The 57039-nt window shown below is 61.5% G+C and carries 54 protein-coding genes and 1 tRNA gene (2 of these 55 cut by a window edge); 25 read left to right on the forward strand and 30 right to left on the reverse strand.

Features of this window, described 5'->3' with window-relative positions:
• The 9 genes from DS839_RS24600 to DS839_RS24640 form a co-directional block, all read right to left on the reverse strand.
• Window positions 1-172: the 5' end (the start) of a hypothetical protein gene (locus DS839_RS24600; protein ID WP_119273132.1), read on the reverse strand. Its footprint begins 794 nt before the window's first position; 172 of the gene's 966 nt are visible here — the first part of the coding sequence; it begins with the start codon at window positions 170-172; its stop codon lies off the left edge, out of view.
• A gap of 1401 nt (window positions 173-1573) precedes the next feature.
• Entirely contained in the window at window positions 1574-1777 is a 204-nt protein-coding gene (locus tag DS839_RS24605; RefSeq protein ID WP_368911891.1) for a hypothetical protein, read from the reverse strand.
• Window positions 1778-1868: 91 nt separating this feature from the next.
• A complete protein-coding gene (locus DS839_RS24610) occupies window positions 1869-2420 on the reverse strand; it encodes a TubC N-terminal docking domain-related protein (protein WP_119273134.1) in 552 nt (183 codons plus the stop codon).
• Window positions 2417-3967, reverse strand: coding sequence for a DUF3631 domain-containing protein (locus DS839_RS24615; RefSeq protein WP_119273135.1), 1551 nt, complete (start codon window positions 3965-3967; stop codon window positions 2417-2419). The genes DS839_RS24610 and DS839_RS24615 overlap by 4 nt, the downstream gene beginning before the upstream one ends.
• 20 nt (window positions 3968-3987) lie before the next feature.
• On the reverse strand, window positions 3988-4845 hold the full coding sequence (locus DS839_RS24620) for a DUF7146 domain-containing protein (protein WP_368911892.1): 858 nt from the start codon (window positions 4843-4845) through the stop codon (window positions 3988-3990).
• A complete protein-coding gene (locus DS839_RS24625) occupies window positions 4832-5017 on the reverse strand; it encodes a helix-turn-helix domain-containing protein (RefSeq protein ID WP_368911893.1) in 186 nt (61 codons plus the stop codon). Before DS839_RS24625 ends, DS839_RS24620 begins: the two co-directional genes overlap by 14 nt.
• A 189-nt stretch (window positions 5018-5206) precedes the next feature.
• Entirely contained in the window at window positions 5207-5953 is a 747-nt protein-coding gene (locus tag DS839_RS24630) for a hypothetical protein (protein WP_162918777.1), read from the reverse strand.
• Window positions 5954-6222: 269 nt separating this feature from the next.
• Window positions 6223-7458, reverse strand: a complete 1236-nt coding sequence (locus DS839_RS24635; protein WP_119273138.1) for a tyrosine-type recombinase/integrase — start codon at window positions 7456-7458, stop codon at window positions 6223-6225.
• A gap of 169 nt (window positions 7459-7627) precedes the next feature.
• Window positions 7628-7717, reverse strand: a tRNA-Ser gene (locus tag DS839_RS24640).
• Window positions 7718-8260: 543 nt separating this feature from the next.
• Here DS839_RS24640 and DS839_RS24650 point away from each other — a divergent pair.
• The 10 genes from DS839_RS24650 to DS839_RS24695 all read left to right on the forward strand — a co-directional run bounded on the left by DS839_RS24650 (window position 8261) and on the right by DS839_RS24695 (window position 17023).
• The gene (locus tag DS839_RS24650) at window positions 8261-8443 is read left to right on the forward strand and encodes a Flp family type IVb pilin (protein WP_119273140.1); all 183 of its coding nucleotides are present in this window, start codon (window positions 8261-8263) and stop codon (window positions 8441-8443) included.
• A 30-nt stretch (window positions 8444-8473) separates the two neighbouring features.
• Window positions 8474-8656, forward strand: a complete 183-nt coding sequence (locus DS839_RS24655) for a Flp family type IVb pilin (RefSeq protein WP_119273141.1) — start codon at window positions 8474-8476, stop codon at window positions 8654-8656.
• Between the two features lie 172 nt (window positions 8657-8828).
• The gene (locus DS839_RS24660) at window positions 8829-9329 is read left to right on the forward strand and encodes an A24 family peptidase (protein ID WP_119273142.1); all 501 of its coding nucleotides are present in this window, start codon (window positions 8829-8831) and stop codon (window positions 9327-9329) included.
• A gap of 98 nt (window positions 9330-9427) precedes the next feature.
• Window positions 9428-10249, forward strand: a complete 822-nt coding sequence (gene cpaB / locus DS839_RS24665) for a Flp pilus assembly protein CpaB (RefSeq protein WP_119273143.1) — start codon at window positions 9428-9430, stop codon at window positions 10247-10249.
• Between the two features lie 24 nt (window positions 10250-10273).
• A complete protein-coding gene (locus tag DS839_RS24670; RefSeq protein WP_368911894.1) occupies window positions 10274-11731 on the forward strand; it encodes a type II and III secretion system protein family protein in 1458 nt (485 codons plus the stop codon).
• A gap of 13 nt (window positions 11732-11744) precedes the next feature.
• Window positions 11745-12179 (forward strand): CpaD family pilus assembly lipoprotein, encoded by a 435-nt coding sequence (locus DS839_RS24675; RefSeq protein ID WP_162918778.1) that lies wholly within the window; start codon window positions 11745-11747, stop codon window positions 12177-12179.
• A gap of 3 nt (window positions 12180-12182) precedes the next feature.
• A complete protein-coding gene (locus DS839_RS24680; protein ID WP_119273145.1) occupies window positions 12183-13439 on the forward strand; it encodes an AAA family ATPase in 1257 nt (418 codons plus the stop codon).
• A complete protein-coding gene (locus tag DS839_RS24685; RefSeq protein WP_368911895.1) occupies window positions 13439-15004 on the forward strand; it encodes a TadA family conjugal transfer-associated ATPase in 1566 nt (521 codons plus the stop codon). The genes DS839_RS24680 and DS839_RS24685 overlap by 1 nt, the downstream gene beginning before the upstream one ends.
• A gap of 23 nt (window positions 15005-15027) precedes the next feature.
• Window positions 15028-16041, forward strand: a complete 1014-nt coding sequence (locus DS839_RS24690; RefSeq protein WP_119273146.1) for a type II secretion system F family protein — start codon at window positions 15028-15030, stop codon at window positions 16039-16041.
• 34 nt (window positions 16042-16075) lie between these two features.
• Complete coding sequence (locus DS839_RS24695; RefSeq protein WP_368911896.1) at window positions 16076-17023, forward strand: type II secretion system F family protein; 948 nt, start codon at window positions 16076-16078, stop codon at window positions 17021-17023.
• Between the two features lie 21 nt (window positions 17024-17044).
• Here DS839_RS24695 and DS839_RS24700 read toward each other — a convergent pair whose 3' ends face one another.
• Window positions 17045-17815 (reverse strand): tetratricopeptide repeat protein, encoded by a 771-nt coding sequence (locus tag DS839_RS24700; RefSeq protein ID WP_162918779.1) that lies wholly within the window; start codon window positions 17813-17815, stop codon window positions 17045-17047.
• Between the two features lie 199 nt (window positions 17816-18014).
• Between DS839_RS24700 and DS839_RS24705 the strand changes: the two genes are divergently transcribed.
• The 3 genes from DS839_RS24705 to DS839_RS24715 all read left to right on the forward strand — a co-directional run bounded on the left by DS839_RS24705 (window position 18015) and on the right by DS839_RS24715 (window position 20686).
• Window positions 18015-19406 carry a leucyl aminopeptidase family protein gene (locus DS839_RS24705; protein WP_119273149.1) on the forward strand — a complete coding sequence of 464 codons (1392 nt, stop codon included), beginning with the start codon at window positions 18015-18017 and terminating at the stop codon, window positions 19404-19406.
• 77 nt (window positions 19407-19483) lie between these two features.
• On the forward strand, window positions 19484-19828 hold the full coding sequence (locus DS839_RS24710; protein WP_119273150.1) for a MarR family transcriptional regulator: 345 nt from the start codon (window positions 19484-19486) through the stop codon (window positions 19826-19828).
• Between the two features lie 9 nt (window positions 19829-19837).
• Window positions 19838-20686: a C40 family peptidase gene (locus DS839_RS24715; protein ID WP_119273151.1), complete on the forward strand. Its 849-nt coding sequence runs from the start codon at window positions 19838-19840 to the stop codon at window positions 20684-20686.
• A gap of 30 nt (window positions 20687-20716) precedes the next feature.
• On the opposite strand, the gene DS839_RS24720 is transcribed toward DS839_RS24715, so the two are convergent.
• The 7 genes from DS839_RS24720 to DS839_RS24750 all read right to left on the reverse strand — a co-directional run bounded on the left by DS839_RS24720 (window position 20717) and on the right by DS839_RS24750 (window position 29969).
• Entirely contained in the window at window positions 20717-21664 is a 948-nt protein-coding gene (locus DS839_RS24720; protein ID WP_119273152.1) for a 2-hydroxyacid dehydrogenase, read from the reverse strand.
• A 2-nt stretch (window positions 21665-21666) separates the two neighbouring features.
• Window positions 21667-23298, reverse strand: a complete 1632-nt coding sequence (locus DS839_RS24725) for an ABC transporter ATP-binding protein (protein WP_119273153.1) — start codon at window positions 23296-23298, stop codon at window positions 21667-21669.
• Window positions 23295-24398 carry an ABC transporter permease gene (locus DS839_RS24730; RefSeq protein ID WP_119273154.1) on the reverse strand — a complete coding sequence of 368 codons (1104 nt, stop codon included), beginning with the start codon at window positions 24396-24398 and terminating at the stop codon, window positions 23295-23297. Before DS839_RS24730 ends, DS839_RS24725 begins: the two co-directional genes overlap by 4 nt.
• 3 nt (window positions 24399-24401) lie before the next feature.
• The gene (locus DS839_RS24735) at window positions 24402-25514 is read right to left on the reverse strand and encodes a microcin C ABC transporter permease YejB (RefSeq protein WP_119273155.1); all 1113 of its coding nucleotides are present in this window, start codon (window positions 25512-25514) and stop codon (window positions 24402-24404) included.
• Window positions 25515-25526: 12 nt separating this feature from the next.
• A complete protein-coding gene (locus tag DS839_RS24740; protein WP_119273156.1) occupies window positions 25527-27362 on the reverse strand; it encodes an extracellular solute-binding protein in 1836 nt (611 codons plus the stop codon).
• A complete protein-coding gene (locus DS839_RS24745; protein ID WP_119273157.1) occupies window positions 27359-29236 on the reverse strand; it encodes an extracellular solute-binding protein in 1878 nt (625 codons plus the stop codon). Before DS839_RS24745 ends, DS839_RS24740 begins: the two co-directional genes overlap by 4 nt.
• 187 nt (window positions 29237-29423) lie before the next feature.
• Window positions 29424-29969, reverse strand: a complete 546-nt coding sequence (locus tag DS839_RS24750) for a c-type cytochrome (protein ID WP_119273158.1) — start codon at window positions 29967-29969, stop codon at window positions 29424-29426.
• 127 nt (window positions 29970-30096) lie between these two features.
• Here DS839_RS24750 and DS839_RS24755 point away from each other — a divergent pair, with 127 nt between their 5' ends.
• Window positions 30097-30849: a 3-deoxy-manno-octulosonate cytidylyltransferase gene (locus DS839_RS24755; protein WP_119273266.1), complete on the forward strand. Its 753-nt coding sequence runs from the start codon at window positions 30097-30099 to the stop codon at window positions 30847-30849.
• 20 nt (window positions 30850-30869) lie between these two features.
• Entirely contained in the window at window positions 30870-31739 is an 870-nt protein-coding gene (locus DS839_RS24760; RefSeq protein WP_119273159.1) for a prephenate dehydratase, read from the forward strand.
• Here the strand turns inward: DS839_RS24760 and nudC are convergent.
• Window positions 31726-32613: an NAD(+) diphosphatase gene (gene nudC, locus DS839_RS24765; protein ID WP_119273160.1), complete on the reverse strand. Its 888-nt coding sequence runs from the start codon at window positions 32611-32613 to the stop codon at window positions 31726-31728. The two genes, DS839_RS24760 and nudC, sit on opposite strands and share 14 nt — an antisense overlap.
• Window positions 32603-33052, reverse strand: a complete 450-nt coding sequence (locus DS839_RS24770; RefSeq protein WP_119273161.1) for a MerR family transcriptional regulator — start codon at window positions 33050-33052, stop codon at window positions 32603-32605. The genes nudC and DS839_RS24770 overlap by 11 nt, the downstream gene beginning before the upstream one ends.
• Before the next feature lie 272 nt (window positions 33053-33324).
• Between DS839_RS24770 and DS839_RS24775 the strand changes: the two genes are divergently transcribed.
• Window positions 33325-36453, forward strand: a complete 3129-nt coding sequence (locus tag DS839_RS24775) for a peptidoglycan-binding protein (RefSeq protein WP_119273162.1) — start codon at window positions 33325-33327, stop codon at window positions 36451-36453.
• Between the two features lie 103 nt (window positions 36454-36556).
• Window positions 36557-36991 carry a DUF3429 domain-containing protein gene (locus DS839_RS24780; protein WP_368911908.1) on the forward strand — a complete coding sequence of 145 codons (435 nt, stop codon included), beginning with the start codon at window positions 36557-36559 and terminating at the stop codon, window positions 36989-36991.
• On the opposite strand, the gene pdeM is transcribed toward DS839_RS24780, so the two are convergent.
• On the reverse strand, window positions 36984-37667 hold the full coding sequence (gene pdeM / locus DS839_RS24785; protein ID WP_368911897.1) for a ligase-associated DNA damage response endonuclease PdeM: 684 nt from the start codon (window positions 37665-37667) through the stop codon (window positions 36984-36986). The genes DS839_RS24780 and pdeM overlap by 8 nt on opposite strands.
• Window positions 37660-40149 carry a ligase-associated DNA damage response DEXH box helicase gene (locus tag DS839_RS24790; protein WP_119273268.1) on the reverse strand — a complete coding sequence of 830 codons (2490 nt, stop codon included), beginning with the start codon at window positions 40147-40149 and terminating at the stop codon, window positions 37660-37662. The genes pdeM and DS839_RS24790 overlap by 8 nt, the downstream gene beginning before the upstream one ends.
• A gap of 182 nt (window positions 40150-40331) precedes the next feature.
• Between DS839_RS24790 and DS839_RS24795 the strand changes: the two genes are divergently transcribed.
• Window positions 40332-41624: an MATE family efflux transporter gene (locus DS839_RS24795; RefSeq protein WP_162918780.1), complete on the forward strand. Its 1293-nt coding sequence runs from the start codon at window positions 40332-40334 to the stop codon at window positions 41622-41624.
• Between the two features lies 1 nt (window position 41625).
• On the opposite strand, the gene DS839_RS24800 is transcribed toward DS839_RS24795, so the two are convergent.
• From DS839_RS24800 to DS839_RS24820, 5 genes are all read right to left on the reverse strand, one after another.
• Window positions 41626-41778, reverse strand: a complete 153-nt coding sequence (locus DS839_RS24800; protein ID WP_119273165.1) for a DUF3309 family protein — start codon at window positions 41776-41778, stop codon at window positions 41626-41628.
• Window positions 41779-41841: 63 nt separating this feature from the next.
• Complete coding sequence (locus DS839_RS24805; RefSeq protein ID WP_119273269.1) at window positions 41842-42255, reverse strand: tellurite resistance TerB family protein; 414 nt, start codon at window positions 42253-42255, stop codon at window positions 41842-41844.
• A gap of 73 nt (window positions 42256-42328) precedes the next feature.
• Entirely contained in the window at window positions 42329-43462 is a 1134-nt protein-coding gene (locus DS839_RS24810) for an amidohydrolase/deacetylase family metallohydrolase (RefSeq protein WP_119273166.1), read from the reverse strand.
• Window positions 43459-44052: a methylated-DNA--[protein]-cysteine S-methyltransferase gene (locus tag DS839_RS24815; protein WP_119273167.1), complete on the reverse strand. Its 594-nt coding sequence runs from the start codon at window positions 44050-44052 to the stop codon at window positions 43459-43461. Before DS839_RS24815 ends, DS839_RS24810 begins: the two co-directional genes overlap by 4 nt.
• On the reverse strand, window positions 44049-46880 hold the full coding sequence (locus DS839_RS24820; protein ID WP_119273270.1) for an ATP-dependent DNA helicase: 2832 nt from the start codon (window positions 46878-46880) through the stop codon (window positions 44049-44051). The genes DS839_RS24815 and DS839_RS24820 overlap by 4 nt, the downstream gene beginning before the upstream one ends.
• 134 nt (window positions 46881-47014) lie before the next feature.
• On the opposite strand from DS839_RS24820, the gene DS839_RS24825 reads away from it, so the two are divergent.
• The 3 genes from DS839_RS24825 to DS839_RS24835 all read left to right on the forward strand — a co-directional run bounded on the left by DS839_RS24825 (window position 47015) and on the right by DS839_RS24835 (window position 50752).
• Entirely contained in the window at window positions 47015-47878 is an 864-nt protein-coding gene (locus tag DS839_RS24825; protein WP_119273168.1) for a dienelactone hydrolase family protein, read from the forward strand.
• A 108-nt stretch (window positions 47879-47986) separates the two neighbouring features.
• Window positions 47987-49021, forward strand: coding sequence for an aldo/keto reductase (locus DS839_RS24830; protein WP_119273169.1), 1035 nt, complete (start codon window positions 47987-47989; stop codon window positions 49019-49021).
• A gap of 87 nt (window positions 49022-49108) precedes the next feature.
• The gene (locus tag DS839_RS24835) at window positions 49109-50752 is read left to right on the forward strand and encodes a lysine--tRNA ligase (protein WP_119273170.1); all 1644 of its coding nucleotides are present in this window, start codon (window positions 49109-49111) and stop codon (window positions 50750-50752) included.
• Between the two features lie 6 nt (window positions 50753-50758).
• Here DS839_RS24835 and DS839_RS24840 read toward each other — a convergent pair whose 3' ends face one another.
• Both DS839_RS24840 and DS839_RS24845 read right to left on the reverse strand, forming a co-directional pair.
• The gene (locus DS839_RS24840) at window positions 50759-51637 is read right to left on the reverse strand and encodes a FecR family protein (protein ID WP_162918781.1); all 879 of its coding nucleotides are present in this window, start codon (window positions 51635-51637) and stop codon (window positions 50759-50761) included.
• 435 nt (window positions 51638-52072) lie between these two features.
• A complete protein-coding gene (locus tag DS839_RS24845) occupies window positions 52073-52708 on the reverse strand; it encodes a S24 family peptidase (protein WP_119273172.1) in 636 nt (211 codons plus the stop codon).
• Window positions 52709-52894: 186 nt separating this feature from the next.
• Between DS839_RS24845 and DS839_RS24850 the strand changes: the two genes are divergently transcribed.
• Together DS839_RS24850 and DS839_RS24855 are read left to right on the forward strand one after the other, a co-directional pair.
• Entirely contained in the window at window positions 52895-53239 is a 345-nt protein-coding gene (locus DS839_RS24850) for a DUF952 domain-containing protein (protein ID WP_119273173.1), read from the forward strand.
• Window positions 53236-54315: a quinone-dependent dihydroorotate dehydrogenase gene (locus DS839_RS24855; protein ID WP_119273174.1), complete on the forward strand. Its 1080-nt coding sequence runs from the start codon at window positions 53236-53238 to the stop codon at window positions 54313-54315. The genes DS839_RS24850 and DS839_RS24855 overlap by 4 nt, the downstream gene beginning before the upstream one ends.
• Here the strand turns inward: DS839_RS24855 and DS839_RS24860 are convergent.
• Together DS839_RS24860 and DS839_RS24865 are read right to left on the reverse strand one after the other, a co-directional pair.
• Window positions 54291-55163: a transporter substrate-binding domain-containing protein gene (locus tag DS839_RS24860; RefSeq protein ID WP_119273175.1), complete on the reverse strand. Its 873-nt coding sequence runs from the start codon at window positions 55161-55163 to the stop codon at window positions 54291-54293. The genes DS839_RS24855 and DS839_RS24860 overlap by 25 nt on opposite strands.
• 142 nt (window positions 55164-55305) lie before the next feature.
• Window positions 55306-56079, reverse strand: a complete 774-nt coding sequence (locus DS839_RS24865) for a YbaY family lipoprotein (RefSeq protein WP_119273176.1) — start codon at window positions 56077-56079, stop codon at window positions 55306-55308.
• 152 nt (window positions 56080-56231) lie between these two features.
• Here DS839_RS24865 and DS839_RS24870 point away from each other — a divergent pair, with 152 nt between their 5' ends.
• Both DS839_RS24870 and DS839_RS24875 read left to right on the forward strand, forming a co-directional pair.
• Complete coding sequence (locus tag DS839_RS24870; protein WP_368911898.1) at window positions 56232-56861, forward strand: RraA family protein; 630 nt, start codon at window positions 56232-56234, stop codon at window positions 56859-56861.
• An 8-nt stretch (window positions 56862-56869) separates the two neighbouring features.
• A protein-coding gene (locus DS839_RS24875) for an NAD(P)/FAD-dependent oxidoreductase (RefSeq protein ID WP_119273178.1) crosses the window boundary here: on the forward strand, window positions 56870-57039 show its beginning. 1006 nt of this gene lie beyond the right edge of the window; only the first 170 of its 1176 coding nucleotides appear in the window; its start codon is at window positions 56870-56872; its stop codon lies beyond the right edge, outside the window.

Consider the following 57039-nt stretch of genomic DNA (forward strand, 5'->3'; position numbering starts at 1 on the left):
CCTGAGGATCGGCGAGGAGGCTTGGATGTATTTTCGCCAATGCAGCCCTTGCCAATAGCTCTAGATAAAGAGAGCTCCATAGTCCGTAGAGTCCCGAACTTCTGTCAGTGTCTCGGGCGTACTTGGCAAATAGTTTCGACTTATTAAGTAGGTAAGTAGAGTTCCACTGCATTGAACCCTCACGGAACAAGGGCGCGGTTGAGATACCGCAGTGAATATTTTTCTGGGCGTTGCACCCGCGCTCGAGAGTGCAGCGTTCGCCGGTTATTAACAACTAGCACACGGCCGGCCTCCCAATGGAAATCTTCCGAAGCAAGCTTTGAAAGATGCTCTTCGACGACCTCTTTCCTAAGTGCTCCTGTAACGTCCTTTTGAAAACACCCTGGATCCCACGCAATATGAAGCCCATTTTCCGATATCGGCTTTACATAAACGTAATGCCCACTGCGTATCCGAACGAGCCAAATGCTCCTTTGGAATTGCTCGCGGAAAGTCGGTTCGAGCGCCGACAGATCAAATTTCCTGAGTTGGGTTGGGGTGTGGGTAGCATCAATCGCGTCCATCCAGAAGATTAGATATCGTGGCGGACGGAACGAGTGCGCTCCGTCAGTGTGTGGAGGGTGCTCTCGAAGTCCATAACGGCTGGACAGCGAGTTCGGTCGCGCTTCTGCACTAGCCCGAGGTGTCAAAACTTTGGTCTGAACAATTGAATCCAGCCGCTCACCTAGCACTTTTAGCGCGAGCTCAACGGGTGAGGCCGGCGGTCGATATGTCAACGCCGACCAGTACTCGATTGGATAAGGCGCTGAACTCATCGCAGGCCCCACGAAAGATTGTACATCCGAATCGATTGAGGAACTTGAGCATCCATCGTAGTCCGCCCCGTCAACCCCCCCGCTTTCCAGTCCAACACGACATGTCAGTCCTTGCAAGCCCCAACCGGTGTGATGCATTTTTTGCTAAAACGTCGGCGGATTTCCGCCATGCGCTCGCACGTGAGTTGGCTTGCTGCGCCGAAAACAGCGTCCGGACTTTCCAGGCGTGACACCCTGCGCGCGTACTGGTAACAAAGCCCTCATTTGCAAGTTTCCAAGAACTTCGGATCGCGCACGCGCGTGTATTGCTGAAAAAACTCCCATTCTCACGCGCGCGTGTTGCTTCGAAAAACTCCACTGGATAGCGCTGACAGTCTTACTTCAAAATCCGATCCATCAAGCCGCCTATGCCTTCCCCCGGCAGGAGCAGCCGGCGCACTCGCCATAGCAACTCGTCATCCGCAGCCTTCTCGTAGGCCTGTGCCTTCTCGTCCAAGCGATTGTATGTTTTCCAGCGCATTTGGGCTTTGGCGGAAACTCCCAATCTTCGTATTCTTCTCGCCACTCGCGGGGTCCTTTTGGAGAACACGCTTAGGCCTTGGGATCGATGCCGTTGAGCTTGGCGGGCTCCGTCGGGTACAAGATCTCGATGGGATAATTGCGGGGATAGGAAACGGGTTTTCCAAGGTGCATCCAGTTATTGCAACTACTTAGCCGTGAAAGTGGGCTCCTAGCCCGTCCGCCAACCGGCACCATGATTAGCTTAAAGCTAGCTGGACGAGCCTTGCAAACTCCTTCAACTCATCATCTGTAAGTTTGGTCAAGTCATAGTCCGGCGCCCTGTACTCGATGGACGAAAGTTTGGGATGAAAATATGGCGCCGCTGCCTTGGCCATGTCCATCCGCGTTTGAAGATCAGCCGTCTCATCCCTCATAATCTTCAGCATGAGTTCCAGCGGCATTGCCCCGGTCGCCTCGGCTTGGGCGACAACCGTTCTTGTTCTACGATTCATTGAGCCGCGCTTTCGCCCGGCTCCCGGACGCTTACCGCCTCTAGCCATTGGCGAGATCCTTTCGTTTGGTGTTAACGGGTTTTGTCTCTTTGATAGCTAACAATAACTGAATCAGAGCTCGCCGAGCCTCCCATCTTCGAAGATTATGCCAGCGCGCAGCACAGCCGGCGTGCAGGAATCGTCCCTCCTTGGCAATGTCGGCGATTCTGATTATTGAGGGATCGGCAGTGTCAACCTGGCAGCGGCATTGTATGCAGATACCGTCGGTGGTCGTTGTTGTCGTTGGTGGGTGGCATGAGAGCCATCGATCGATGCAGTCCTCGAACGCACAAAGCTCTGCGTCAGTGCCTTCAAACCCACAGCCATGAGCGATGGCGGCACGCGTATTGAACCAAGCGCGCCAGTCCCCGAGAGTCCATTTAGAAGTTTTTTGAAGATGAGCAATGATCTCCGGTTTGTTGGCGCGGATCCGCGCAATAACGGTGTCTGTGACCAGCTTTTCTGGGCCATCGAGGATAAGTTGGCCACCGCTAAGCTCAAGATGAATGCCAAGGTTCGATAATTCCCTGATCAACTCGGCGGACGCGATCATATAACAACCCTCCGACGCCTGTTGCCGAGTTCGGGGGATGAGGGTACGTCCCGGTCAGTTACACCGTAACATTCGCCTTGTTTCAATGCGTTAGAGTGACCGCTGCACGTAACGGAGGGCGCCTCGGTTACGAATTGGGATCCGCCCATGTCTTTGATGTTATTGGACTGTAACGATGTTACGGATGTAGCGGAAAGGTACCGTGAAAATGCATCGTCGAAGTCATTCCGGAGATAGCCTTTGAGTGGCCCACCATCGTCGAAGCGAATAGTCCTGGGTAATATACCAAACGGCTTCAACAATGTTGCAAGTTGCCTAGCCGTAATCGGCTTGCCTTGCCGCCACTCAGGCCAAGGACGGTCTTCCATGGAAATCAGGTAACTGAGGATGTCCTCTGTCTTAAGGCGATCCTGCCCCACATTCTGGTAGAAATTGAACAAATCGCCCAATAGGCGTGTGCCAAAGGATTCATCGTCTCGAGAGCCGTTCAATCCTTGGGCGACCTCGCGCGCGAGTTCCGGCCACTTGCCTCCTGCAGTATCGGCGATCGCGAGAAGCGGACGCCAGTTGTCCGCTGCGCGATCGTTCAAAGTCTTAGGTACCTCACCATCCCAAGCCTCAAGGGATGACATGGAATCTTCAGTCCATCGCTTGATCCTTGCACGGATGTCTGAAAAGGGCTCGTGCCGATCAATTCGGAGACGCTGGACGACTTCTTCTGCGCCTTTTCGCCGGAGTTCGATAACAATGGCGCGGTCACTTAAGGTATCGGGCAGGGTTCCAATCATCGCGACAACGATGGCCGCCCAGGTGCTAAAGTGCTTTGGTTCGTGATCGTCCCCTACGGTCCGGATTACGAAGGCCATCGACCGACTATGCCCGGAATTGAGAATGCCCCGAAGCGCATCGCTATCTCGAAGATACGTATCTGCTTCGTCGATAATCAAAGTCGGACTAAAACTTTCGATTGAACGAAAAATGGCGGCCGGAGTGATGTTGGATGCTGGGAGCGGCCTTGGTACTAACTGCCGGATGACAGAGAGAGCCGTCGTTTTACCGCATCGCTTCTCGGGGGACACGAAGGCTAGCCGTGGGCAGATGCAGAAAGCGTTCAGAGAATGTGCGAATAGGATCCATAGAGCCATCGCTTCTGGCGCATACTTCGGGGTAACTACGAACCGTTTGATAGACGATACGAGTTCGTCTAGAAGCGCAACTCCATCTACGCGACTGAGCCAGGAGTTTTCAGGTTTCCAATCGAATGCCAAATGACGTACACTTGGATTGTCGTGCGCACCGCTCATCAGTTTCTTGAGTTCACTGACCCGAACGCCATTTTTCTTGAGTTGCGCCCAAGTCCTCTCAAACTCAGCCAAATTGTCGCGGCGGGTTCGGATAAGAAGATCGATGCTCGTCGAGGTGAACGGAAGACCGGGGTCGCTCGCGGATCTCTTGATCAACTCAAATAATGGGTCGCGAAACTCCTCCGACGAGTCGATGGCTTCCCTGATAAGGCTTTTGCCAACGGATTGTTCTTCCGTGCTCATGTTGTCATCTCATATTTGGATTATTGGGAGCGCATGAGAATGTCGTTGAAGTCCTGTCCTATTGGCGGTCGGGCGATGCGTACTCTCCGACCTTCACACGTCCATCGCTCTGCGCAGGCGCGAGCCGCAGTCTCACCTGCCAAGTCACCGTCAGAAAGCACAATAAGATCCTCGATGTTCTTCGGTATTTCGATTGTTCGTAGACCTGAAGCTGAAAGAGCTGCCCAGACGGGAAGACGGGTCGCCTGGACGACGGACATACAGGTTTCTATGCCTTCGCCGACCATCAAAAGGTGGGTCGGCTCGCCAAGTCGCACAGCACCGCCGCGGCATGGACCGAGCATCATCTTCGAGGGTTCAATCGGTGCTTTTCCATGCCCGTCGTGGGCGAGGAATGTACGATGAATTCCGATCGGAAAACCGTCGATACCCCAGGTAACAAGCGCCACCATCGCTGGCCACAGTGTCCCTGTCGGATGCTTCAGACGAGGATGAAATCGCAAGCCATGGGCAACAAAATCAATGCCGCGGGTGCGGAGATAGGTTTTTACCAGCGTCCCTTCCGCGACCACTGACGACTGCCAAATGCGGTACGCCGGTGATTCAGAAAAATCCAGGTGCAATAGAGGTTCAGGAACTGCCCGGCGAAAACAATGTGATGGGCCTAATGCTTGCCTTTTCCAGAGACCCATGCGCCGTAACGCATCAATGACAGCATTTTGTGCACAGCCGGCGAAACAGTGAACGAGCACTTTTCCCTCGAGATCGGTGAGCGAAAGGCTCGGCTGATGATCGCGATGCGCTGGACAAGGTGCTATCCAGCGCGAGCCCACCTTGCGTCCGCCAAGGGCGCGTGCGATTGCATCAGCGCGCAGCATTGGCGGCGTCAGTAATCTTTGCCAGGTAAGCCTTTAGGGACTCGTCGGTGATGAGACTCCGCTTACCGATCTTGACAAGAGTCAGTTCATGCTCGTTGACAAGGTCGTAGGTCTTCGTTCTCTTGATGCGGAGGATGTCGCCAATCTCCTCGATAGTGTGCAGCAGGCGCATGTGTATGTCTCCGTTCATTCGGTTGATTCCTGCCACGAACGATAAAGCTAGAACGCGCAATCGTTTACAACATAACGTCGGCATCGTTGCTTTGGTTTATGTTGCAACGGAGGCTTAGCCTCCCAAACGGCGGTCAAACTGAATGTGAAGGTGACGTTTCGATCGCGGACGACAACGAGTTCACAGCTGTTATTCTGGATAAGTCTCGTCTCGGCTGCGCCGCCAGCTCGTAACCACGTCGCGCAACATGCGCCCAGACGGATAGCTATTGAGCCCCATACCGTCGAATACTGCCTCAAGGAACCTGGGGAACGGTCCGGTCCATCCGGTGCCGGGAATCTTGTTTAATGCTGCATAGTAAATTCCGGCAATCTGATAAGTGAGATAGGGCACCACAGCGAGCCGATCTGGTCCGCCGACATCGCTGAGGCGATCTCTAACCTCAGCACACATCCCTGATAAGGCAAGCATTAGTCTGGAAAGGACATCGCCGGGATTGCCTGCAATCAGAACTGCGATATCTACGGGCGCCTCGCTTCTTGATGCATTGGTCCTATTGCGGCGGATTGGTCTAACAAAATCCCTCTGCAGTACTTTCGCGAGATGTTTACCGGCTGCACTGTCAAGGAACTGCTGAGCGAGAGACTCGATTACCTGAATCGAATGGCCTATCGGATATAGGGTATCGAAACTGCTAAACCAAATCGCCATCTGATGGAAGCACTCACTTGAGGCATCAAACTTCTCTGCATCTTGCCTACGAGGCCGGTGTTGAGAGCGGTCCTGACGGATTTGCTCGGCAAAGGCAGCCGCGTCATCGAGAGCGTGCCTCACCAAATCTCGTTTTGATTCAGGAATATGGTGGTCCCGGCATAGTGCGCTGAAACTCCCATCTGAAATGCTCCGGATGGGTGGGAGTTCGGTGTCAGGAACCATGACACGCTCTGTGCCAGGCGCCTTGATTCGCCTTGGTTTGGGCATGATCAAGCAACCTATGAGTAAGTTTCCTTTTGCGGTCTTGTTTGCAGCTCGGTAGGCTAGGCCACAAAGTACCTACTTGTCTGACCTAGCGGTTTCCCACAGATGATAAAATATCAATATAAATCAAAGAACCGAAATCGCTGCCATGTTTGAAGCAAGGCCTCTCTCTCTCTCTCTCTCTCTCTCTCTCTCTCTCTCTCTCTCTCTCTCTCTCTCCATGCCTCTCAGCATTGCTTCGCGCCCTGAGCGAGCGCTATGACATTGCTGCCTGCCTTGGGCTCTATGAAGTTGGCCCAGGCATTCATGAGCTTCGTGCGTTTCGCCAGCAGGTCGCCGCGGGCATACGCGCGCTGCGTCTCGTCTTCGGTCTTGTGTGCAAGAGCTCGCTCGCAAACTTCAAAGGGGAAGCTCGTTGTTTCGCCAGCCCAATCGCGGAATGTCGATCGAAAGCCGTGGACTGTAATGTTCTTATAGCCCATACGGCGAAGTAGCATGAGCATGGACATATCAGAGAGGTGCTTGTTAATTTCGTTGCCAGGAAAAAGATAGTCACCCCATCGGGTTTGCATAAGCTTTCGTATAATTTCCACACTGCGCGGTGACAAGGGAACACGGTGTTCTTCACCCATCTTCATCCGTTCGGCCGGCACGGTCCAAAGGCTCTTGGACAAATCAAACTCGGGATACTTGCCCTGCAACACCTCGCTCGTCCTCAGAGCGGTCAATATCGTCAGCTCGAGCGCGTAACCGGCCAGCGTGTCATTGTCGACCTGGCGCTTCCGCAGCTCGGTCATGAACTCGGGCATTTTATCATAGGGCAGGGCTGCATGATGGCCACGCGAGCCACGCTTGTGCTTCGGTAATAGTCCCTTGAGATTGTCTTTCCACCGCGCTGGATTCTCGCCCACCCGATACTTGTGACTGGTCGCGAAGCTCAGGACTGATTCTATTCGGCCCCGAAGGCGCCGACCGGTCTCGGGCACGCGCTCCCAATGTGGCCGCAGAACCGAGAGCACGTCGGTGACCTCGATCGTATGGACCGGCTTTGAGGCGAGCGGCGCGGCAAGCTTCTCCAGTGAGTAGCGCCATTGTTTGCCATGCTTCTTGTTTTTCCAGCCCTTCTCCATGGTGGCTAAATATTCGTCCACCACTTGACCGAAGGTGCGCCGCATATTGGTTGACCGCTTCGCCTCATTTTTGAGAATCTGCGGATCATTTCCAGCCGCCATAGCATCCCTTGCAGATTGAGCAGCTTTGCGCGCGCCAGCCAATGAAACGCGACCAGTTGCCGCTGATCCTAAGCCAACCTCCTTTTCCCTGCCCTGCCATCGATAGCGGAATATCCACTGCCGCGTGCCGAATCGGGTGATGACAAGATAGAGGTTACCTCCGTCCGAATACCGGCCGGGCTCTTTGACAGCTTCTATTTGCTTTGTGGTCAGCCTATTAATCGCGCGCATAGGATCAAATTCCAGATCACTGATTTATCCCAGCATTTATCTTAGCGCAGATGCAGGCTGTACGCGAACATTTGTGAACAATCGAAGATCGTAGCGGATAGGAACGCTTTGATAAATTTCAGCCTTTTGGACTATCACGGACGGTAGCAGCCGTCGGCGAGCATGAAATTGGCGGAAGAGGAGGGATTCGAACCCTCGATACGCTTTCACGTATACACGCGTTCCAGGCGTGCGCCTTAAACCACTCGGCCACCCTTCCTCAGGTTACGCGGGCCTGGATCCTTCAATCCGGGGGCGTAAGCGCAATCCATGCCATGATATCCATCCCGGCCTGCCGCTCGCGGCCGATGCCGCTGATTTCGCGCGGGCGCACTATAGCCAGAGCGGGCCAAGGTTCAAGCCTCACTTGCGCGGACAATATTGCTGTGCGAGCCCCCAGCTCTTTACTCAAGGACGCCTTGTTCATCACCAATTGAGCTCATGAGCAACATTGAAGACTTAAAGTATTAAGAAGAAAAAAGATAAAGAATGTAAGTATTTGACAAGTAATTAATGCCAAGCTCAAGTCGATAGGAAGCTCGTGAAGACAATAATGAATCATTCGTTAAGTATAACGCTCAAATTTTAGACATTCCGCAAACCAGAAGCTAACCAACAATTTTAGAAATCTTGTCTTGAGCGCCGCAAAGCGGCCGGATTTACTACCCGTTAAACGATGACACCTAACGTCGACCGCGGTTCACGAAGCACCAAAAACGCAATCCGACGTGAGCCGTGCTGGAGACCTCAACTGGAGAGACAGATGAATAAGCTCGTGCGTTTTGTGAAAGATGAATCCGGCGTGACCGCCATCGAGTATGGCCTCATTGCTGCTGCCATGGGCATCATGCTCGTGATCGCGATGCCGACCTTGTCGGGCGCCATCAAGGGCGTGTTCACCAAGCTCGGCACCCACATGGGTACGGCGAGTGGCTGGACCCAGTAATCCGAACAATCACAAAGATTGGAGAGGCAGATGACCAAACTAGTGCGCTTTGTGAAGGACGAATCAGGCGTGACCGCCATCGAATATGGCCTCATCGCTGCCGCCATGGGCATCATGCTCGTGATGGCGCTGCCGACCTTGTCCGGCGCCATCAAGGGCGTGTTCACCAAGATCGGCACCGATATGGGCACGGCGACGGGCTGGACTCAATAACCCTGAGAATTCAGGGAGGCTTGGGAAACCGCCGGCGCCAGCCGGCGGTTTTTCGTTTATGTCCGCCAACGCGCCCGTTTAACGCCGTTTTTACGCCGGTGTGGAAGCTTGAGAGTCGCAAGCAATCTCATTCACCAGCATTCGTCGCGAGCCAGGCACAGGGAACCGTCATATGATCGCATTTCTGGCTCAGATCCTCCTGCCCTTCCTCGTCGTCGTCGCCGGCGCCCATGACTTCTTCACGTTGCGCATTCCCAATTGGCTGAACGCCCTCATCGCGCTCGCTTTCTTTCCGCTGGCGCTCGTGACCGGCATGCCGGTGGAGGCCATGCTGTGGCACTGCCTGGTAGCGGCCGTCATTCTGGTGATCGGCTTCGGGCTCTTCTCGGGCGGATTCATCGGCGGCGGTGATGCCAAGCTCCTCGCGGCGGCCGGCCTCTGGTTCGGCTGGCCGGCCGTCGGGCCATTCCTGATTTTCACCGCCATTGCGGGCGGCGTCCTGGCGCTCTTTTTCCAGGTCTGGAGCATGCTCAAGGTCGAGCAGGAAGTGCGCGAAATCGGCTGGGCGAGGCGCCTGCTCAGTTTCAAGGCGGACTTGCCCTATGGGATCGCCATCGCGGCGGGAGGGATTCTCGCCTTCCCCGGCACGTGGTGGATGCCATTTCCGCCGTAAGTTCCAAAAGATAGCAAAAGCTTAACGGTAATTTGACCATTCCTGGTGAAAGTAAACCAGAGCGCAACAGCGGCGATGCGCGCTGAATTGAGGATAAGATGAATAAGACGCGTCTTGCGGTTCTGGCGGTGGCGATAGGTTCAGCGGGTCTTGCCATCTACATGGCCCAGGGCCTGGTCGGTCAAAAGCAGGAAGTTCAGACTGTAGAGGTCAACAAGGTCGAAACCGTGGATGTCCTGGTGGCGACCAAGAATCTGCAAATGGGCGAGCGGCTGATCGGCGGCTCGATCGGCTGGCAGTCCTGGCCGAAATCAACGGTCTCGAGCCTGATGATCACCAGCGCGGCCGAGCCCGACGCCAAGACGAAATATGAGAATGCGAGGGCCCGCGCCGCCATCTTTGAAGGCGAGCCGATCCTCGACAAGAAGCTGGTCATGCCGAATGAAAACGGCTTCATGTCGGCCATCCTGCCGAAAGGCATGCGGGCGATCTCCGTCACCGTCTCCGCCGAGACCGGTGCGGGCGGATTCATTCTGCCCAACGATCGGGTGGATGTGCTTCTGACCCGCAAGGTCGATGACGGGTCAAACCAGAAAGTCGCCGCCAGCGAGACCGTGCTCACCAATGTGCGCGTGCTCGCCATCGACCAGACCTTCCGCCCCAAGGGCGAGGAGGATCAGGAATTTGTCGTTGCCGACAAGACGGCGACGCTCGAGCTCGATCCGCGCCAGGCCGAGGTGATCTCCATGGCGCAGGACGTCGGCCAGCTGTCCTTGGCACTGCGTTCGATCCGCGAGAATGACGGCGTTCCGCTGGCCGAGAACGTACCGAAGCTCAGCGACAAATATGCCAACGGGACTGAGAGCAACGAGATGACGATCATTCGCTACGGCGTTCCGCGGCGCATCACATTGAACTGAGCATATTTCTGGGGACGGGCTGGGATGACGAGAGGACCGATGGAAGTGAGCCGCAACGGAGCTTGTGCTCGTGCCGGACGAGTGGCGGCAAGCCTGATATTCGTGGCGATGCTGATGCTGGCTTCATCATGGATGGCCGCCCGGCCGGGCCTGGCTGGCGATTACGGAGCCTCCGCCGCCGGCAGCGGCGGCCGTCTGGTGCGCATCGGTCTCAACAAGTCGATCGTTATAAAGCTGCCGGGAGAAGCCCGCGACGTGCTGGTCGGCAATCCCGACATCGTTGATGCGGTGGTGCGGACGAAGAACACCGCCTATCTCTTCGCCCGCGCCATCGGTCAGACGAATATCTTTTTCTTCGACGCGAACGGCCAGCAGATCCTGGGTCTCGATCTTGAAGTGTCGCAGGACATGGTCGCCCTGCAGAAACTCATCCAGCGGACGGTTCCGGGAAGCCGGATAAAAGTCGACACGATCGGCGACAACATCGTGCTGAGCGGCACCGCCAATACACCCGCCGAGGCCAAGCTGGCCTTTGATCTTGCCGCCAGATTCGCCGGCCCGGACGGCGACAAGAAGGTCGTGACCACCATCAACGTGCTCGGCAAGGAGCAGGTGATGCTCAAAGTGCGCATTGCCGAGGTGCAGCGCAACGTGCTGAAACAGCTTGGCATCAATACCACCGCGTTGTTCTCGATCGGCAAGTTCTCCTTCGACCTGCAGAACATAAATCCGTTCTCGTCCCCGTTGATAAGCCCGTTCGGCCTTTATACGGGAGGCTGGGCGGACGGCGGTGACCAGGCCAACGTGTTCATCCGCGCCATGGAAAGGGATGGCCTGTTGCGCACCCTGGCCGAGCCGACGCTGACCGCCATTTCCGGCGAGACCGCCAATTTCCTGGCCGGTGGCGAGTTCCCGATTCCCGTTGCGCAGGACGACAATACGATCTCGATAGAGTTCAAGAAGTTCGGCGTGGGCCTGGGCTTTACGCCCTTGGTGATGTCCGAGGGGCGCATCTCGCTCAAGATCAGCACCGAGGTCAGCGATATTTCAAACGACCTCGCCGTGACGATCGCGGGAAGATCCCCGGACGACCAGTCGCTCGTGATTCCGTCGCTCAATGTCCGTCGCGCCGAGACCACTGTCGAACTGCCGAGCGGCGGCTCGATCTCGATGGCCGGCCTCATCAAGGACTCCTCGCGTTCAGAGATCACCGGCACACCGGGACTCAAGGACCTGCCCATTCTGGGCGCTCTGTTCAGGAGCCGCGATTTCCAGCAGAACCAGACCGAGCTCGTGGTCATCGTGACGCCCTATGTCGTCAACCCCGTCAACGAGGAACAGCTTTCGCTGCCGACAGATGGCCTGGCCTTGGCCACCGACCGCCAGGCGATCCTGTTTGGCCGGCTGAACAAGATCTATGGCAAGCCCGGCAAGAGACCCGACGGCGTCTATCACGGGAATGTCGGCTACATCGTCGATTGATGCGGAGAGGGTTATGACCATATTGGGGTCGAAAATCGATTGGCTGAAATTTCTGGTGCTTGCCGGCCTGGTGCTGAGCGTCGCCGGCTGCAGCAGCACCGAACCCGATCGCGACGATTTCTACGAGCCAACAGCGCATTATGAGCGTCATCCGATCATTGTCACCAAATCGGGCGCCTACGCGAAGGATTGCGGCAATTGGCCGAAAGACCTGACGGAAACCTCGCGCAACGCGCAATATGAGAATTTCGGCTGCGCGCAGCAGAACAACCTCGCGGTGATGGCCGCCAATCCTCGGGATCTCGAGCGTCCGCGCAAGCAGGGCCCTGCCGATGCCACCCGCCGCTCCAACGTGATCGACAAATATCGCCAGGGCGAAGCGACGGCCGCCGCGGAAGAAGAGAACCAGAAGGTCAAGATCTCCGATGTGGGCGGTGGGAGCGAGTAAGCCATGAACCACGCCATGATGAACAGCCAATACGATGCCTATGCCGGCCAGAAGGTTGTAGCGCTGGTGCCGCATATAAACATCAGGGCTTTCTGCGAAGATCCGCACACGGTCGAGGCCGTCCAGGCCGCCTCGATCGACCGCCGCATGGCGCGCGCCCATGTCCAGATCCATATGGGCGGCATTGCCGGCGCGGTCCAGGTATTCCAGGCCGAGCTGACCCCCAATGTCGTTCTCGTCGAAACGACCGCCAACCGGGAGACGATTCTGTCCGGCTTGGCGCAGCTGGCGCAGGTCTGCGGGCCGGAGACCAAGGTCGTTGTCATCGGGCACCTCAACGACATCATCCTTTATCGCGAGATGATGCGGCTCGGGGTCAGCGACTATATTGTCGCCCCGGTTCACCAGCTTCAGCTTATCGACGTCATCGCCGGGCTCTTCCAGGATCCCGGCGCCAAGCCGCTTGGCCGCATCTTCGCCTTTGTCGGTTCGAAGGGTGGGGTCGGATCGAGCACGCTTGCTCACAATGTCGGCTGGTATATGTCGCGCCAGCTCCATACCGACACGGTGATCACCGATTTCGATCTGGCTTTCGGCACGGCCGGACTCAACTTCAATCAGGAGACCTCGCAAGGCATTGCCGACGCCTTGAGCCAGCCGGACCGCATCGATCAGACCTTGCTCGACCGCCTGCTGACCAAATGCGGCGACAAGCTGAGCCTGTTGGCTTCGCCTGGCGCCCTCGACCGTGACTTTCATGTCGAGGAGTCCTCGGTCGAGGTCATCCTCAATACCGTCCGCAACAGCGTGCCTTGCGTCATTGTCGATGTGCCGAACATGTGGGCGCCCTGGATCAAATACACGCTGCTTCATGCCGACGAAGTCGTGATCACGGCGACGCCGGAGCTGGCCAGCCTGCGCAACACCAAGAACCTGGTGGATCTCCTCAAGCAGGCGCGTCCGAATGATGCGCTGCCGCGCCTGGTGATGAACCAGGTCGGAATCCCCAAGCGCACCGAGATACCGGTCGGCGATTTCGCCAAGGCGATCAATGTCGAGCCCGCCTTGACCATAGCCTATGACGCGCAGACCTTCGGCGCGGCGGCGAGCAACGGCCAGATGCTGGCCGAAGTCTCGGCCAAGGCCAAGGCGGCCGATGCGGTAGCGACCTTGGCGCAAATGCTTCTCGGGCAGGAAAAGCCGATCAAGACCTCGAAGTTTTCCCTGCCCTTTGCCGGTAAGCTGTTGAGGAAGAAATAATGTTTGGAAAGCGCGGCGAACAAGGGGGCGGGCTTCCGCAAGGCGGCATGCCGGCGCCGCAGCAGGCGAACGGACAATATGCGCGCCAGGCTCCGCTGCCCCAGCACATTCCCGATCTGAAAGTCGAGCCGCGCACACCGCCGGCGCCGCAACCCTATCCCGCGTCGAGGCCGCAAGGCTCGCCGCTCCCCGCAGGGGTCCGGTCAGGCGGCCTGCCGCAAGCCGTGGCGGCGCCGCCTCAGAAACCGCTTGCCGGCACGCCGCCACGCAGGTCCGACAATTACTATGACATCAAATCGACGATCTTCAACGCTTTGATCGACGCCATCGACCTGACGCAACTCAGCCAACTCGACCGCGAAGGTGCGCGCGACGAGATCCGCGATATCGTCAATGAGATCATCACCCTCAAGGATGTGGCGATGTCGATCGCCGAGCAGGAGGATCTGCTCGAGGACATCTGCAATGACGTCCTGGGCTATGGGCCGCTCGAGCCCTTGCTGGCGCGCGACGATATTGCCGACGTCATGGTCAACGGCGCTAATACCTGCTTCATCGAAGTCGACGGCAAGGTCGAAAAGACGGGCATACGCTTTCGCGACAATTCGCAGCTGCTGAATATCTGCCAGCGCATCGTGAGCCAGGTCGGCCGCCGCGTCGACGAAGCGAGCCCCATTTGCGATGCGCGCCTCGCCGACGGTTCGCGCGTCAACGTCATCGTGCCACCGCTCGCCATCGACGGGCCGACGCTGACGATCCGCAAGTTCAAGAAGGATCGGCTCAAGCTGCCTAATCTGGTGAAGTTCGGCACCATAACGCCGGAAGGGGCGACCATACTCGAGATCATCGGTCGGGTGCGCTGCAACGTCCTGATCTCAGGCGGCACCGGCTCCGGCAAGACTACGCTGCTCAACTGCCTCACCGCCTATATCGATCTCGACGAGCGCGTGATCACCTGCGAAGACGCCGCCGAGCTTCAACTCCAGCAGCCGCACGTCGTCCGGCTCGAGACCCGTCCGCCCAATCTCGAGGGCGAGGGCGAGGTGACGATGCGCGATCTCGTCAAGAACTGCCTGCGCATGCGTCCGGAGCGGATCATCGTCGGCGAGGTCCGCGGACCCGAAGCCTTCGATCTTTTGCAGGCGATGAATACCGGCCATGACGGATCGATGGGAACGCTGCACTCGAACAGTCCGCGCGAAGCCATCTCGCGTCTCGAATCGATGATCACCATGGGCGGCTATGCGCTGCCGTCCAAGACGATCAAGGAGATGATCGTCGGCTCGATCGACGTCATCATCCAGGCCGCCCGCTTGCGTGACGGCTCACGCCGGATCACCCATATCACCGAAGTGATCGGCATGGAGGGCGAGGTGATCATCACCCAGGATCTCTTCGTCTACGAGATCATGGGCGAGGATGCGAATGGCAGGATTCTCGGCCGCCACCGCTCGACCGGCATCGCCAGGCCGCATTTCTGGGACCGCGCCCGATATTTCAACGAGGAACGGCGCCTGGCCGATGCGCTGGAGCGCGCCGAGGCGCGTAATGACGATCAGATCTAACGGGGCTCTAAGGACCAGTGCACATGGAACTTCCCGAGGGTCTTCAGCAATACGGCTTTCTTGCCCTGGTTGCATTGGCCGTGGGCGGTCTCCTGCTGGCCGTTCTGTTTCCATATTTCTCCGGCGCCAAGCAGACGGAAAAGCGGGTAAGGGCGTTAACCGCCGATGAAAGGGCGCCGGTAAAGCCCGGCCTGCGCGCGAGGCTTCTGGCGGAAGACCCCAAGGATGCACGGCGCAAGCAGCTCCAGGAATCGCTCAACCAGCTGGGTGAGCGCGAACGCCAGCGCCGGCAGAAACTGACCTTGCGCGTGCTGATCATGCAGGCGGGCTTGCAGACCTCGCCGCGCACTTTCTACATTTTCTCGGTCGGCGTCGGCGTGATGATCGGTTTAGTCACCTTCGTCATAGGCGTGCCTTGGTACGTTGGGATTGTTGCCGGTTTTGCCGGGTTCCTGGGACTGCCACGCTGGACTTTGAAATACCTGCGCCGGCGCCGCCAGCAGGTATTCCTCAACGACTTTGCCGATGCCATCGACATCATGGTGCGCGGCCTCAAATCGGGCCTGCCGATCCATGATGCGATGAGGATCATTTCGACGGAAACGCCAGCGCCCGTCGGCCCGGAATTCCTCGAGATCGTCGAAGGACAGCGCGTGGGCATCAGCATCGATCAGGGCATCGACCGCCTGTTCGAGCGCATGCCGCTGCCTGAGGTGAATTTCCTGGCTATTGTGATGGCCATCCAGTCCAAGACCGGCGGCAATCTCGCGGAAGCCTTGAACAATCTGTCCAAGGTCCTGCGCGATCGCAAGAGAATGAAGGCGAAGGTCCGGGCGATGAGTCAGGAAGCAAAAGCGTCCGCGGCCATCATCGGCTCTCTGCCCTTCATCATCATGGCCGCGCTGACCGTGCTCAATCCCGCATATCTCAACCCTTTGTGGGACACGCCAATAGGAAACGCCATGGTGATCGGTTCGGGCATATGGATGCTGATCGGAATCCTGATCATGCGTAAGATGGTCAATTTCGACTTTTGACGAAGGCGTTGCGGTTATGGATCTTGAATTTTTCATGAAGCCCGAAGGTCTGATCACGCTGCTTGTCGGCCTCTCGGCCTTTGCCACCATCCTGACCATCGCCGCACCCTTGCTGCAGGGCGACCAGATGCGCTCGCGCATGAAGGGCATCGCGACCGAACGCGAACGCCTGCGCGCCGCGCATCGCGCAGCACTTGCCGATACGGGACGGCTGCGCGACAAGCCCCACCCTGGCCTCCTGACCCAGCTCGTCGAAGCGCTCAATCTGCGCAAGGTTTTCGAAGCTGAAACCTCGCGCGACGGTCTGCGGCAAGCCGGTTATCGCAGCGAGCGCTATCTCGTCTATTTCCTCGCCGCCCGCCTGATCACGCCGATCGTCCTCGGAGTCATCTTCTTCATCTATTCGACCCAGGTGTTCGGCGATACCATTCCGACAAGCATGCGCTTCGCCTCCTTGCTTGTCGGCCTGGTGGCGGGCTTCTATCTTCCCAATGTCTGGATCAAGAACAAGATCGGCCGCCGCCAGCTTTCGATCAAGCGCGCCTGGTCGGATGCGCTCGACCTCCTGCTGATCTGCGTCGAATCGGGCATGTCGATCGAGGCGGCGATGCAGCGCGTGGCGCGTGAGATCGGCAGCCAGTCCGTGCCTCTTGCGGAGGAGCTGACTCTGACTTGCGCCGAGCTGTCCTATCTGCCCGACCGCCGCAAGGCCTTCGAGAACCTGGGTAAGCGGACCGGCCTGCCGACGGTCAAATCGGTAGTGACGAGCCTCATCCAGTCGGAACGCTACGGCACACCGATGGGCCAGGCGCTGCGCGTACTCGGCCAGGAGAACCGCGACATGCGCATGTCGGAGGCCGAGAAGCGGGCAGCCTCGCTGCCGCCGAAGCTCACCGTGCCGATGATCCTGTTCTTCCTGCCGGTGATCTTCATTGTGATTCTGGGCCCGTCCTTGATCATGGTACTCGCAGCCAACCGCTGATCCGGAGATCCGACAGGACCATCAGCCTGCCGGCTTCTCGGTGAGCTGCTGCCAGGTATTGGGCTGCGCCAGCATCTTCTGCAGATAGGCCATATTGGCGTCGACCTGGTCGGGCGGGAGATCGGCGCTGGCGATCTGGCGCGCCTCCTCGAAGCGCCCTTGCAGGCCGACGACGAGGGCGAGGTTCTGCCTGAGCCTTGGCTCGCTCTTGCCCGCCGGCAGGTCGGAAGCCTCGCGCAAGGTCTTTTCCGCCTGCTTGAGGTTGCCTTCGAGCGCATAGGACATGCCGAGATTGTTCAGCACCGCGGCATTGTCGGGCGCGAGCTTGAGGGCGCGCTGATAGTAGTCACGCGCTTCGCCATATTTGGCCTGCTGGTCAAGCGTCGAGCCCATGGCGGAATAGACTTTCCAGTCGCTGCTGCCTTGGGCGATGGCCTTGGCGAGCGCCGGCTGCGCCCGATCCGGCTGCCCGGCTTGCGCCAGCTCACGGCCATAGGTGGCGAGCAGCGTCGGATTCTCCGGATGATATTGGATGAGCGTCGCCAGCACCTGCAATTGCTGGTCGCTCTGTCCGAGCTTCTTGAGTCTGCTCGCATAGGCGAGACCAAGTCTCAAGTTCTTGGGATCGTTCTGCCAGCTCTTGCCGAGCTTCGCGGTCTCCTTCAGCGACGGCGGCGAGGTGCTGCCCGTCGTCATGGGGTCGGCGCCGTCGAGGCTCGCCGATTTGTTCTGACATGCGCCGAGCGCCAGGGACGCGGCGAGGAGGAGGCCTGCAAAGCATGTGCGTCTCAAGATTTGAGATCGAGAGGAACCCGACATGCTTTACTACTCCGCTGTTGGCGTTGTCGGGTGGAAGACCGCACCCTGTGTTTCAGTCCATCTTCGGGAAGAGACCTCAACAAACCATTAACCATAACGGGGCTTTGCTTTAGACTTGAAACCTCCTATCCGGTTCGCCTGACCCTCCCCCCGCACGGCCCAAGGACCTCCCATGCCAGATCCATCGCTTGTTCTCTTGCCCGCAAGCCGCAGCCGCGGCGCCATTCCGATCGTCCCCGTCACCCGGCAGTCATGGTCCGCGGTCGAGCGCGGCCTCGCCAAGACCGCCCGGACGTGGCTCAAGGCCTCTGGCTTTACGGCTGGGGCAGGCAACCATGCTCTGCTGCCGGACCCGTCGGGAAAGCTGAAAAAGGTTTTCTACGGCATCGCCGATGCGGCAAAGCCGGTAGATCCGTTTGATTTCGCGAGGCTGGTCCGGGCCCTTCCGGAAGCCGACTATCGCATCGAAGGCGACTTGCCCGACCTCGGAAACGCCGTCCTGGGCTGGATCTTGGAAAGCTACCGTTACGAGCGCTATCGGACACCCGCTTCGCCGTCCGCCCGCCTTGTCTGTCCCTCGGACCTCGATCGTGCCGCTCTGCTGAAGGTGGCGGCGGCGCATTTCCTGGTGCGCGATCTCGTCAATACGCCCTCGCTCGACATGGGGCCGGATGAGCTCGAAGCGGCCGCGCGCAAGCTCGCCGGCCAGAATCGCGCCAAATTGCGCGTGGTGGCGGGCGAGCGCCTCGCCCGCGACTTCCCCATGATCCATACGGTCGGTCAGGCCTCGACCAGGAGGCCCCGCCTCATCGATTTCACCTGGGGGCCGTCGCGCGCGCCCAAGGTCACGCTGGTGGGCAAGGGCGTGTGCTTCGACACGGGCGGCCTCGATATCAAGCCGGCCTCGGGCATGCTGCTCATGAAGAAGGACATGGGCGGGGCGGCGAATGTCCTAGGCCTCGCCCAGATGATCATGGAGGCGAAGCTCAAGGTTCGTCTGCGTGTCCTCATTCCCGCGGTCGAGAACGCCATAGCGGGAAATGCCTTTCGCCCGGGTGATGTGCTCACGAGCCGCAAGGGCATCAGGGTGGAGATCGGCAACACCGATGCGGAAGGGCGGCTCATTCTGGGCGATGCCTTGGCGCTGGCGGATGAGGAAAGCCCCGATCTCCTCATCGATATGGCGACCCTGACCGGCGCCGCGCGGGTGGCGCTCGGGCCCGACCTGCCGCCTTTCTATACGAGCGACGATGGCGTGGCGGGAGACTTGGCGCGCCATGCCGTGGCGGCCAATGATCCCCTCTGGCGCATGCCGCTTTGGACGCCTTATTACGCCCTGATCGAATCCTCGATCGCCGAGCTCAACAATGCCGGCGAGTCGGGATTTGCCGGTTCCGTCACTGCCGCCTTGTTCCTCAAGCGCTTCGTCGAGCGCGCCAGGGCCTATGTCCATTTCGATATTTTCGCCTGGACGCCCGTGGCGAAGCCTGGCCGGCCGAAGGGCGGCGAGGCCCAGGCGATCCGTGCCCTCTTTGGCCTCATAGCGGAGCGCTATGGCAAATAGCTTGCAGTCTGGGGCGGGCTAGGCCAGAATGAAACGGCTCCGAAACGATTAAGGGACGGAGCGGTGGATCTGGGTTTATGAGCGTCACTTTGTCGGCGGCACAGGCGTTGCAGCTTTGGCATGACGTGAATCTGCATCTGGTTCGCGGCGACGAGCCGGATCTTTCGACGCGGCAAGTTACGCTGCTGTTGACCGTCTATCTCGAAGCGCCGCCGCATACCGTGCGCGATCTGGCCAGGAAGCTCGGCGTCTCAAAGCCCGTGATCACGCGCGCCCTCGATTCGCTCGGCAAGCTCGATCTTCTGGCGCGCCGGCGCGACGAGACCGACCTGCGCAACGTTCTCGTTCAGCGAACGGTAAAGGGCGTGCTTTATCTTGAGCGCTTGGCCGAAACCGTTGGCAAGCTCGCCAAGCAGGTCTAATGGGTTCCCATGAACAGCTTCGATCCGCGTCTTCATGCCATCCGTCCCGACATTGCCGATGCCCGCCTGGGCAAGGCCGCAGAGAGCGCGCGACTGGTCGAAGGCGAGGTCCGCGAGGTGGCGGCGCCGCTTCTGTCGCTCTACGGCGAACCGCGCTTCGATGCCCGCCTCGACACGCAAGGCTTGATGGGCGAGCGCGTGCGCGTCTTCGACGCCCGAGAAGGCTGGGCGTGGCTGCAGCTCGAGAGCGACGGTTATGTCGGCTATGCGGCGCAAGACGATCTCGCCGTCCCCAATGACGCGCCGACCCATCGCATTGCCGTTCCCTCGACCTTCATGTTCCCCGCACCCGACATCAAATCGCAGCCGGTCGTGACCGTGACCCTCAATGCGAGGGTCTGCGTTGTCGGTGGTGATGAGCGATTTGCCCATCTCGACAATGGCCGCTTCGTCGTCGCCCGTCATCTCAAGCCCTTGTCCGAGAGCGAGCCGGATTTCGTCGCCGTGGCGGAAGCCCATCTGCATGTGCCCTATCTGTGGGGCGGCAAGTCGGTGCTCGGAATCGATTGCTCAGGGCTGGTACAGCTCGCGCTCGAGGCGGCAGGCCACGCTTGCCCGCGCGATGCCGACATGCAGGAGAAGGACCTCGGCCGCGCTTTGCCGAAAGACGATCTGGGCACGCTCGAGCGCGGCGATCTCGTCTTCTGGGACGGACATGTCGGCGTCATGACCGATGCGCGGATGCTGCTGCACGCCAATGCCTATTTCATGCAGGTGACGCATGAGCCCTTGAATGTCGCGGTCGAGCGCATCGCCCGGCGCAACAGCCCGATCACCTCGATCAGGCGGCTTATATGAGTCTGGATGGCCGCCTCAATGGGCGGCCACTTAGTATCCCCGCTCGCGGTCGATGATGTTCTCGACCGGCAGGCCCTTCTGATGCCGCCGGATCTGGCCGAGCACATAGGCGGAAATCGTGTCGGGATCGGAATCGGCCGCGGCATGCGGCGTGACCCAGACCTTAGGGTGGTTCCAGAACGGACTGTCTTGCGGCAGGGGCTCGGTCTCGAACACATCGAGGCTCGCGGCATGGAGCTCGCCCGCATCGAGGGCGGCCAGTATATCGCTTTCGACCTGCTGCTTGCCGCGCCCGGCATTGATCAGCACCGGTCCGCCGAGCGGGCCCCGGCGCGACAGCTTGGCGATGACGTCGCGGTTGATGATGCCGGTGGTTTCCGGCGTATGCGGCAGGAGGCACACGAGAATATCCGTTCGTTTCAGGAACGAATCGAATTCCGGAGCGCCGGCAAAACATTCTATGCCCGGAATGGTCTTGCGCGTCCGGCTCCAGCCCACGACCTTGAAGCCCATCAGGCTGAGCTTGCGGGCGGAATCGGTGCCCATGACGCCGAGCCCCATGATGCCGACGGTCAGGGCCGAGGCGGCATGGGTCGGGAAGCAGTCCCAGATCCGGTTGCGCTGGTTCTCCTCCATGCGCCGCTGCTGGCGGTGATGCATGAGCACGTTCATCACCACATATTCGCTCATCCGCATGGTGAGGTCGGGGTCGATGACGCGGGCGATCGGCACGCTTTCCGGCAGCGTCGGGTCCTTCAATATGGCATCGACGCCCGCTCCCAGCGAGAAGATCACCTTCAGATTGGGCAGGCTCTTCAGCACATTGGCGGGCGGCAGCCAGGCGACGGCATAGGTGATGTCCTCGATCCGGCCGGTTTCCTTCGGCCAGACGCGGACATCGAGATCGGGCGCCTGCCGGCGCATGGCGTCGGCCCACAGATTGGCGTCCCAGTTGTTGAGGAGATAGAGCAGGGCCATGATTATTGCTTGACGACATCGGCGGGCGCCGTGCGCAGATGCAGCGCCGCGGCAATGAGGGCTTTTGTATAGTCGGTTTTCGGCGCGTCGAAAATCTCCGCCGTGGCGCCATGCTCGACCGCAAGTCCGTCGCGCATGACGATGACCTCGTTGGCCAGCGCCCGCACCACCCTGAGATCGTGGCTGATGAACAGATAAGCGAGATTGTGGTCCTGCTGGATCTGGCGCAGCAGATCGACGATCTGCGCCTGGACCGACATGTCGAGCGCGCTCGTCGGCTCGTCGAGGACGACGAATCTGGGCTCCAGCGCCAAGGCGCGGGCGATCGCTATGCGCTGGCGCTGGCCGCCGGAGAATTCGTGCGGATAGCGCTCCATGGTCGAGGGATCGAGGCCGACCTCGGTCAAGGCCTTGGCGACGCGCTCGCGGCGCTGCCTGGCGGTGAAGGCTTTGTCCTGGACGATCAGGCCCTCTTCGACGATCTGCCGGACCGACAGGCGCGGTGACAGTGAGCCATAGGGGTCCTGGAACACGATCTGCATCTCCTTGCGCAGGGGACGCATGGCGCCGGCATTGAAGCCGTCGATCCTGGTTCCGGCATAGGCGATCGGACCTTGCGAGGCGATCAGCCGCAAAAGCGACAGGCCGAGCGTGGTCTTGCCCGAACCCGATTCCCCGACGATGCCGAGCGTCTGTCCAGCCCTGACCGTGACATCGACGCCGTCGACGGCCTTGATATGCCCGACGACCCGCCGGAAGAAGCCGCGCTTGATCGGGAACCACACCTTGAGCTTTTCGGCCTTGACGACGACGGGCGCGGTCTCGTCCGACCGGGGCGGCTTGCCCTTGGGCTCGGCCGCCAGCAGCATCTTGGTATAGGCATGCTGGGGATTGCTGAAGACCTTCTCGGTTTCGCCCGCTTCCACGATCTTCCCGCGCTGCATGATGCAGACCTTGTCAGCCATGTGCTGCACGATGCCGAGATCATGGGTGATGAGGAGCAGCGCCATGTTTGTTTCGGCCTGCAGATCCTTCAAGAGCTTCAGGACTTGCGCCTGCACCGTCACATCGAGCGCCGTCGTCGGCTCGTCCGCGATCAGGAGATCGGGATTGTTGGCAAGCGCCATGGCGATCATTACCCTCTGGCGCTGGCCGCCCGACAGCTGGTGCGGGAAATCCTGGAGCCGCGTTTCGGGATTGCGGATGCCGACCTTGGTCAGGAGGTCGATGATGCGCTTGCGCCGCGCCGCTCCGGACAGCCTCTGATGGATTTCGAGGATCTCACCGATCTGCCGCTCGACCGTATGCAACGGGTTGAGCGAGGTCATCGGCTCCTGGAAGATCATCGTGATGTCGTTGCCGCGCACCTTACGCAAGGTGTTCTCGTCGGCGTGCAGCAGCTCCTGGCCCTTGAAGCGGATCTCACCCGAAGGATGGGAGGCCGAAGGGTAGGGCAGGAGCTTCAGGATCGAGAGCGCCGAGACGGATTTCCCCGAACCCGATTCGCCGACCAGCGCCAAGGTTTCGCCTTGGCCGATCGAGAAGGAGACGTGATCCACCGCCAGGTTGGTGTTCTTGCCTTGCGTGAAGGCGACGGACAGATCCTTGACCGTGAGAAGCGGGGCTTCGCTCATCCGAAAGTCTTTCGCGGATCGAGGGCATCGCGCACCGCCTCGCCGATGAAGACGAGGAGCGACAGCATGATGGCGAGGACGAGGAAGCCCGTGATTCCGAGCCATGGCGCCTGAAGATTCTGCTGGCCCTGGCTCAAGAGCTCGCCCAGCGAGGGCGACCCGGGCGGCAGGCCGAAGCCCAGATAGTCGAGCCCAGCCAATGCCGTGACCGAGGCGGCGACGATGAAGGGCATGAAGGTGACGGTCGAGATGAGCGCATTGGGCAGAAGATGCTTGAACATGATCTTCGTGTTGGTCAGGCCGAGCGCCCGGGCCGCCCTGACATATTCGAGATTGCGCCCCCTGAGGAACTCGGCCCGCACGAGCCCGACCAATTGCGTCCAGGAGAACAGGACAAGGATGAAGAGCAGGAGCCAGAAAGTCGGGGTGATGAAGGCCGAAAGGATGATGAGCAGATAGAGTGTCGGGATCGACGTCCAGATGTCGATGAAGCGCTGGAACAGGAGGTCGGTCCAGCCGCCGAGATAGCCCTGCACGGCGCCTGCGGCGACGCCGATGACGGAGGACAGCACAGCCAGGATCAGGCCGAAGAACACCGATATGCGGAAGCCGTAGATGAGCCGCGCCACCACATCGCGCCCCTGGTCGTCAGTGCCCAGCCAGTTCAGATTGCCGGCGATGCAATTGGGGTCCTCCGTCTTCAGCGGATATTTGGCGCAGGCCTCGTCCCAGCTCATGCCGAAGGCGGGTTTCGAGGGCGCCGGCGTCGGCAGCTCGTTGTTGACCGAGGCGTAGGAGTAGCGGATTGGCGGCCAGACCATCCAGCCATTGGCCTTGATCTCGTCCTGGATGAAGGGATCGCGGAAATCGGTCAGGGCGAGGAAGCCACCGAATTTCTCCTCCGGATAGTCGTTGAGGAAGGGGAAGAGGAGCTCGCCCTTGTAGGAGGCGACGATGGGACGATCATTGGCGATGACGGGCGCGAAGACGCTGATCACGAACAGGACAAAGAAGATCCAGAACGACCAAAAACCGCGCTTGTTCACCCGAAACAGGTGCCAGCGCCGTTCATTCAGTCCGGAGAGCTTGATGAGAGCCATGAATTAGAGGTCTCGGGACTCGAAATCGATCCGGGGATCGACGAATGTGTAGATGAGATCGCTGATCAGCGCCACGAAAAGTCCGACCAGCCCGGCGATATATACATTGGCGAAAAACACCGGGTAGTCGCGGTTGAGGGCGGCGGTATAGGTGAGGAGGCCCAGGCCGTCGAGAGAGAAGATATTCTCGATGAGGAGCGAACCGGTGAAGAAAGCACCGAGAAAGGCGCCCGGAAATCCCGCGATGACGAGCAGCATCGCATTACGGAAGACATGACCGTAGAGCACGCGCCGCTCGGTCAGCCCCTTGGCCCGGGCGGTGATGACATATTGCTTGCGGATCTCATCGAGGAAGGAGTTCTTGGTGAGGAGTGTCGTGGTCGCGAAGCCGCCGATCCCCATGGCGATCAAAGGCAGCACCAGATGCCAGGCATAGTCCATCATTTTGCCGAAGAAAGAGAGATCCGCGAAATTATCGGAAGTCAGGCCGCGCAGCGGGAAAACGGAGAAGTAGCTGCCGCCGGCAAACAGCACGATCAGAAGGATGGCGAGGATGAACCCCGGTATGGCGTATCCGACAATGATGACCGTCGAGGTCCAGATGTCGAAATGAGTGCCGTCCTTGACCGCCTTGCGGATGCCCAAGGGAATGGAAACGAAGTTGGTGATCAGGAGCAGCCAAAGCCCAAGCGAGATCGATACCGGCATCTTCTCGATCATCAGGTCGAGAACGGGCTTGTCGCGGAAATAGCTGTCGCCGAAATTGAAGGTGAGATAGTTCTTCATCATCAGCAGGAAGCGTTCGACCGGCGGCTTGTCGAAACCGAACTGGACTTCGAGCTTCTTGATGAATTCGGGATCTAGGCCCTGGGCGCCGCGATATTTGACGGCCAGCGAATTGCTGCCAAAGGCGCCGGGATCCGCCCCACGCCCGGCATCGCCGCCCTGGCCGCCGCCGATCCTCGCCGTCGCATCGACGGCGGTGCCCTGGATCTTCGAGATGATGCGCTCGATCGGCCCGCCCGGCACGAACTGGACGATGGCAAAGGTCAGTATCATCATGCCGAGCAGCGTCGGAATCATGAGAAGCAGACGTTTTGCGATATAAGCGCCCATATATGTGCCGTCCTAGTTGCCGCGCTTCAGGGTCTTCGCCTTCTCGGCGTTGGTCCACCAAGTGTCCAGGATGCCTGTGTCATCCAGGGAGCCTGAGTCATAATCGGGTTGAATTTTGGGCCTTTCGAAGATGTCCCAGCGCACGATCCAGTGGCTGGCCTTGTACCAATTCGGCACCCATATGTGCTCGGCCCTGAGCACCCGGTCGAGAGCCCGGCCGGTGAACAGAAGCTCCTCGCGCGACTTGGCGGCGATCATCTTTTCGATCAGCGCATCGATGACGGGGAGCGCGATGCCGGAGAGATTGAAGCTGCCGGTTGCCTTGGCCGATTGCGAGCCGAGCAGGCCTCTGAGCCCGACACCGGGCGTCGCGTCACCCGAAATCCGGGCGATCTCGGTGTCGAAATCGAATTCTTTCACCCGTTGCTCATGTTGAGCGGGGTCTATGTTGCGCATAACGGCGTCGATGCCGAGCAGCCGCAGATTCTTCACATAGGGAGCGAGGATCCTCTCGCTGGTCGGATCGTCGATCAGGAATTCCATGGTGAATTTCTCGCCCTTGGCGTTCACCAGTTGCGTGCCCTGGCGCTTCCAGCCGGCTTCGGCGAGAAGCTGGGCTGCCTGCCGCAGGAGCTTGCGGTCCTGGCCCGATCCATCCGAGACCGGTGGGACATAGACCTCATCGAAGACTTCCGGCCGCAGATCCTTCCGGAACGGCTCGAGGATCTTGAGCTCCTCTTCCGATGGCTTGCCCTCTGCCTTCAGCGGCGAGTTCTCGAAGAAGCTCACGGTGCGGTCATAGGAGCGATAGAAGAGATTGGCATTGGTCCACTCGAAGTCGAAGGCAAGGTCGAGCGCCTTGCGCACCCTTATGTCCTGGAATTTCTCGCGCCTCAGATTGATATAGAGCCCTTGCGCGCTCGAGGGCGACTTGTCCGGCAGCACCTCCTTGATCAGACGGCCTTCGGCTACCGATTTGATGTTGTAGGCGGTGGCCCAGTCACGCGAGGTGAATTCCTCGTGCAGATCGAGAATTCCGGATTTCAAGGCCTCGACGGCGGCGGTGCGATCCTTGAAATACTCCATCCGAATCTCGTCGAAATTCCAGCGGCCCTTGTTGACGGGAAGATCGGCAGCCCAGTAGTCGGCACGCCTCAGATAGGAGACATATTGGCCTTCCCTGAAACGACCGATCTTATACGGCCCCGAGCCCAAGGGCGGCGTTAATGTCGACTTGGTGAAATCATGTGTGGCGTAGTAGGCCTTGGACAGGATGGGCAGATCCGCCGCGACGGTCAGTGGCAGGTCCCGCGTATTCTCTCCCTTGAAAGTGTAGCGCACTTCATAGGGCGAAAGCACTTCACATTTCTCCACATCGCGGATGAGAACGCGCAGGCGTTCGTGCCCTTCGGTCGAGATGAGGCGAAAGCTGTCGCACACATCGTCGCCCGTGAGTTTGCTGCCGTCGGAGAAGCGAGCTTCCTCGCGCAATTGGAAGGTGACGCTCTTCTTGTCTGGGGCCAGATCGGCGCTCTTGGCGACCAGCCCATAGACGGCGTCCGGTTCGTCATTGGCGCGTACCATCAGAGTGTCAAACATCAACTGATAATTCTGCGCCGGATTGCCTCTGAGAATATAGCCGTTGAAGCTGTCAAAGGCGTCGATCGCCAGGATCCCGCGGCTCGCTAGTCGCCCGCCCTTCGGCGCGTCTGGATTCACATAGTCGAAATGCTTGAAATCGGGCGGATATTTGAGATCGCCGAAGGCCGAGAGACCATGCCGCGGCTCGGCCGAAGCTGTGGAGATGAGAAAGACGAGCGCCAGGCTGGCGGGCAGCACGTATCTCATTTATTGGCCGCCGTCTTCTTGGCTTTTTCCTCATCCCACCACCAGAGCATCGGGAAGCCGAGGGCATAGGGCGGGTTGGGCTCGGGATAGCCGAAGCGGTTCCAGTAGGGCAGGAATTGCTCGGCCCGGTAGAAATCGGGCACCATGTAGTAATTCCACAGGAGAACACGGTCGAGCGCCTTGGTGGCGGCGATGAGCTCGTCGCGGTTGGTGGCGAAGATGATGAGATCGATGATCTTGTCGACCACCGGATTCTTGATGCCGATCACATTGCGGCTGCCCTTCTGGTCGGCGGCCAGTGTTCCCCAATACTCGCGCTGCTCATTGCCGGGCGACAGGCTCTGCGCGAAGACGGAGGTGATCACGTCGAAATCGAAGTCACGAATGCGATTTTGATATTGCGCCGAATCGACCGTGCGGATGGTGACGGCGATGCCGAGGCGCTCGAGGCTCGGCTTGTAGGCGAGGTTCATGTCCTCGAAAGCCGGATCGTCGAGCAGGAATTCCATGGTCATCCGCTCGCCGGTCGCATCATTGGTAAGCGCCCCGTTCTTGATCGACCACCCCGCTTCCTTGAGAAGCTCCACCGCTTTGCGCAAATTGGCGCGAATATTCTGGGGCGTGCCGTTGACGGGGTTGACGTATTCGGTCGTGAACACTTCCCCCGGGAGCTGGTCCTTGAACAGGCTGAGGATCTCGAGCTCGCGGCCCTGCGGCAGGCCGGTGGCGGCGAGCTCGGAATTCTGGAAGTAGCTCTGGGTGCGCTTGTTGTAGTCGCCGAAGGAGAGCACGCGCATGCGGCCTTCGAAGTCATAGGCGAGATTGAAGGCGTGGCGTACCCTGGGATCGGCGAACTTGGCCCGTCTCGTATTGAAGACGAAGCCCTGCATCTGCTCGGCATCCTTGGTCGTGAAGATCTTCTTGATGACATTGCCCTTCTTCACCGCGGGAAAATCATACTGGGTTTCCCATTCCTTGGTGCCGGTGCCGAGCCTGACATCGAGCTGGTCGCCCTTGAAGGCTTGGAAAATAATGTTGCGGTCGCGGAAATAAATGAGCTCGATCTCGTCGAAATTGTCCTGGCCGACATTGACCGGCAGCTTCTCGCCCCAATAGTCCTTGACCCGTTCGAAGATGATCGATTGTCCGGCCTTGAAGCTCTTGATGCGATAGGGGCCGGAGCCGAGCGGCGGCTCGAGCGTCGTCTCGGCGATATTCCGCTTCTTGCCGGAAGCATTCGTGCCCTCCCAATAATGTTTTGGGATCACCATGGCCTGTCCCATGATGCCGGGCAGTTCGCGATTGCCTTTGCTGTCGAAGGCGAAAGTGACCTCATTGTCGCCGGTCTTTTCGACCTTGATGACGTTCCGATAGTAAAATTGGTATTGCGGATTGTTTTCTTTCAGGAATGTGAAGCCGTAGATGACGTCTTCGACCGTGATGGGCTTACCGTCCTGCCAGCGCGCCTCGGGGCGCAGGCGAAACGCGACATAGGAATCATCCTCGGGATGATAGGTGCTCTCGGCGATAAGGCCATAGGCCGAGGCCACTTCATCGAAGCTCTGAGCGGTCAGGGTCTCGAACACGGTCCCGGCATAAGCGGCGGGGTCGCCCTTGATGATGAAAGGGTTGAAGGTGTCGAAGGATCCGACAGTGCCGAGCCTCAGTCTGCCGCCTTTCGGGGCGTTCGGATTCACATAGTCGAAATGCTTGAAGTCGGGCGGGTATTTGAGTTCGCCATAGATGTTATTACCGTGACTGAACACCCGGTCATCAGCCTTTGCCCGTTCGACGGAGAGCACCTTGATGCAGGAAAGCGATCCGAGCCCCAGGAGAGAGACGGTTTTGATGAGGCTGCGGCGGGTAAGGATCATCGCTCAGGGCTCTCCTTTGATTTACTTGACCCAAAGATACGCATTCCAAGCCGGAATGCAAAACATCGGAGCGTGCGCCGGTCGGTTAAATCTTTGTGAGATTTGCGGTTTTCTGCAGACTCAGACGCAAACGCAAAGGACCGGCTTTTGTGCCGGCCCTTTTGAATAAGTCAATGGATTCAGCCAATTATGGTGCCGGCAAAGGCTTCGGACTGTCCGACAGGGTGCGCAGATAGGCGAGAAGGTCGGCACGCGCCTGGTCGCGCTTGATCCCGCCGAAAGTCATCTTGGTCTTGGGCACGAATCCTTTCGGATTGGTGATGAACGTGTTGAGATTCTCAAAAGTCCATTTGTCGCCGGAATGCGATTTCATGTCGTCGGAATAGGCGAAGCCCTCATGCGAGGCGATCGGGCGGTCGACCACGTCCCACAGATCGGGGCCCGTCTTGTTGGCGCCGCCCTTTTCGAAGACATGGCAGGCAAGGCAGGCCTTGGCCTGGGCCTGGCCCTTGGCGGGATCGGCCTTGGCGAGGAGGGTGCCCAGCGATTCCTTGGCCGTTTCGCCACCGCCGGCGGCCTCGCCGGTGGCCGCCTCGGCGACTTCGATGATAAAACCCGGTTTTTCAGGGGTTTCGGCGTGATAAATGATGTTCTTGAGCTCGCCGAGCCCGAACACCACAAGCGCCGTCCCGAGAAATGCGCCGGCGAATTTATTGAATACGAAACTATCCATATTTGGTAGGCCGGATGACCGGTTCCCTCAATTTTCTCTGCGTGGCCCGCGGAAACTAATTGTTTCTCGAATGGCCCGCAATACGATAAAGGTCGCCTGTCAATTTGCCGCGCCCTCTCTTAACCCCATGATCGAGCACCAGAATACCATCGTCGTTATCCCCGCCCGGATGGCCTCGACCAGGCTTCCCGGCAAGCCGCTCGCCGACATCCACGGCCTTCCCATGATCGTGCATGTGTGGAAGCGCGCGGTCGAGGCCAATGTCGGTCAGGTCCTCGTCGCTTGCGCTGAAATGGAGATCGCGCGGGCGATCAAGGCGCATGGCGGCGATGCCATCGTCACCGAGCCCGGCCTCGCTTCGGGTTCGGATCGCGTCTGGGCGGCACTTTCCTTGCGCGATCCCGAACGGCGCTTCCGCTTCATCGTTAATCTGCAGGGCGACCTCCCGACGGTCGAGCCGCTCGACGTGCAGCGCTGCCTGGGTGGGCTCGTCAATGAGGGCGTCGACATCTCGACCATTGCCGCGCCCATTACCGATGATGCCGATGTCGCCAATCCCAATATCGTCAAGGCGATCGCGCCCTTGAGCGATGAGCGCGAGGTCGCTTTCGCGCGCGATTTCCAGCGCCGGCCCGCCGCCGATCTCGGGCCCCGTTTCTGGCATCACATCGGCATCTACGCCTTCCGCCGCGAGGCGCTCGAGCGTTTCGTGAAGCTCCCGGTGAGCGAGCGCGAGAGCGAGCGCCGTCTCGAGCAGATGCGCGCCCTCGACAACGGCATGACGATCGCGGTGGTGCGCGTTGACTCGGTGCCTCTGGGTGTCGATACTCCGGCCGATCTCGAGGCGGCGCGCCAGATGCTGAAGGCGAGCCGCTTTTGATTTGAGGGGACAATTCTAGAATGACAGCGAAAATCGCCTATCAGGGCGAGCCCGGCGCCAATTCGCATATTGCCTGCCGCGAAGCCTATCCCGGCCACGAGCCCACGGCCATGGGCACGTTCGAAGACGCCTTTGCCGCGGTCAAGGAGCGCGAGGTCGATCTCGCCATGATCCCCATCGACAATTCGGTGGCGGGGCGCGTCGCCGATATCCATCATCTCTTGCCGGCATCGAATCTCTATATCGTCGGCGAGCATTTCCTGCGCGTTCATCACCAGCTGCTGATGGTGCCCGGTGCATCGCTTCAAGGTCTCAAGACGGTGCATAGCCATATCCATGCCTTGGGCCAGTGCCGCAAGGCGATCCGCGAGATGAAGCTCAAGCCCGTTGTCGCCGCCGATACGGCGGGTGCTGCACGCGAGCTCGCCGAGGTCAAGGACAAGACGCGGGCGGCGATCGCCACGAGGCTCGCGGGCGAAATCTATGGCCTCGATATCCTCAAGGAGAATATCGAGGACGAGGAGCACAACACCACGCGCTTCATCGTGCTCTCGGCCGACCCGCATGATGCCGAGCCCGAGGACGCGCCGGTCGTCACCAGCTTCGTCTTCCGGGTGCGCAACGTCCCGGCGGCGCTCTACAAGGCGATGGGCGGCTTCGCCACCAATGGCGTCAATATGACGAAGCTCGAATCCTACCAGCTGGAAGGGCAGTTCGCCGCGACGCAGTTCTATGCCGATGTCGAAGGTCATCCTTCCGAGCGCAATGTCAGGCTGGCGCTCGAGGAGCTCGAATTCTTCACCTCGCATCTGCGCGTGCTCGGCGTCTACAAGGCGAGCCCCTATCGCGCCGAGATCGCCCGGCGCATGGCGGGGTTCACGGCCAAGTAACCGCGGTTTCCAGGATCTTGTGGGCGATGGCCATCGGCGGCGGCACGCCGAGGCCCTGCGGGTGGCGCTCGTCGAACATCAGGCGGACCTCGGCGCGGCTGAACCAGCGCGCATCTTCGAGCTCGGTCTTGTCGATGACGATGTCCTGGTTGAGCGCTTCGCCGATGAGCCCGATCATCAGGCTCGAAGGGTAGGGCCAGGGCTGGCTCGCCACATAGGTTATGGGGCCGACGCGAATACCGGATTCCTCCAGCACCTCCCGGCGCGCGGCTTCCTCGATCGTTTCGCCGGGCTCGATGAAGCCGGCGAGCGCCGAATAGCGGCCGGGGGCCCAGCTGGCCTGGCGGCCGAGCAGGAAATTATCGCCCGAGCGCACCACGATGATGGCGACGGGATCGGTGCGCGGAAAGTGATCGGCGGTGCAATGGGGGCAGTGGCGGCGATAGCCGCCATCCTTCATCTCGGTCTCATGTCCGCAATTGGCGCAGAAACGGTGACGTTGATGCCAGTGCAGCAGCGAGCGCGCCTGGGCGAGGGTCGCCAGATCTTGCGCCGCGAGCTGGCCTTCGATGGCAAGGCTTCTGAGGTCCCGCGCGTCCTCCAACGGCAGAGCCGCCTCGCCGGCAAAGATGACGTTGCCCTCAACGTCGAGGCCGAGGAAGACGGCTTCGGCATCGACCGCTTCCTCGAAATGGAGCTGGTTGGCGATGATGCGGGCCTTGTCGCCATTGAGGCGCAGCAATCGCGCCTTGGGGTCGGCACGCCGCGCCGCGATCCAATTTGCATCATGACGAAAAGCGGCGGCCCGATCGAGCGAGCCGCCGCTGAAGCCCAGAATGCGGGAAGGTTCTATCGCTCCCGCATCATTCGGCATTGGCCGCACGCCGAGGCGCGCTTTCTGCCGCTTCGCGTTCCTTCAGCATGCCATCGACGACCGTGATCGTCTTTTCGAGATCGCTGATCGCGTCCTCGAGCTCGAGCCGCTGCTTGCGCAGGGCCTCGAGGCGTTCACGGAATTTTGTCGACGATACCCTGAGCTGGGTGAGCTGTCCGTCCCGCAGATTGTAGAGATCGAGCATTTCCTTGATCTCTTCCAGCGAGAAGCCGACCTTCTTGCCGCGCAGGATAAGCTGCAACCGCGCACGGTCGCGATAGCTGAACAGCCGGGTCCAGCCGCGCCGATCAGGGTGGAGCAAGCCCTTTTGTTCGTAAAACCGTAACGTTCGGGGCGTTACATCGAATTCTCGGCAAAGTTCCGTTATGGAATAGGTTCGATCCCGATTCGACCGGTCAGCAACCGTCGATTGAGCCATTTTTGCTCTCCGTTCGTTTTTTATGCCCTCAGGGGCGATTGCCGTCGCGTCCTACTATATAGGACGATCGCAGCGATTCATAACCCCTAGCCTGCTTAAATTATGGACAGATGGCAAAGCTGCCATTGGGGTATCGCATGGCTAACGGTCAAAAAGGGCGAAGGAATGGCGGCCCCTTAACGGAATTTTTACCCAAAACGTTAACCTTTAGGGCGAATTAGAGGTCGCCATCCGCATCAGGGTCGCGAGGGGCCTGGAAGGTTAGAGCGGGTATGAAGCCGGGTATTCCGTGGAGCGTAAAGGGCATCGACAGCGAGGCCCGCGAGGCTGCCAAGCATGCCGCGCGACGCTCAGGCATGACCTTGGGCGAATGGCTGAACACGGTCATCCGCGAGCAGGCCGACGAGGTCGAGCCGCCGAAGAAGCCCCGAGCCCCTAATGCCATGCTCGACATCCAGAGCAAGCTCGATCATCTGTCCGAGCAGCTCACCCGCATGGCAAGGCGCGACCAGGATACGACGGCCGGGCGCCATTACGAGAAGAGCCGTCCTGCCCCGGAGCAATCGCTCGGCGATATCCTGGCCCGGGTCGAAGCCTCCGAACGCCAGGCGGCGGAGAATTTCGCCCAGTTCGGCGAGCGCATCGAAACGCTCGGCGACAAGTTCACCAAGGGCGTCGAGGGCTTTCCCCGCAATCCTGAAGATGTTCCGGGCTACCGCTCGCTCGAGACCGCGGTGCGCAACATCGTCGATCATATCGAGGTGAGCGAGCGCAAGACGCGCGACACGCTGAAGTCGGTGCAGGATCGCCTGAACGATGTCGCCTATGCGGCGAGCGCGCCTATCGACAGTGATCGGCTCCTGTCCAATGCGCCGCTCATCGCCCGCATCGAGAGCCGCATCGCCGATCTCGCCGGCCGCATGACCGACAAGGAGGAGGGGATCAAGGAGGATCTCCGCAAGCTCGTCCAGGGCGAATTCGGCAAGCTCATGACGCGCATCGATTCGGTGAAGCAGGCCTCGGAAGCTTCGGCACAGCGCGCCCAGGCCCAGGCGGTGCAGCAGGCCCAGAAGGATCTGCGCGATTTCGAAGACCGCATGGAGGACTTCCTCAAGGCAGCGCAAGCGCCGCATGAGCTCGGCCGCCTCAGCGCCGAGGTGGAGAGCCTTGGCCAGCGGGTCGACGACCTCAAGGCGGAAGCGGCTTCCGAGCATGATTTGCGATCGCTGCGCGTCGTGATCGAGCAGCTTTCGGCGCGCGTCGCGCAAGGGCCCGACCTGCGTCCGCTCGCCGATCTCGACCGGCGCCTGACCGAGATCACCAAATGGCTCGAGCAGGGCCGCGGCGATCATGTCGGCAATCAGATCGCCGATCTCGAGCAGCGCGTCTTCGAGCTCGACAATCGGATCGCCCAATCGATGCGCCAGGATCATGCGCCGCAGGCCCGGGCCGGCGTCGAGCGTGAATTTGCCGGCCTCTCCGACCGTCTCGCCAATACCGAGCAGCAGCTCCAGCACATCGCGACCCTCGAACAATCGATCCATCAGCTCTATCAGAGCATGGAGCAGAGCCGCGGCTGGGCGCGCGACATGGCCGAGGACGCCGCCAATCGCATGGCGAGCCGCCTCATGCAGGACTGGCCGGCCAAGGGACCGGGCATCGGGCCGTCGCCGGAGTTACAGGCGCTCGAAAATGCCCTCGAAACGGTCAGGACCAATTACGAGACAGCCGACCGGCGCAATCAGGAGACCTTGGGCGCGGTTCATGAGACGCTGGAGCAGATCGTCAACAAGCTGACCGAGCTCGAGCAGCTGCGCGGCGAACCGCAAGCTGTGGCTGAAGTCGAAGCTGAGCTCGCTGCGGATCCGAAAGTACCACCCGTTCGGGAAGACGAGCAAAGCTGGCCTGATCTGCGCAGCGAGGTCGGCCCTGATCCCTATCGGCCGCTCGATCCGCCCTCACCGCCGCCGGTTGAGCCGGTAGCGCCGGCGGTCCAGAGCGAGCTCATTGCCGCGGCGCGCCGAGCCGCGCAGGCCGCCGCTCAGCAAGCGCCGGGTCCCTCGGCCTCGGGCTTCCTCGGCCGCCAGAAGGCCGCTGCCAACCAGGCGCCGAAAGGGCGGTCACGCTTCTCCTTGCGCTTCCGTAAGAGGGAAAAACCGGTGCAAGCGGCCGGCATCGCGCTGGCCGCAGTCGAAGGCAAACAGGACCTGCGCGGCAAGCGCCGCCGGCTCATCGTGCTTGCCATCGCACTTTTGGCCGCAGTCTCGGCCTTGGCCTACAACAATTACTTCAAGAAGCCCGCCGACGCGCCGCCGCCGCAAGTGGAGGACAAGCAGCCGTCGCCGGGCAGCTCCAGCACGCTCGAGGGCGTGAGCAAGTCGATTGCTTCCTCGCTCGGCACGGTTCTCGCCAAGTCCGATGCCATTTTCGGCAGTGGCAATTACGCAAGCTCGCTTCCGGGCGGCGGCGTCAGCACCGTGTTCGGCGAGGTCGCGATCAACGACGCCGAGGCGCTGCCTTCGGGCATCGGCTCGGAGAGCTTGCGGCAAGCGGCATTGGATGGCGATCCCGCGGCGGCTTTCGTCGTGGCTTCGCGCTTCGCCGAAGGCAGGAACGTGCCCCAGGACTACAAGGCCGCGGCGCGCTGGTACGGCGTTGCGGCCGCGAAGGGCCTGGCGCCGGCGCAATATCGCCTGGGCGCGCTTCTCGAGCGCGGCACCGGCGTTACGGCCGATCCGGACAAGGCGCGCCAATGGTATGAGCGTGCGGCAGGGGCCGGCAATGTCCGCGCCATGCATAATGCGGCGGTGCTGCTCGCCAATGGCCAGAAGGTCAAGGTCGACTATGAGAGGGCGGCGCGCTGGTTCGCGGAAGCGGCGGCCCATAATCTCAAGGACAGCCAGTTCAATATCGCCCTGCTCTATGAGCGCGGCCTCGGCGTCGGCCAGAATCTGGGCGAGGCCTTGTTCTGGTACAGCCTTGCCGCCCGGCAGAACGATCACGATGCCGCGGCCAAAGCGAAGACGCTGGAAAGCACTTTGCCCCGGGGGGTGACTGCCGAGGTCAGGTCCAGGCTCGCCCAATGGACGCCCAAGCGCGATAGCGACAAGGCCAATATCGTGGCGATCACCAATCCCGAATGGCAGGACCGCCCCGTCGCGGCACCGGCGACCGACATGCCCGTGATCGGCGCGGCAACGCTGAGCTTCGACAATGGCAATCCGGTCCAGGAGGCCCAGGCGCTCCTGAGCCGGCTCGGCTTCGATGTCGGCGAGACCAACGGGACCATGGGAAGCCGGATGCGGAACTCCATTCGCCTGTTCGAATTGCAATCGGGCATGCGGATCACCGGCGAGGTGACGCCTGAGCTTCTGGCCAGATTGCGCGCCAAAGCGGGCTGAGGCCCGCCTCTCTCACCCTTTCCGCGAACGGGAAGGAGAGTGATATAAGCATGTCTCCTGCGGATTTTGCGAAAGGGGAACCAGGCTGCGCGCGCACCATGCCATCCCACGACCAGCACTTGCTGTCGGAATCCTTGCTCTGATTCCGTTCCCGCTGCTGCTGGTCCTGATGTGGATCTCACCGGCCCCGTTCCCGCGCGCCTCGTTCGGATCGGCATTCTTGTCCTATGGGGCGTTGGTTCTCGCCCTCATGGGAGGCGCGCACTGGGCATTGGCGACCGGCCCTTACGGCCGTGCCCGCATTGCCGTCGAATGGCTGATCGGCCTCGCCGCCCTCTTTGCCGCCTGGGCGTGCATCGTCCTGCCCGCGCATCTGGGCCTGTCGCTGCTGATCGCCGCCTTTCTCCTGCTGACGCTGCGCGATGCACTGACCGCCGAGGCGGCGGGGTTCCCGCTGTGGTTCGCCAGCTTGCGCAGCTATGTCGCGGCCGCGGTGATCGTGACGTCGGTCCTGGCGCTGGTGCGCATCCTCATCTGATGCGGCCTGCGGGGAAGCGATGGATGGCCTTGCCGCCGATCATCCAGACATGGAAATCGCCGTCCGGGAAGATCGCCTGGAAGGGGGCGGCGGAGACGCTTAAGCCTCCTGTAAAGCTGCCATAGGCCGGCATGACGAGGCGGCGCTCATGGCCGACGAAACATTTGCGCCGGAGCGAGCGTCCGCGCTGCGCCAGCGAGGCGGCAGGATGGAGATGGCCCGCGATCTCGATGTCCTCATGAGAGAGCGTGCCCGGGATGTGGCGCAGCGTGATCGGCCCCAGGATGATTTCATCGGCATGGTGGCCGCCGAGCGCCTTGGGCGGCGAGGGATCGTGATTGCCGGCGAGCCAGATAATGTCGATGCCGCGCGTGAGCCGGGCAAGCTCGGCGACATCGGTGGCGTCGATGCGCTGATGCGCCTCCTCATCGTGGAATGAATCGCCGAGCAGGATGAGCCGCTTCGGTCGCGCCGCGCCGAGCGAGAAGGAAAGATACTCGAGCGTCGCGCGCGTGTCATAGGGCGGCAGATGCACGCCGCGCCGGGCGAGGCTCGAAGCCTTTTCGAGATGGAGATCCGCCACGAGCAGAGCGTCGAATTCAGGAATATAAAGCGCCCCGGCAAGATCGGGCAGCAGGTCGAGGCCGCCCAGCCTTATGGATGCCGCCCTAGACAAGGCGCATGGCCTCATCGATGAGTTCGTCTTCGGCTTCGGCGAGAAGAGCGTCATCCGCCTCGCCGTAAACGGATTCTTTGCCGATCTCAAGCATCACCGGCACGGCGAGCGGCGACACCGTGTCGAGAGCGCGGTGGACGATCTGGCCGCGGATGCGCCGGAGCAGCGCGCCCAGCCGGTGCACGTCGATGAGCCCGTCGGCTGCGTCATCCCAGGCCGCCCGGAGCAGGATGTGCTGCGGCTCATGCCGTCTCAGCACGTCATAGACGAGATCGGAATTGACCGTCGTCTGCCTCGCCGTCTTCTCCTTGCCGGGCCAGCGCCGCTCGATGAGCCCGGCGATGATCGCCGCATTGCGGAAGGTGCGCTTCATCAGGTTGGATTCGGCGAGCCAGGCATCGAGATCATCGCCCAGCATGTCCTCGCCGAAGAGCTGGCCGAGATCGAGGCGCTTGGAGGCGATCATCAGCGACAGGTCGCGCAAGGTCCACACGACGAGGGCGTATTCGGAGGCGACGAAGCCCATGGGCTGGGCGCCTATTCGCTCGAGCCGGCGGGTGAGCAGCATGCCCAGCGTCTGATGCGCGAGCCGACCCTCGAAGGGATAGCACACCATGTAATGGCGCTGTGCCCGGGGGAAGGTTTCGATGAGCATTTGCCTGGGCGAAGGGATGACCGACTTCCAGCGCTGGACCGAAAGCCAGTCGCGCACTTGGGCAGGCAGTGCCGGCCAGGTCTTGGGATCGGCCAGCATCTCGCGCACGCGCTCGGCGAGATAGGTCGAGAGCGGAAACTTGCCGCCTTCGTAAGAGGGGATGGCGGCGTCGCTCGCCGCCGATCGCGAGGCAAGCGCGCCGAATTCATCGAGACCTTCGAAGCGCAGGATCTCGCCGCCGAAGGTGAAAGTGTCGCCGATGCTGAGCTGGCTCAGGAACCATTCCTCCATCTCGCCCAGCACCCGCCCGCCGGTGACGAGCCGCTTGCCCAGTTTTTTGCGCACATAAGCAAGCCTGACTTTCAGCATCTCGGCTTCGACGATGGTGCCCATATTGAGCCGGTACTGCTGGGCGAGGCGCGGATGGGCGAGGCGCAATTCCCCCTCGCCCCAAGGCTTAAGCTTGGCATAGCGCTCGTAGGCCTTGAGCGCATAGCCGCCATTGGTCACGAATTCGACCGCTCGGTCGAAATCCGCGCGCGTCAAGTTGCGATAGGTCCAGGCGGACTTGACCTCGGCATAGAGCTGGTCGGGATGGAACGGTGCGGCGCAGGCGCGGCACAATATGTGCTGGGCGAGGACGTCGAGCTTGAGCACGCTCGGATATTCCGTATCCTGGGCGCCCGCGGCGGCAGCATGGCGTGCGGCCTCGCATTCCAGCACCTCGAAGCGGTTGGAGGGCACGAGCAGAGCTTGCGAGGGCTCGTCGAGCCGGTGGTTGGAGCGGCCGATGCGCTGCAGGAGCCGGCTCGATCCTTTCGGCGCACCGACATGGATGACGAGGTCGACATCGCCCCAGTCGATGCCGAGATCGAGCGTCGAGGTGCAGACGACGGCGCGCAATTTGCCGGCCGCCATCGCCGCTTCGACCTTGCGTCTTTGCGCCACGTCGAGCGAGCCGTGATGCAATGCGATCGGCAGATGATCCTCATTGGCCGTCCACAGGCCCTGGAAGGTCATTTCCGCTTGCGAGCGCGTATTGACGAAAATGAGCGTCATGCGCGCCGCCTTGATGGCGGCATAGACTTCGGGGAACGCATAGCGCGACGTATGGCCCGCCCACGGCACGCGCTCGGCCGATTTGAGGATGCGGATATGGGGTGCGGCGCCGGCCGCGCCCAGCACTAGCTCGGCCAGGTTCTTCTGGCTGCCTTGCGGGGTAAGCCAGGCCCTGAGCGCATCCGGATCGGCGACCGTGGCGGAAAGACCGATGCGGCGCGCCTTAGGCGCCAGTGTCTGCACCCGCGACAGAGCCAGCGACAGCAGCACGCCGCGCTTGGAGGTAACGATCGAATGAAGCTCGTCGAGCACGATGGCGCGGAGATCCTGCAGCAGATGCGCCACACCGGGATCGGCGACGAGGAGGGAGACCTGCTCGGGCGTGGTGATCAGAATATCGGGCGGCTTCTCGCGCTGGCGCTTGCGCCGCGAATGCGGCGTGTCGCCGGTGCGCGTCTCGATGCGGATCGGCAAGCCCATCTCGCTGACCGGTGCCTCGAGGTTGCGCGCGATGTCGACGGCGAGCGCCTTGAGCGGCGACACATAGAGCGTGTGGATGCCTCGCCGCTCGCCATTGTGGGTCAGCTCGACGAGGCTCGGCAGGAAGCCGGCGAGCGTCTTGCCGCCGCCGGTCGGCGAAATGAGAAGCACGTCGAGCCCGGCTTGCGCCTTGTCCAGCACCTGAAGCTGATGCGGACGCGGGCTCCAGCCGCGCGCCCGGAACCAGTCGGTGAAGACTGCGGGCAATCTTGTCGGACGATCATCCATGCGCTGGAGCATAGCCGGATTGGGTCTCGCGATGCCAATCGTGAAAGCCGCCGCTGCCAGAATCTGTCAGCAGCGTGGAGGGTCCAAATCCAACAGGAAAAACGCGAATTTCCTCCGCTTCGGAATCGTTCTAATCTGGCTTCATGCAATCCCCACAATCGACACCGGTGACGCATAAGGGCGTGCTTGCGATCGCTGTGCCCATCATGCTCTCCAATGTCACAGAGCCCATGATCGGCGTGGTCAACACGGCGGTGATCGGCCAGCTTCCCGGCGCCTATTACATCGGCGCCATCACCGTCGGCAGCCTGATCTTCAATTTCATCTATTGGGGCTTCGGGTTCCTGAGGCTCGGGACCGGCGGGCTCTCGGCCCAGGCGACCGGCCGGGCCGACGCTGAGGAACTTGTCGCCGTGCTCATGCGCGCCCTCATCATTGCCGGGCTCCTGGGCGTGGCGATCATCCTCCTTTCACCACTGATCGGCCGGCTCGCTTTCGGCCTTCTCGAAGGCTCGGCCGAGGTCGAGAGCCACGCCGCGACCTATTTCTATATTCGCGTCTTCTCCGCGCCCTTCGCGCTGACGAGCTTCTGCCTGCTCGGCTGGTTCGTCGGCCAGGGCCGCGCCCGCACGGCTTTCATCATCCAGCTCTATCTCAACCTCACCAACATGGCCCTGAGCCTGCTGTTCGTGCTGGGCCTCGGCATGACGTCGGACGGCGTGGCCTTGGCCGCCCTCATCGCCGAGGTCACGGCAGCGCTTTTGGGCCTCGTCATCGCTTACCGGCGATTGCGCGAGATGGGTGCCCGCTTCGAGCGCTATCGCGTGTTCGACCGGGCCAAGCTCATTCGCACCTTGGCTATCAATCGCGACATCATGATCAGGACGGTCTGCCTGGTGCTGGTCTTCTCCTGGTTCACGGCGCGCGGCGCCAAGGCGAGCGATGTCATCGTTTCCGCCAATGCCGTCCTGATGCATTTCTTCGACGTTGCCGCCTTCCTGATCGACGGCTTCGCTTTCGCCACCGAAGCGCTAGTCGGCCAGGCGGTCGGCGCGCATGATCGCCGGCGCTTTACGGCGGCGGTGCGGCTCACCTCGATCTGGGCGCTGGTCGTCGGTTTCCTGACCTTCGCCGTCATCTGGCTGGGTGGCCCTTGGTTCATCGATATGATGACGGTCAATGCCGAGGTGCGCGAGACGGCGCGCCATTATCTGTTGTGGTCGGCGCTGGCGCCGCTCATTGGTGTCGCCTGCTTCCAATATGACGGCATCTTCACCGGCGCCACCCAGACCGCCGACATGCGCAACATGATGCTGGTCTCGATGGTCGTGTTCTTCCTCGCCTGGTGGCCGCTGGAGCAGGCCTATGGCAATCACGGCCTGTGGGCCTCGATGATCGTCTTCTTCGCCGCGCGCGGCATATTCTTCGCGCTGCGCATGCCGGCCCTGCGAAGAGCGGCCTTCAGTCAGAGATAGATCAAGCGCGTCCAGTGAGGACGAGAATCAGCAGGATGATGAAGATCAGGCCGATGCCGCCGCTCGGATAATAGCCCCAGCCGCGGCTATAGCCCCAATTCGGCAGGGCGCCGATCAGGAGCAGGATTAGGATGATCAACAGGATGGTGGTCATTTGAACCTCGTGTTGAGGGAAATGTTCCTGTGACAACGCGAGGGATGGCTTCAGGGTTCCCGTCTATTCCGTCTGGTAGCGGGCGATGGCGCTGCGCTCGAGGGCCGCGGTGACGAGCTTGTCGAGGCCCAGATGGTCGCGCAGCATGGCGAGGAAGCGCAATTCCTCCTTGCCGACGGCGAGATCGGAAGCGGCGATCTCGACGGCGAGCGCGTAAGCGGTCTCGCGCAATTTGGGCGAGAGCGCTTCGGCGGCGAGGCCGAAAACCGCCTCGAGCCCTTCCTTGTCCTGCAGGATCTCGCCGCATTCCTGCGCGACATGGGTGAGCTTGTCGGCATCGAATGACCGGAAGATCGGCAACTGCTTGACGATGCGGCCGATGGCCTTGAGCTCGCGATCGCCGAGATGCCCTTCGACGGCGGCGATGGTGACCATGACATAGATCAAGGCGTGATGGGTGCTAACGGTCTTACCCACGGAAAGCTCCATTCTTTGAATGCCCGACTGGCTAGCGGGAGAGGGAGGTTTTGTCCAGCGCCGGGATGACGGGCTACCCCCACCATTCGCCGCGCATCACCATGCCATGGGGCGCTATGCGCTTCTCGCCCTCGAGGTGCTCGCCCGTCACGTCGACATAGTCGAAGCGGCCTTCATCGATGCGGATGAGTGTCGCATCGCCGAGCGAGCCGACTTTGAGCGTGCCGAGATCGTGCCGCTTGATGGCGCGGGCCGGCGTTTCCGTCGAAGCGCGGATGACGTCGGTGAGGCCCATGCCGAGGCACAGGAATTTCGACATGGTGGTGACGAGATCATGCGCGGGGCCATTGATGCACAGAGCGTGGACATCGGAAGAAATTGTGTCGGGCTCGAAACCGTTGGCCAGCATGGCGCGCGCCGTCTTGAAGGCGAAGGAGCCCATGCCATGGCCGATGTCGAAGAGGACGCCGCGCTTGCGCGCGGCGAGCACCGCGGGCTTGATCGTGCCCTGCACCGTTACCGGCGCATTGGGGAAGGGCCGGAAGGCGTGCGTCAGCACGTCGCCGGGTCGGAGCTTGGCAAGCACGTCTTCGTAAGTGGGGGGCGGCTCGTCGATATGCGCCATGAGCGGGATGCCCGCTTCGTCGGCCGCCTGCAGGGCGACATCCAAGGGCGCGATGCCCTGATCGCCCGAGGCGTGGCGGCCGACCCTGACCTTGATGCCGACAATATGATCGGGAAATTCTGCCGCGACCCTGACCGCGCCGCGCGGGTCCATGAGCCGCATGTCCTCGCTTTCGCCGACATGCACGTCTGTCGAGAAGCCGTAGATGCCGGCATGCGACACATGCAGATAGGCATAGATGCGCGAGCGCGCGGGCTCGATCACGTGCTTGGCGAAGCCCGGGAAATTGCCGGGGCCGGCCGAGCCCGTGTCGACCGACGTGGTGACGCCGCTCTTCTTCGCATAGAGGTCGGGATCGACGCCGAGCGAGGTTCCGCCCCAATAGACATGGGTATGGAGATCGATGAGGCCGGGAGTCACGATGAAGCCCGACGCGTCCTGGATTTTCGTTCCGGCGTCGCGCTTGAGGTTCTGCCCGACGGCCGACACCTTGCCTTGCGCGAAGGCGATATCGGTGACGGCATCGAGGGACTGCGACGGGTCGATGACGCGGCCGCCGGTGAGGATGAGGTCGTGAGTCATGATGTTCTTGCGTTACGAGGTCTGCGGGGTGGGGCGGCGAGCGGAAGCTCGTCGAAGAGGGAAGGCGCATTGTCGGTCTTTGCGCGCTCGATGGCAAGCATGCGGAATTTGGTCTCGACGCCGCCCGTTGCCGAGAAGCCGCCGGTCTTGCCGCCCGCCGCCAGAACGCGATGGCAGGGCACGATGATCGGGAAGGGGTTGCGCCCGAGCGCCTGGCCGACCTCGCGCGCAAGGAGCGGATCGCCGAGCTCCTTGGCGATATCGCCATAGGTGCGGGTAGCACCGGGCAGGATGCGCCGCGCTATATCATAGACGCGCTTGTTGAAGGACGGCACCTCGCCGTCGTCGAGAACGATGTCCTGGAGGTCGTCGGGCTCGCCCCGGAGCAGGGTCTGGATGCGTTCGATGGCCCGGGCGACCGCGGGCGATGGCGGCACCTCATCAGCTTCCGGGAAGCGCGCCTTGAACCGCGCGCGCAAGCGCGTCTCCTGTGCTTCCGGCAGGCTCACGCTGGTGATGCCTTCATCGCTCCAGGCAATGCCGCAGGCGCCGATCGGGGTGGTGAAGAAACAGTAGGACAGGGTCTTCATGCCGGCGAACCCTGCGTGAAATCGCGCACCATGTCGATCGCATCGACGAGGCCGACACGTTCGATGCGCATGCCGGGCGGGAAGGCGGTGCAGAAACGCGAGGCGAGCCTCGGATCGAGCACGACGAAGCAACCACGGTCGCCGTCGCGGCGGATGAGCCGGCCGAAGGCCTGGCGCAGGCGCAGGCGCACCGTCATGTCGGTATAGGCCTGACCGCCAAAGGCCTGGCGCCGGGCGCGCTCGAGGATCGTCGGCGTGCCCCAGGGGACGCGGTCGAGCACGATGAGCCTGAGGGAATCGCCCGGCACATCGACCCCGTCCCTGACCGCATCGGTACCGAGGAGGCAGGCGTCGCGCTCGGCCCTGAACATGTCGACCAGCGTCCCGGTATCCATCGGATCGACATGCTGGGCATAGAGGGCCAGGCCTTTCTGCGCCATCGGCCGCACCAGCTTCTTATAGACGGCGCGCAGGCGCGAAATGGCGGTAAAGAGGCCGAGGCCGCCCCCGCCCGAGGCGGCGAAGAGCTCGCGATAGGCGGCGGCGAGCTGGTCCATGTCCTCGCGATTGACGTCGTTCACCACGATGATGCGGCTCGCCTTGCGGTAGTCGAAAGGCGAGTCATAGCTCGCCCGCATTACCGGATAGGGCAGATGCACGGCCCCGGTGCGCATCTCGGCATTGGTCCAGTCCTCCGGCGCCTCGGGCGGCCGGTCCTTGAGCGTCGCCGAGGTGATGACGACGCCATCGGCTTCCTTGAGCACGGTGAGCGCCAAGGGCTCGGTCGGGTCGATCCAGTGGCTGTGGAGCCCAACATCGGCTTCGCGGCCAAAGATCTGGTCGACCGAGAACCATTCGACGAACAGGGGATTGGGTTTGTCGAGCAGCCTTTCGATCATGTCGATCCAGGAGCCGACCATGAGCTCGCCGCGCCGGCGCAAGGAGCGCGACACCGCTTCGATCCGCCCGCGGTCATGAGTGGAGAGCTCGGCCGCTTCGTCATCGAGCTTCTTGGCCAAAGCCGCGGCGAGGTTGGCCATGGGTTTCTTGAGATCGATCAAGGCGGCGGCGAGCTCGCCCGCGGCGGGGCTGAGCCCTTCCACCAAGGGCGCGCAATCGGTCTCGAGCGTCTGGCCGGAATTCTGCTCGGCGCGCGCCAGTACCTGCTGGCGCACCAGCGAGAGGAAGACTTCCGCCGCCCCTTCGGGGGTGCCCGCCTGGATACGCCGGGTCCAGCCGGGGCCCGGCAGCGCATAAGCGGCATTGAGCACCGCATTCATGTGCTTCTCGGCGAGCTCGTCATCGGCGACGAGATCGCCGACCCGGTCCCTGAGCCCGCGGCCGCGCCGGCCGGCCGACTCAGGTCCTCTGAGCCAGCGGCGGAGCTCGGCGGTTTCGAGCGCCGTCAGATGGCCGGAAAAGGCGCTGTCGGCGGCATCGAAGAGATGATGGCCTTCATCGAAGACGATGCGGCGCAGATCCTGCGGGGCTGAGGATTCCTCCTTGGTGGTCGTAAAGCCCAACGCCTGATCGACGGCGGCCTTGCGCAGCACGAGCGCATGATTGGCGATGACGAGATCGGCCTTGCGGCCCTGCACCATGGCACGCTCGATGAAGCATTTGCGGTAGTGCGGGCAGGCCGAATAGATGCATTCGCCGCGCCGGTCGGTGAGCCCGAGGGAAGCGGGCGATATGGCGCGCGTCTCGCCGTCGAAGGCGACATCGTTGAAAAGCGGCAACAGCCAGGAAGGGAAGTCGCCCCCTACCATGTCGCCGTCGCGGCTGGCCCTCGCCCAGCGCGCGATGAGGCCGGCGAGCAGCGCCGAGCGCGTATTGGCGGAGCCCATCCTGGCGAAAGCTTCCTGCAGATTGAGCAGGCAGACATAGTTCTCGCGACCTTTACGGATGACGATGCGGTCGCGGCGCTCGGCAGGATCGGCGATGATGCGCTGGGTCTCCTGGTCGATCTGGCGCTGCAGGTTCTTGGTATAGGTCGAGACCCAGACGGGTGCCGCGTTCTTGCGCGCCCATAGCCAGGAGGGCGCGAGATAGCCCAGCGTCTTGCCAAGCCCGGTGCCCGCTTCGGCGAGAAGGATGTGATTGGCGGTCTCCTCGTCACGCGGCTGGAAGGCATGAGTGGCGGTCGCCGCATAGTCCTTCTGCTCGAGCCTTGGCTCGGCATCATCGCCCAGGAGCTTGTCGAGGAAGTCCTTCGCTTCATCGGCCGTCACACCATGATGCGAGCCGGGCGGCCTGCCGCCGTCGTCTTCCCACTCATCGATGCGGTCCCACACATTGAGGCCGGTGACGAAGGTGCCGATATCGAGGCGCGGATTGGCCTTAGTGAGCTCGCCCATGACGGCGCGCGCCCAGGGCCAGTTGGCGCGGGCGAGGAAAGTCGCGATCTCGGCCGTCTCGCGGATCAAGGGATAGGCAGGGCTTGCCAGCCTGGCCAGGAGCTCCTGGGCGATGGCGCGCAGCAATTCGGTCTCCTCGCCCGAAGGGTCGAGATGGAGCGAGCGGGCCAGCCCCTTGGGTGTCGGTGTGGCGAAACGCGCCGGGCAGGTGAAGGCGAAGAGCTCGGCCACGTCGAAGTGCTTCTGCTCGCGCGCTTGGCGGATCACCGCACGCGGGGCTTCGGCGGCGAAGCCCAGGCGCTCGATGACGAAGGCCGCATGGCAGAGGAGATGCGGCTCGCGGATGAGGTGGGTCAAGGCCTCGCCCGCCTCCAGCCGCTTGCTGTGGCTAAGCCTGAGCGCAACGCCCTCCAGGACGGCGACGGGTGCCGTCAGGGCTTGCGGGAAGAGCAATGCGGAGGTGAGGGACATCGGCCGGAACATACAGTGATCAAACGAGCGCGTACAGGAATCTCTGCGCCTTGCGCTCAGCTAATCGTGATCACGCCCGCCTGGAACATGTCACCTGGTGACCGCATTGTTCCCCTCCAACGAGGAGGAAGATCATGGACCAGAAATATGTCGATCTGTTCGACCGCTACACCCATGGCCAGATGAAGCGCCGTGACTTTCTCGAAAGGCTGACCCTGCTGGCGGGTGGCACGGCTGCGGCCTCGGCCATCCTCCCGGCGCTCGAGAACAATTACGCCATGGCCGAGATGGTGGCCGAAAGCGACGCGCGCATCGCGCCCGAAACGATCACCTATGATTCAAGTGCTGGGAAAATATCGGGCTATCTGGTCAAGCCGAAAAACAATCAGAGGGCCGGCGGCGTGATCGTCATTTCCGAGAATCGCGGCCTCAATCCGCATATCAAGGATGTGACGCGACGGATCGCAACCGAGGGCTTCCTGGCGCTGGCGCCGGATTATCTGAGCATCAAGGGCGGGACGCCTAAGGACGAAGACAAGGCGCGCGAGATGATCCAGACGCTGAAGCCCGAAGAAACGGTCGCGATATCGCGTGCGAGCCTCGCCGTCTCGGCGGCGCGGCCGGATTGCACCGGCAAGGTCGGCGCGGTCGGCTTCTGCTGGGGCGGCGGACGGGTTGGAGAACTGGCGGTGAACGAGCCTGCTTTGGCTGCAGGTGTCGTCTACTATGGCTCCCAGCCCAAATCAGATCAGGTGCCTGCCATCAAGGCGCCGCTTCTCCTCAACTATGCCGGGCTGGATGAGCGCATCAATGCCGGCATTGCCGATTTCGAGAAGGCGCTCAAGGACAACGGCAAGGTCTACGAGCTCTTCATCTATGAGGGCGCCAATCACGCCTTCAACAACGACACCAATGCGGCGCGCTACAACAAGGACACGGCCGAACTGGCCTGGAGCCGTACTGTCGAGTTTCTCAGCAAGAATCTCGCCACTGCCTGAAGATTGGGCAGCACCGCACCAGGCCGATAGCACCCATCCGCATTTCTCGCTTGCCAGGTGGCCAAGCGCCTGCATGATCGCCGGCCTGCAATCGAGAGGAGAAGGATCATGGAGTTCAGGCAGCTTGGCGGCTCGGGATTCAAGGTACCGGCCCTTACCATGGGGACGGCGACTTTTGGCGGCGGCAATGAATTTTTCAAGGCCTGGGGAGCGACCGGCGTCGATGAGGCGACACGGATCGTCAGCACCTGCCTCGATGCCGGCGTCAGCATGTTCGACACCGCCGATGTCTATTCGAACGGTCTTTCGGAAGAAGTGCTGGGCAAGGCGATCAAGGGTCGCCGCGACAAGGTCCTGATCTCGACCAAGGCCACGTTCCGTTTTTCCGACGAGCCCAACGATGTCGGCTCATCGCGCTATCACCTCATCAAGCAGGTCGAGGGCAGCCTGAAGCGCCTCGGCACCGATGTGATCGATCTCTTCCAGCTGCATGGCTTCGATGCCAAGACGCCGATCGAGGAAGTGACGTCGACGCTCGACGATCTCGTGCGCCAGGGCAAGATCCGCTATCTCGGCTGCTCGAATTTCTCCGGCTGGCATCTGATGAAGTCGCTCTGTGTCCAACAGCGCTACGGCTATGCCCGCTATGTCGCGCATCAAGCCTATTACTCGCTGGTCGGGCGCGATTATGAGCTGGAGCTGATGCCGCTCGCCCTCGACCAGGGTGTCGGCTGCGTGGTGTGGTCGCCTCTGGGCTGGGGCCGCCTCACCGGCAAATTGCGTCGGGGCGCCCCCTTGCCGAAGCAGAGCCGCCTGCACAAGACCGCCGATAACGGACCCCCGGTGCCGGAAGACTATCTCTATAAGGTGGTCGATGCGCTGGACGAGGTCGCTCAGGAGACCGGCAAGACCGTTCCGCAGATCGCCCTCAACTGGCTCTTGCAGCGGCCTTCCGTCTCGACGGTGATCATCGGCGCCCGCAACGAGGAGCAGCTCAAGCAGAATCTGGGGGCGGTCGGCTGGAACCTCACCAAGGAGCAGGTGGCGAAGCTCGATGCGGCGAGCCTCACCACGCCGCCCTATCCCTATTGGCACCAATTGGACTTTGCCGAGCGCAATCCCTTCCCGGTCGACCGAGGTTGACGTCAAGGATCGTGGCTTATAGACGAAGGCCCGGCAAATCTTCAGGATTTGCCGGGCTTTCTCATTCTAACCAGCAAAGACAGGACAATGACCGACCAACACCTTCGCGCCGCCGCTCTCGCCAGCAAGGCGTGGCCTTTCGAAGAGGCCCGCAAGCTTCTGGAGCGCGTGAAGGGTAAAAAACAGCCGGTGAAGGAAGTGCTGTTCGAGACCGGTTATGGCCCCTCGGGCCTTCCCCATATCGGCACCTTCGGCGAGGTGGCGCGCACCTCCATGGTGCGCCATGCCTTCGAGACCATGTCGGACATTCCCACCCGTCTTCTGTGCTTTTCCGACGACATGGACGGCCTGCGCAAGGTGCCGGACAATATTCCGAACAAGGAAATGGTCGCCCAGCATCTCGGCCGCAAGCTCACCTCGATCCCCGATCCCTTCGGCAAATTTGAGAGCTTCGGGCATCACAACAATGCGATGCTGCGCCGGTTCCTCGATGCCTATGGCTTCAAATACGAATTCGCCAGCGCCACGGAGTACTATACATCCGGCCGCTTCGATCAGGCATTGCTGCGTGCGCTCGAATGCTATGACGAGATCATGGCGATCATGCTGCCGTCGCTGCGCGAGGAGCGCTCGCAGACCTATTCGCCCTTCCTGCCGGTGCATCCGGAATCGGGCGTCGTCATGCAGGTGCCGATCGAGAGCCGCGATGTGAAAGCAGGCACCATTGTCTGGCGCGATCCGGCCTCGGGCAAAGCCTATGAGACACCGGTCACGGGTGGACACTGCAAGCTGCAATGGAAGCCCGACTGGGCGATGCGCTGGTATGCGCTCGACGTCGATTATGAAATGTCGGGCAAGGATCTCATCGATTCCGTGAAGCTCGCGAGCCGCATCTGCAAAGTGCTGGGCTCGAACCCGCCCGACGGCTTCAATTACGAGCTCTTCCTCGATGAAAAGGGCCAGAAGATCTCGAAGTCCAAGGGCAACGGCCTCACCATCGATGAATGGCTGACCTATGCCGATCCGCAAAGTCTGCAGCTCTTCATGTATTTGAAGCCGCGTGAGGCGAAGAAGCTCTATTTCGACGTGATCCCGCGCGCCGTCGATGATTATCAGGCTTTCCTCGACGCCTATCCGCGCCAGGATATGGCGCAGCGCCTCACCAATCCGGTCTGGCACATTCATGCAGGCTCGCCGCCCAAGCCGGAAGTGCTGGTCTCCGATCAGGGCGGCCGCACCCAGACGGTGTCCTTCGCGCTGCTTCTCAATCTCGTCGCCGTCGCCAATGCCGAGAGCAAGGACGTGCTGTGGGCATTCCTCAAGCGCTATGCGCCCTCCGTGTCGCCCGAAACGCATCCGCGTCTCGATGCGCTGGTCGGCTATGCCATCCGCTATTTCCAGGATTTCGTGAAGCCGCAGAAGCGCTATCGCCAGGCGACGGCCGATGAGCGCCAGGCGCTCGAGGACTTGTCCGACGCGCTGGGTCGTTTGCCCAAGGAAGCGACGCCCGAAGAGATCCAGCAGGCGGTCTACGATATCGGCCGGCGCGATCCCTATAAGACCGTGCAGAAGGACGGTTCGATGGGCGTGTCGCTCGCCTGGTTCAACACGCTCTATCAGGTGTTGCTGGGCGAGGAGAAGGGACCGCGCTTCGGTTCATTCGCGGCCCTCTACGGCATCGACAATACGCGCGCTTTGATCGGCAAGGCGCTCAAGGGCGAATTGGGATAAGACGGATTACTTCTTGCCGTGAGGGCCGCCGTGTCCCTTGCCGGGGTTGTCGTTGTCACTACGCGATCCGTCACCTTCATCGCCATTGCCGAAGCCCTTATTCGACTTGCTCGTTCCTGGACCTGAGCCTGGATCTGGATCTGGATCTGGGGCGGGACCCGGAGGTTCAGATGTCGATCCAAGAGCGGCCTTCAATCCCGCCGGCGTTGCACCGAGACCCCTCCGGGCCGCGCGGCTGAAGCAGTTTTTGCCGGCCTGGCGGAATTGCGAGCCGAGCCGGCCCTGATTGGCGAGCAGCGGGAAGGCCTGGTTGACATTCAGCCCGGACTCCATGCCGGCGCTCAAGGCTTGCGGAGTGCTGACCTTACCGCCGCCGGCGACGAGAAAGTCGCATGTGCGGGTGAGGGTCTTGCAGCCGCCGCCGCCGCAGAAGCTGACGGCGCCACGGAACAAAAGCACATAGACCCGGCCGTTGCGAATGGTGAAATCAAAAGCCGTGCCGCGGATGCCTATGGTGCCATAGGGCGTCGCGATCTTCTTGCCGGAGAAGGCGCCGCTGATATAGCGGAAGGCGCCCTTGGAGGCTTGGATGCTGGCGCGCTGCGCCGACGCGCCCTTGTAAATCGACTTGTCGATGGTGAGCGACGCCGAGGGACCCATGGCGAGCTTGGTGCCGTCGTCGAAGACGAACTGGCCGACGCCGGTCGCGTTCGATCTCAGCACGTCATTCAAGAAGATCGGTGACGATCTCTGCAAGGTGCGCCCATTGGCGCTGACCGTCGTCGAGGCTTGCACCGCTTTGCCGATCGGTGTGGCGGCAATGGCGGGACTGCAGGCGATGAAAGCAAAAGAAAGCGCGATGGCAAACTGCTGCCTGCTTCGCATGATACATTCTCCGGAGGCGAGCCCTAGATCGCCCATTTACCCCCTCTCTGGAATTAACCTTAGGTTAAGCATAGGCTTTTTGTCAATGATTGTTGTTGCGCAGGCCGCTTTGATCTGGGCACTCGAGCCACATTGTTGTGATCAGAAGGGTGGCCTTCGATCAGACGGCGAATTCCAGCTCGTCATCGTCTTCGTCATCCGGCAGTGGTCCGGGTCCACCTGGTATGCTGGGGCATCCGGGGCCTGGAGGTTCTGACGTCGCTGCGGCTTCGGATGTGCCTGCGGCAGGAGGGTTGGCGAGGGCTGGAGTGCCGGCCATGAGAGCATAAAGAAAAGCGATCACGATCAGCTGCGAAACAGGCATGTCACGCCTCCGGGTGGAACCTACAGTCCAGTCGCCCCTTCTTGAAGGTTGCCTGGATTTCCCGCCGTCGCCTACTGTCCCGCCCAGATGATCCGGGCGACCCAGTCGATGTCCTTCATGTCGATGCTCTTGATCTCCTCGGCTGGGTTGAAGGAAGCGAGCTCGACGGTCTTGGCCGATTGGCGGTGCAGGATGCGCGCCAGCACCTCGCCGGTCGTCGTCCTGGCGATCACCCGGTCGCCTTTGCGGATCGACGTCGAGGGCGAGACGATGACGATATCGCCCTCGCGATAGACGGGCAGCATGCTTTCGCCCTGGATCTCGACGGCATAGGCATTCTGATCGACGATGCCCGGCGCCTCGATCTCGTCCCACGACGTGCCGACCGGAAAGCCTGAATCGTCGAAGAAGCCGGGCTTGCCCACTTGCGTGAAGCCGATCATCGGGATCTGCCGTCGCTTGGGCGGTTGGCCTTTGCGGCCGCTGAGCAAATCGCTGAACTCCTCGACCGAGGCACCCGAGGCTTCGAGCACGCGCGCGATGCTTTCGGTTGTGGGCCAGCGCGGCCGTCCATCCGGTCCATGGCGCTTGGACGGATTGAACGAAGTCGGATCGAGCCCGGCTTTCTTGGCGAGGCCCGAGGCGGAGAATCCGTAACGTTCGGCGATGACGTCGATCGCCGCCCAAACTTGCTTGTGAGTGAACATGGCCACGCTCCCTGACAGGGTGCCGGTAAGGTTCGTTGTTTTCGTATTTATAGGAACTAATACCTTAAATTATGACCTTTGTCGAGTCCCGCGAATCCGCTCAAAAGCCGGTCCAGGGACGACGATTTGTGCCGTTCCGGGCCTTGAATCTATGGTTTAAGGCTCTTGCGCAGCGAAGGATGGGCCATGCCGACGATCTACAAAATCTGCGACCGGGAGGAATGGGAAAAGGCCTTGGCGCAAGGCCAATTTGCCGGTTCTGCGGTCGACCGCGAGGACGGCTACATCCATTTTTCCGCCGCTCCTCAGTTGCGCGAGACGGCGCGACGCCACTTCGCCCATCGTCAGGATCTCGTTCTCCTTGCCGTCGAAACGGAAGTCTTGGGGCCTGAATTGCGCTGGGAAAAATCTCGGGGTGGCGATCTCTTTCCGCATCTCTATGCGCCGCTCGCGGTGGGGAGCGTTCGTTCCGTCATGCCTTTGCCGTGGCGGGGAACGGCGCATGAATTCCCGGCGGACATCCCGTCATGACGCTCGCCGAACGAGCGTTCCCGCTCTTCAATCCGCTGCTCCAGGCGCTCGATGCCGAGACGGCGCATCGCCTCACCATCGCGGCCTTGCGCGTGGCGCCCTTGGCCGCGTCGCCGCGGCCTGACACCTCCTTGCGCGTCGATGCCTTTGGATTGCAATTCGACCATCCGCTGGGGCTTGCCGCCGGCTTCGACAAGAATGGCGAAGTGCCCGATCAGATGCTGGCGCAAGGCCTGAGCTTCGTCGAAGTGGGCACCGTCACGCCTAGGGCCCAGGACGGCAATCCGCGGCCGCGCCTGTTCCGCTTGCGCGAGGACGAGGCGGTGATCAACCGCATGGGCTTCAACAATGAGGGCCATCTCGCTTTGCGCCGCCGCCTCGAAGCGCGCCGCGGCCGTGGCGGGATCGTCGGCGTCAATATCGGCGCCAACAAGATCACGGACGACCGCATCGCCGACTATGTCCGGGGCTTCGAGGCCTTCGCCGATATTGCGAGCTATCTGACGGTGAATATCTCCTCGCCCAACACGCCGGGCCTGCGCGATCTGCAAGCGAAAGCGGAGCTCGAAGCCTTGCTCAGGCGCTTGAGTGATGCGCGTGGCAGCCGAACATCGCCGCCGCTCCTGGTGAAGATCGCCCCCGATCTCGCCGATGACGCGCTCGACGACATGGCGGCGGTATTCCTCGCCATGAAGGTCGACGGCGTCATCGTCTCCAACACGACGCTGGCGCGGCCCGATCTCGGCTCGCCCTTGGCGCCAGAGACGGGAGGCCTGTCCGGCCGTCCGCTCTTTGCGCCATCCACCCGGATGCTGGCGCGCTTGTTCCTGCGCCTCGAGCGGCGCATTCCGCTCGTCGGCGTGGGCGGCATCGACAGTGCGGACAAGGCCATCGCCAAGATCGAGGCCGGCGCCAGCTTGCTGCAGCTCTATTCGGCGCTCGTCTTCAAAGGGCCGGCGCTCATCGCTGAGATCGTCGCGGGGCTCACCGAGAGGCTTGAGGCCTCAGGCGTCGCGAGCATCGCCGAGTTGGTGGGCAGCAAGGCGTCCGACTACCAGAAGCGCGCCGGGACATAGCGGCTGAAGATGCGCGCATAGGCGCCCTGCTCCTGCAACTGGTCGAGCGCATAGTCGAAAGCCTGTTTCAACTCCTCATCGCCGCGCCGGACCAGGAAGACGTAGGGACGGCTGAACGAGGCGTCGTCATAATAGGCGCCGTCGACATATTTGCAGCAATTCTGCGAGGCGCTGCCGCGCATCCAATAGACGAGCTGCAGCCCGTCGCCGAACAGGATCTCGACCTTGGTGGTGCGCAGCGCCTCCTCGAGATCGGCGAGGCTCGGATAGGGAACGATCACCGAGTCGGCGAAATTGCGCTTGAGCCACCCCTCATAACCGCTGCCGGCAAGGACCCCGATGCGCTTGCCGGCGATGGCATCGCGCGTCACCTGGGTGAGCTCGCTATCCTTGCGCACCACGAAGCGGCCAAGGGCCCGATAGATCGGACGGGTCGGCTGGAATTTTGCCAATGTCGCATCGTCGAGCCTGAGGCCCGCGACGATGCCGCCGGCCGAGAGATCGCCCGACAGCGTTTGCCATGGCATCAGCACGACCTGGCATTTGGTGCGCAGTTCCTGGCAGGCCGCTTGCGCCGCCTCGACCGCGATGCCCTGGGGCTCACCCGTGGGGCCCGCATAGCTGAAGGGCGGGAAGTCGTCATCCGCCAGTATCGTGATCTCACCGCGTGTGAAGGAAAGGGGTTTGCCGCCGAGATCGATCTGACGGAAGCGCGGCAAAGGCGGCGGTTCGTTCTCCTTGGGCGCCGGGGTGACGCTCAGATCCTGCGCGCCGAGCAGGCTGAGGCCCGCCGGTGCGACGGCGATGAGGGCGGCAAGAGCGGTTATCCGGGCAGCGCGGCCGATCATGGGAACGGGCTTGAATCCAAAGAATCCTGTGGCGTCACCGCCCAAGACCTACAACCTGGATGAGGCAAATGAAAGTCCGGCGAAAAACTTATCTGGATCGCGTCCTTATCGCCAAAGTCGAGCAACTTTGGCGGGACGCGCTCTATAACCTGGCCAGCCGCAGCACGGTGACCCCATGCGCGTCGACAAGGATGAGCCTGTCTCTCTGCTCGTCGATCCGCCAAAGCCGCGTGTCGCCGAGGGCCGCCAGGAACTTGCTCTCCTGATCCATGACGGCGGGCGGGCAGGCCATCTTGGTCGAGATCATCGGTCCGAAGCTGATATGCGCGCCATCGACGGTCGCCTTGCCGCTGATCCGGTTGCAGCCGCCGCTGCCGGTGACCTTGCCGTCGGCGGTGATCTCGATCAGCGTCTTGGGATCGCCGATGACGCGGCGATTGCGGATGGATTCGGCAAGCCAGCGTCCGTTGAGGGGCAGGGTCGCCGCGGCGGCGGATTTGACGAACTCGACCAGGATACTCGTTTCATCGGCATTGCCGGCGAGGGCGGTGTGGCGGGTCGTGGTGATGAACCACAGCTTGCCATGGACGGTGATGCGCGCTTCGAGGGCGTAAGTGTGGCCGCGCTGGATCCTCGCTTCGTCGAAGCGCAGGCGATAGGGGATAGGCATGCGGTGCCGGGTCTTGACCCGGGTGACCGCGAGGCTACGCGCCGGGGCGTCGGCGAGCGAGACATCGACAAGCCGCACTTCCAGAAGCGCCTCGGGCGGAAGGGCGATGCGCTCGCGATAGGAGACCTGGCCGCGCAGCGCCCGACCCGTCGCCAAAGCGGGTGACGTCGGCAAAGCGAGTGCCGCGGCCGCGAGCCCCAAGAGGCTGCGCCGCGATAGGGCCAGACGGGGATTTCCCGGTTTCATGCTGCTTCTCCCCTTGCTTCGGTGGAACTCTACCTCACCGCTAGGTGATGAATGCGCGTTAAATGAGAAGGCCTGATCCGCGAATGCTTGACAGCCTTCCCTTCAAATTGGATACTATATTCAATATTGACAGTGCGCGAGGTGACAACGAAGTGTCCGGCTCTGATGACGAAACCTGTTCCCACCTCATTGCCGGCTTTCGCCTCGCCTCGACGGCGCTGATCAGCGACAATCTGAGCCGGCTGCCGGGCGCGCCCGGCATTCGTCCGTTTCATCGTCTCACCGGCGTCATGGCCGGCCGCGCGCTGACCGTCAGAACCAGAGGCGGCGACAATCTCTATATCCACAAAGCTCTCGAGATGGTGCGGCCGGGCGATGTGATCGTCGTCGATGGCGGTGGCGACGTGACGCGGGCGCTCATTGGTGAGATCATGACGAGCATCGCGGCATCGCGCGGTGCCGCGGGCTTTGTGCTCGACGGCGCCATTCGCGATGCCGGGGCCATGTCCAGGTCCGACTTCCCGTGCTTTGCCCGCGCCGCCACCCATAGAGGACCCTATAAGAACGGACCCGGCGAGATCAATGTGCCGGTCACGGTCGGCGGAATGATCGTCAGTCCCGGCGATATCATTGTGGGCGACGAGGATGGGGTCGTGGCTTTCCCGGTCGCGGGGGCGGATGAGTTGCTCGCCGCCGTCAGGGCCCAGGCGGAGCGCGAGCAATCCATTCTGCAGAGCGTCCGGGAAAACCGCTATGTCAGCGCCTATGGCAAGAGCGTCTGACGACCGACATGCACAAGACCTATGATGTCGTGATCATCGGCGGCGGCGTCATCGGCAGCGCCATTGCCTATTTTCTGTCCGCCAACGCCGATTTTACCGGCCGCATTGCCGTCGTCGAAAGAGATCCTTTCTACGCGTCCTCGTCATCGTCCTTGTCGACGAGCGCGATCCGCCAGCA

The organism is Taklimakanibacter deserti (assembly GCA_003574785.1).

Bases quoted from the DNA above. Each gene is read 5' to 3' on its own strand.
- DS839_RS24745 (WP_119273157.1), bottom strand. From the start codon at position 29,236: ATGATCCTTACCCGCCGCAGCCTCATCAAAACCGTCTCTCTCCTGGGG.
- DS839_RS24705 (WP_119273149.1), top strand. From the start codon at position 18,015: ATGCCAGATCCATCGCTTGTTCTCTTGCCCGCAAGCCGCAGCCGCGGC.
- DS839_RS24810 (WP_119273166.1), bottom strand. From the start codon at position 43,462: ATGACTCACGACCTCATCCTCACCGGCGGCCGCGTCATCGACCCGTCG.
- DS839_RS24625 (WP_368911893.1), bottom strand. From the start codon at position 5,017: ATGCGCCTGCTGCACACTATCGAGGAGATTGGCGACATCCTCCGCATC.
- nudC (WP_119273160.1), bottom strand. From the start codon at position 32,613: ATGCCGAATGATGCGGGAGCGATAGAACCTTCCCGCATTCTGGGCTTC.
- DS839_RS24840 (WP_162918781.1), bottom strand. From the start codon at position 51,637: ATGCGAAGCAGGCAGCAGTTTGCCATCGCGCTTTCTTTTGCTTTCATC.
- DS839_RS24690 (WP_119273146.1), top strand. From the start codon at position 15,028: ATGGAACTTCCCGAGGGTCTTCAGCAATACGGCTTTCTTGCCCTGGTT.
- DS839_RS24685 (WP_368911895.1), top strand. From the start codon at position 13,439: ATGTTTGGAAAGCGCGGCGAACAAGGGGGCGGGCTTCCGCAAGGCGGC.
- DS839_RS24655 (WP_119273141.1), top strand. From the start codon at position 8,474: ATGACCAAACTAGTGCGCTTTGTGAAGGACGAATCAGGCGTGACCGCC.
- DS839_RS24610 (WP_119273134.1), bottom strand. From the start codon at position 2,420: ATGATCGCGTCCGCCGAGTTGATCAGGGAATTATCGAACCTTGGCATT.
- DS839_RS24680 (WP_119273145.1), top strand. From the start codon at position 12,183: ATGAACCACGCCATGATGAACAGCCAATACGATGCCTATGCCGGCCAG.
- DS839_RS24710 (WP_119273150.1), top strand. From the start codon at position 19,484: ATGAGCGTCACTTTGTCGGCGGCACAGGCGTTGCAGCTTTGGCATGAC.
- DS839_RS24740 (WP_119273156.1), bottom strand. From the start codon at position 27,362: ATGAGATACGTGCTGCCCGCCAGCCTGGCGCTCGTCTTTCTCATCTCC.
- DS839_RS24820 (WP_119273270.1), bottom strand. From the start codon at position 46,880: ATGTCCCTCACCTCCGCATTGCTCTTCCCGCAAGCCCTGACGGCACCC.
- DS839_RS24730 (WP_119273154.1), bottom strand. From the start codon at position 24,398: ATGGCTCTCATCAAGCTCTCCGGACTGAATGAACGGCGCTGGCACCTG.
- DS839_RS24800 (WP_119273165.1), bottom strand. From the start codon at position 41,778: ATGACCACCATCCTGTTGATCATCCTAATCCTGCTCCTGATCGGCGCC.
- DS839_RS24865 (WP_119273176.1), bottom strand. From the start codon at position 56,079: ATGAAACCGGGAAATCCCCGTCTGGCCCTATCGCGGCGCAGCCTCTTG.
- DS839_RS24770 (WP_119273161.1), bottom strand. From the start codon at position 33,052: ATGGCTCAATCGACGGTTGCTGACCGGTCGAATCGGGATCGAACCTAT.
- DS839_RS24850 (WP_119273173.1), top strand. From the start codon at position 52,895: ATGCCGACGATCTACAAAATCTGCGACCGGGAGGAATGGGAAAAGGCC.
- DS839_RS24815 (WP_119273167.1), bottom strand. From the start codon at position 44,052: ATGAAGACCCTGTCCTACTGTTTCTTCACCACCCCGATCGGCGCCTGC.
- DS839_RS24670 (WP_368911894.1), top strand. From the start codon at position 10,274: ATGACGAGAGGACCGATGGAAGTGAGCCGCAACGGAGCTTGTGCTCGT.
- DS839_RS24825 (WP_119273168.1), top strand. From the start codon at position 47,015: ATGGACCAGAAATATGTCGATCTGTTCGACCGCTACACCCATGGCCAG.
- DS839_RS24735 (WP_119273155.1), bottom strand. From the start codon at position 25,514: ATGGGCGCTTATATCGCAAAACGTCTGCTTCTCATGATTCCGACGCTG.
- DS839_RS24635 (WP_119273138.1), bottom strand. From the start codon at position 7,458: ATGCGCGCGATTAATAGGCTGACCACAAAGCAAATAGAAGCTGTCAAA.
- cpaB (WP_119273143.1), top strand. From the start codon at position 9,428: ATGAATAAGACGCGTCTTGCGGTTCTGGCGGTGGCGATAGGTTCAGCG.
- DS839_RS24790 (WP_119273268.1), bottom strand. From the start codon at position 40,149: ATGGATGATCGTCCGACAAGATTGCCCGCAGTCTTCACCGACTGGTTC.
- DS839_RS24650 (WP_119273140.1), top strand. From the start codon at position 8,261: ATGAATAAGCTCGTGCGTTTTGTGAAAGATGAATCCGGCGTGACCGCC.
- DS839_RS24715 (WP_119273151.1), top strand. From the start codon at position 19,838: ATGAACAGCTTCGATCCGCGTCTTCATGCCATCCGTCCCGACATTGCC.
- DS839_RS24675 (WP_162918778.1), top strand. From the start codon at position 11,745: ATGACCATATTGGGGTCGAAAATCGATTGGCTGAAATTTCTGGTGCTT.
- DS839_RS24615 (WP_119273135.1), bottom strand. From the start codon at position 3,967: ATGAGCACGGAAGAACAATCCGTTGGCAAAAGCCTTATCAGGGAAGCC.
- DS839_RS24845 (WP_119273172.1), bottom strand. From the start codon at position 52,708: ATGTTCACTCACAAGCAAGTTTGGGCGGCGATCGACGTCATCGCCGAA.
- DS839_RS24855 (WP_119273174.1), top strand. From the start codon at position 53,236: ATGACGCTCGCCGAACGAGCGTTCCCGCTCTTCAATCCGCTGCTCCAG.
- DS839_RS24835 (WP_119273170.1), top strand. From the start codon at position 49,109: ATGACCGACCAACACCTTCGCGCCGCCGCTCTCGCCAGCAAGGCGTGG.
- DS839_RS24620 (WP_368911892.1), bottom strand. From the start codon at position 4,845: ATGCTGCGCGCTGATGCAATCGCACGCGCCCTTGGCGGACGCAAGGTG.
- DS839_RS24660 (WP_119273142.1), top strand. From the start codon at position 8,829: ATGATCGCATTTCTGGCTCAGATCCTCCTGCCCTTCCTCGTCGTCGTC.
- DS839_RS24630 (WP_162918777.1), bottom strand. From the start codon at position 5,953: ATGGTTCCTGACACCGAACTCCCACCCATCCGGAGCATTTCAGATGGG.
- DS839_RS24760 (WP_119273159.1), top strand. From the start codon at position 30,870: ATGACAGCGAAAATCGCCTATCAGGGCGAGCCCGGCGCCAATTCGCAT.
- DS839_RS24725 (WP_119273153.1), bottom strand. From the start codon at position 23,298: ATGAGCGAAGCCCCGCTTCTCACGGTCAAGGATCTGTCCGTCGCCTTC.
- DS839_RS24860 (WP_119273175.1), bottom strand. From the start codon at position 55,163: ATGATCGGCCGCGCTGCCCGGATAACCGCTCTTGCCGCCCTCATCGCC.
- DS839_RS24775 (WP_119273162.1), top strand. From the start codon at position 33,325: ATGAAGCCGGGTATTCCGTGGAGCGTAAAGGGCATCGACAGCGAGGCC.
- DS839_RS24605 (WP_368911891.1), bottom strand. From the start codon at position 1,777: ATGCCGCTGGAACTCATGCTGAAGATTATGAGGGATGAGACGGCTGAT.
- DS839_RS24830 (WP_119273169.1), top strand. From the start codon at position 47,987: ATGGAGTTCAGGCAGCTTGGCGGCTCGGGATTCAAGGTACCGGCCCTT.
- DS839_RS24755 (WP_119273266.1), top strand. From the start codon at position 30,097: ATGATCGAGCACCAGAATACCATCGTCGTTATCCCCGCCCGGATGGCC.
- DS839_RS24695 (WP_368911896.1), top strand. From the start codon at position 16,076: ATGAAGCCCGAAGGTCTGATCACGCTGCTTGTCGGCCTCTCGGCCTTT.
- DS839_RS24720 (WP_119273152.1), bottom strand. From the start codon at position 21,664: ATGGCCCTGCTCTATCTCCTCAACAACTGGGACGCCAATCTGTGGGCC.
- DS839_RS24750 (WP_119273158.1), bottom strand. From the start codon at position 29,969: ATGGATAGTTTCGTATTCAATAAATTCGCCGGCGCATTTCTCGGGACG.